The sequence below is a fragment of the Bradyrhizobium sp. UBA2491 genome (assembly GCF_002341725.1).
Taxonomy (GTDB): domain Bacteria; phylum Pseudomonadota; class Alphaproteobacteria; order Rhizobiales; family Xanthobacteraceae; genus Bradyrhizobium.
This window is the reverse complement of the sequence record NZ_DDOP01000056.1, coordinates 52648-108972: the sequence shown is the minus strand read 5'-3', so window position 1 is coordinate 108972 and position 56325 is coordinate 52648. Positions and strand designations below refer to the sequence as shown.

Annotated in this window: 54 protein-coding genes and 1 tRNA gene (1 of these 55 only partly in view); 23 read left to right on the top strand and 32 right to left on the bottom strand. The window is 64.8% G+C overall.

Annotated elements, in window-relative coordinates:
- From mnmE to B2W55_RS18515, 5 genes are all read left to right on the top strand, one after another.
- Positions 1–1096 carry the 3' portion of a tRNA uridine-5-carboxymethylaminomethyl(34) synthesis GTPase MnmE gene (mnmE, locus tag B2W55_RS18535; RefSeq protein ID WP_024583076.1) on the top strand. It extends 230 nt beyond the left edge of the window, so the window shows 1096 of its 1326 coding nt (coding positions 231–1326); the start codon falls outside the window, past its left edge; it ends in the stop codon at positions 1094–1096.
- Between the two features lie 235 nt (positions 1097–1331).
- The gene (gene mnmG / locus B2W55_RS18530; RefSeq protein ID WP_024583077.1) at positions 1332–3215 is read left to right on the top strand and encodes a tRNA uridine-5-carboxymethylaminomethyl(34) synthesis enzyme MnmG; all 1884 of its coding nucleotides are present in this window, start codon (positions 1332–1334) and stop codon (positions 3213–3215) included.
- Positions 3216–3350: 135 nt separating this feature from the next.
- Positions 3351–4034 (top strand): 16S rRNA (guanine(527)-N(7))-methyltransferase RsmG, encoded by a 684-nt coding sequence (rsmG, locus tag B2W55_RS18525; RefSeq protein WP_024583078.1) that lies wholly within the window; start codon positions 3351–3353, stop codon positions 4032–4034.
- A 13-nt stretch (positions 4035–4047) separates the two neighbouring features.
- A complete protein-coding gene (locus tag B2W55_RS18520) occupies positions 4048–4899 on the top strand; it encodes a ParA family protein (protein WP_024583079.1) in 852 nt (283 codons plus the stop codon).
- A 151-nt stretch (positions 4900–5050) separates the two neighbouring features.
- On the top strand, positions 5051–5944 hold the full coding sequence (locus B2W55_RS18515) for a ParB/RepB/Spo0J family partition protein (protein WP_024583080.1): 894 nt from the start codon (positions 5051–5053) through the stop codon (positions 5942–5944).
- Positions 5945–6066: 122 nt separating this feature from the next.
- Here B2W55_RS18515 and holA read toward each other — a convergent pair whose 3' ends face one another.
- The 5 genes from holA to B2W55_RS18490 form a co-directional block, all read right to left on the bottom strand.
- The gene (gene holA, locus B2W55_RS18510) at positions 6067–7098 is read right to left on the bottom strand and encodes a DNA polymerase III subunit delta (RefSeq protein ID WP_024583081.1); all 1032 of its coding nucleotides are present in this window, start codon (positions 7096–7098) and stop codon (positions 6067–6069) included.
- Positions 7099–7107: 9 nt separating this feature from the next.
- Positions 7108–7662: an LPS assembly lipoprotein LptE gene (gene lptE, locus B2W55_RS18505; protein ID WP_024583082.1), complete on the bottom strand. Its 555-nt coding sequence runs from the start codon at positions 7660–7662 to the stop codon at positions 7108–7110.
- A complete protein-coding gene (gene leuS / locus B2W55_RS18500) occupies positions 7649–10273 on the bottom strand; it encodes a leucine--tRNA ligase (RefSeq protein ID WP_024583083.1) in 2625 nt (874 codons plus the stop codon). Before leuS ends, lptE begins: the two co-directional genes overlap by 14 nt.
- Positions 10274–10576: 303 nt before the next feature.
- On the bottom strand, positions 10577–13609 hold the full coding sequence (locus tag B2W55_RS18495; protein ID WP_024583084.1) for a DUF4062 domain-containing protein: 3033 nt from the start codon (positions 13607–13609) through the stop codon (positions 10577–10579).
- A 263-nt stretch (positions 13610–13872) separates the two neighbouring features.
- Entirely contained in the window at positions 13873–15564 is a 1692-nt protein-coding gene (locus tag B2W55_RS18490; RefSeq protein ID WP_024583085.1) for a sensor domain-containing diguanylate cyclase, read from the bottom strand.
- A gap of 108 nt (positions 15565–15672) precedes the next feature.
- Here B2W55_RS18490 and B2W55_RS18485 point away from each other — a divergent pair, with 108 nt between their 5' ends.
- The gene (locus B2W55_RS18485) at positions 15673–16392 is read left to right on the top strand and encodes a YggS family pyridoxal phosphate-dependent enzyme (protein WP_024583086.1); all 720 of its coding nucleotides are present in this window, start codon (positions 15673–15675) and stop codon (positions 16390–16392) included.
- A gap of 168 nt (positions 16393–16560) precedes the next feature.
- Here B2W55_RS18485 and B2W55_RS18480 read toward each other — a convergent pair whose 3' ends face one another.
- Positions 16561–17346: a 2-keto-4-pentenoate hydratase gene (locus B2W55_RS18480; protein ID WP_024583087.1), complete on the bottom strand. Its 786-nt coding sequence runs from the start codon at positions 17344–17346 to the stop codon at positions 16561–16563.
- A 93-nt stretch (positions 17347–17439) separates the two neighbouring features.
- Entirely contained in the window at positions 17440–17988 is a 549-nt protein-coding gene (locus B2W55_RS18475) for a L,D-transpeptidase family protein (RefSeq protein WP_029879649.1), read from the bottom strand.
- 233 nt (positions 17989–18221) lie between these two features.
- On the opposite strand from B2W55_RS18475, the gene B2W55_RS18470 reads away from it, so the two are divergent.
- Positions 18222–18908: a response regulator transcription factor gene (locus tag B2W55_RS18470; protein ID WP_016841446.1), complete on the top strand. Its 687-nt coding sequence runs from the start codon at positions 18222–18224 to the stop codon at positions 18906–18908.
- A 57-nt stretch (positions 18909–18965) separates the two neighbouring features.
- Positions 18966–19406 (top strand): cyclic nucleotide-binding domain-containing protein, encoded by a 441-nt coding sequence (locus B2W55_RS18465; RefSeq protein WP_024583088.1) that lies wholly within the window; start codon positions 18966–18968, stop codon positions 19404–19406.
- Between the two features lie 166 nt (positions 19407–19572).
- On the opposite strand, the gene B2W55_RS18460 is transcribed toward B2W55_RS18465, so the two are convergent.
- The 4 genes from B2W55_RS18460 to B2W55_RS18445 all read right to left on the bottom strand — a co-directional run bounded on the left by B2W55_RS18460 (position 19573) and on the right by B2W55_RS18445 (position 25100).
- The gene (locus tag B2W55_RS18460) at positions 19573–20388 is read right to left on the bottom strand and encodes an exodeoxyribonuclease III (RefSeq protein WP_024583089.1); all 816 of its coding nucleotides are present in this window, start codon (positions 20386–20388) and stop codon (positions 19573–19575) included.
- 69 nt (positions 20389–20457) lie between these two features.
- A complete protein-coding gene (locus tag B2W55_RS18455) occupies positions 20458–21276 on the bottom strand; it encodes an outer membrane lipoprotein carrier protein LolA (protein ID WP_029879651.1) in 819 nt (272 codons plus the stop codon).
- Between the two features lie 100 nt (positions 21277–21376).
- A complete protein-coding gene (locus B2W55_RS18450) occupies positions 21377–23857 on the bottom strand; it encodes a DNA translocase FtsK (protein ID WP_024583091.1) in 2481 nt (826 codons plus the stop codon).
- 16 nt (positions 23858–23873) lie between these two features.
- A complete protein-coding gene (locus B2W55_RS18445) occupies positions 23874–25100 on the bottom strand; it encodes an aminotransferase class I/II-fold pyridoxal phosphate-dependent enzyme (RefSeq protein ID WP_024583092.1) in 1227 nt (408 codons plus the stop codon).
- A gap of 183 nt (positions 25101–25283) precedes the next feature.
- Here B2W55_RS18445 and B2W55_RS18440 point away from each other — a divergent pair, with 183 nt between their 5' ends.
- A complete protein-coding gene (locus tag B2W55_RS18440; protein ID WP_244442280.1) occupies positions 25284–25763 on the top strand; it encodes an NUDIX hydrolase in 480 nt (159 codons plus the stop codon).
- Between the two features lie 146 nt (positions 25764–25909).
- The gene (locus tag B2W55_RS18435; RefSeq protein WP_024583094.1) at positions 25910–26683 is read left to right on the top strand and encodes a GGDEF domain-containing protein; all 774 of its coding nucleotides are present in this window, start codon (positions 25910–25912) and stop codon (positions 26681–26683) included.
- A gap of 67 nt (positions 26684–26750) precedes the next feature.
- On the opposite strand, the gene B2W55_RS18430 is transcribed toward B2W55_RS18435, so the two are convergent.
- From B2W55_RS18430 to B2W55_RS18395, 8 genes are all read right to left on the bottom strand, one after another.
- A complete protein-coding gene (locus B2W55_RS18430; protein WP_024583095.1) occupies positions 26751–27155 on the bottom strand; it encodes a GFA family protein in 405 nt (134 codons plus the stop codon).
- A 212-nt stretch (positions 27156–27367) separates the two neighbouring features.
- On the bottom strand, positions 27368–28816 hold the full coding sequence (locus tag B2W55_RS18425) for an ammonium transporter (protein WP_024583096.1): 1449 nt from the start codon (positions 28814–28816) through the stop codon (positions 27368–27370).
- 39 nt (positions 28817–28855) lie between these two features.
- Complete coding sequence (locus tag B2W55_RS18420; RefSeq protein ID WP_024583097.1) at positions 28856–29194, bottom strand: P-II family nitrogen regulator; 339 nt, start codon at positions 29192–29194, stop codon at positions 28856–28858.
- A 316-nt stretch (positions 29195–29510) separates the two neighbouring features.
- Complete coding sequence (locus B2W55_RS18415; RefSeq protein WP_024583098.1) at positions 29511–30113, bottom strand: ATP-dependent Clp protease proteolytic subunit; 603 nt, start codon at positions 30111–30113, stop codon at positions 29511–29513.
- A 49-nt stretch (positions 30114–30162) separates the two neighbouring features.
- Positions 30163–30516: an SRPBCC family protein gene (locus B2W55_RS18410; protein ID WP_024583099.1), complete on the bottom strand. Its 354-nt coding sequence runs from the start codon at positions 30514–30516 to the stop codon at positions 30163–30165.
- Positions 30513–30827, bottom strand: coding sequence for an ArsR/SmtB family transcription factor (locus B2W55_RS18405; protein WP_024583100.1), 315 nt, complete (start codon positions 30825–30827; stop codon positions 30513–30515). Before B2W55_RS18405 ends, B2W55_RS18410 begins: the two co-directional genes overlap by 4 nt.
- A gap of 112 nt (positions 30828–30939) precedes the next feature.
- A complete protein-coding gene (locus tag B2W55_RS18400; RefSeq protein WP_244442281.1) occupies positions 30940–32217 on the bottom strand; it encodes an ammonium transporter in 1278 nt (425 codons plus the stop codon).
- 137 nt (positions 32218–32354) lie between these two features.
- The gene (locus B2W55_RS18395; protein WP_024583102.1) at positions 32355–32693 is read right to left on the bottom strand and encodes a P-II family nitrogen regulator; all 339 of its coding nucleotides are present in this window, start codon (positions 32691–32693) and stop codon (positions 32355–32357) included.
- Between the two features lie 307 nt (positions 32694–33000).
- On the opposite strand from B2W55_RS18395, the gene B2W55_RS18390 reads away from it, so the two are divergent.
- The gene (locus B2W55_RS18390) at positions 33001–33891 is read left to right on the top strand and encodes a DUF4339 domain-containing protein (protein WP_024583103.1); all 891 of its coding nucleotides are present in this window, start codon (positions 33001–33003) and stop codon (positions 33889–33891) included.
- Here B2W55_RS18390 and tesB read toward each other — a convergent pair.
- Complete coding sequence (tesB, locus tag B2W55_RS18385) at positions 33888–34754, bottom strand: acyl-CoA thioesterase II (RefSeq protein ID WP_024583104.1); 867 nt, start codon at positions 34752–34754, stop codon at positions 33888–33890. The genes B2W55_RS18390 and tesB overlap by 4 nt on opposite strands.
- Positions 34755–34968: 214 nt before the next feature.
- Here tesB and B2W55_RS18380 point away from each other — a divergent pair, with 214 nt between their 5' ends.
- Positions 34969–36189: a ubiquinone biosynthesis hydroxylase gene (locus B2W55_RS18380; protein ID WP_024583105.1), complete on the top strand. Its 1221-nt coding sequence runs from the start codon at positions 34969–34971 to the stop codon at positions 36187–36189.
- A gap of 18 nt (positions 36190–36207) precedes the next feature.
- On the opposite strand, the gene B2W55_RS18375 is transcribed toward B2W55_RS18380, so the two are convergent.
- From B2W55_RS18375 to B2W55_RS18365, 3 genes are all read right to left on the bottom strand, one after another.
- Entirely contained in the window at positions 36208–37128 is a 921-nt protein-coding gene (locus B2W55_RS18375; RefSeq protein WP_024583106.1) for an alpha/beta hydrolase family protein, read from the bottom strand.
- Between the two features lie 80 nt (positions 37129–37208).
- The gene (locus B2W55_RS18370) at positions 37209–37406 is read right to left on the bottom strand and encodes a Trm112 family protein (protein ID WP_018269337.1); all 198 of its coding nucleotides are present in this window, start codon (positions 37404–37406) and stop codon (positions 37209–37211) included.
- 46 nt (positions 37407–37452) lie between these two features.
- Positions 37453–37989, bottom strand: a complete 537-nt coding sequence (locus tag B2W55_RS18365; RefSeq protein ID WP_024583107.1) for a TetR/AcrR family transcriptional regulator — start codon at positions 37987–37989, stop codon at positions 37453–37455.
- A 104-nt stretch (positions 37990–38093) separates the two neighbouring features.
- Here B2W55_RS18365 and B2W55_RS18360 point away from each other — a divergent pair, with 104 nt between their 5' ends.
- The 5 genes from B2W55_RS18360 to B2W55_RS18340 all read left to right on the top strand — a co-directional run bounded on the left by B2W55_RS18360 (position 38094) and on the right by B2W55_RS18340 (position 42682).
- A complete protein-coding gene (locus B2W55_RS18360) occupies positions 38094–38444 on the top strand; it encodes a hypothetical protein (RefSeq protein WP_024583108.1) in 351 nt (116 codons plus the stop codon).
- Between the two features lie 12 nt (positions 38445–38456).
- Positions 38457–38906 (top strand): PaaI family thioesterase, encoded by a 450-nt coding sequence (locus tag B2W55_RS18355; protein ID WP_043855216.1) that lies wholly within the window; start codon positions 38457–38459, stop codon positions 38904–38906.
- 161 nt (positions 38907–39067) lie between these two features.
- Positions 39068–41605 carry a bifunctional diguanylate cyclase/phosphodiesterase gene (locus tag B2W55_RS18350; protein WP_024583109.1) on the top strand — a complete coding sequence of 846 codons (2538 nt, stop codon included), beginning with the start codon at positions 39068–39070 and terminating at the stop codon, positions 41603–41605.
- Positions 41606–41808: 203 nt separating this feature from the next.
- Positions 41809–42093 carry a PepSY domain-containing protein gene (locus B2W55_RS18345; protein ID WP_371412430.1) on the top strand — a complete coding sequence of 95 codons (285 nt, stop codon included), beginning with the start codon at positions 41809–41811 and terminating at the stop codon, positions 42091–42093.
- A gap of 34 nt (positions 42094–42127) precedes the next feature.
- Positions 42128–42682, top strand: a complete 555-nt coding sequence (locus B2W55_RS18340; RefSeq protein WP_024583111.1) for a cytochrome b/b6 domain-containing protein — start codon at positions 42128–42130, stop codon at positions 42680–42682.
- A 15-nt stretch (positions 42683–42697) separates the two neighbouring features.
- Here B2W55_RS18340 and B2W55_RS18335 read toward each other — a convergent pair whose 3' ends face one another.
- Positions 42698–43372 (bottom strand): LON peptidase substrate-binding domain-containing protein, encoded by a 675-nt coding sequence (locus tag B2W55_RS18335; protein ID WP_024583112.1) that lies wholly within the window; start codon positions 43370–43372, stop codon positions 42698–42700.
- 30 nt (positions 43373–43402) lie between these two features.
- Entirely contained in the window at positions 43403–44323 is a 921-nt protein-coding gene (gene trxA / locus B2W55_RS18330) for a thioredoxin (RefSeq protein WP_024583113.1), read from the bottom strand.
- A 452-nt stretch (positions 44324–44775) separates the two neighbouring features.
- On the opposite strand from trxA, the gene B2W55_RS18325 reads away from it, so the two are divergent.
- The 4 genes from B2W55_RS18325 (at position 44776) to B2W55_RS18310 (ending at position 48130) form a co-directional block, all read left to right on the top strand.
- Positions 44776–44850: transfer RNA gene (locus tag B2W55_RS18325), tRNA-Gly, on the top strand.
- Positions 44851–45090: 240 nt separating this feature from the next.
- Positions 45091–45759 carry a DUF2865 domain-containing protein gene (locus B2W55_RS18320; protein ID WP_043855215.1) on the top strand — a complete coding sequence of 223 codons (669 nt, stop codon included), beginning with the start codon at positions 45091–45093 and terminating at the stop codon, positions 45757–45759.
- A gap of 271 nt (positions 45760–46030) precedes the next feature.
- Positions 46031–47308, top strand: coding sequence for a PQQ-dependent sugar dehydrogenase (locus tag B2W55_RS18315; protein ID WP_024583115.1), 1278 nt, complete (start codon positions 46031–46033; stop codon positions 47306–47308).
- A gap of 246 nt (positions 47309–47554) precedes the next feature.
- On the top strand, positions 47555–48130 hold the full coding sequence (locus B2W55_RS18310) for a c-type cytochrome (protein ID WP_024583116.1): 576 nt from the start codon (positions 47555–47557) through the stop codon (positions 48128–48130).
- A gap of 145 nt (positions 48131–48275) precedes the next feature.
- On the opposite strand, the gene panE is transcribed toward B2W55_RS18310, so the two are convergent.
- The 4 genes from panE to B2W55_RS18290 form a co-directional block, all read right to left on the bottom strand.
- The gene (gene panE / locus B2W55_RS18305; protein ID WP_024583117.1) at positions 48276–49196 is read right to left on the bottom strand and encodes a 2-dehydropantoate 2-reductase; all 921 of its coding nucleotides are present in this window, start codon (positions 49194–49196) and stop codon (positions 48276–48278) included.
- Between the two features lie 112 nt (positions 49197–49308).
- Positions 49309–49914: a 2-hydroxychromene-2-carboxylate isomerase gene (locus tag B2W55_RS18300; RefSeq protein WP_024583118.1), complete on the bottom strand. Its 606-nt coding sequence runs from the start codon at positions 49912–49914 to the stop codon at positions 49309–49311.
- A gap of 112 nt (positions 49915–50026) precedes the next feature.
- Positions 50027–51376 (bottom strand): MATE family efflux transporter, encoded by a 1350-nt coding sequence (locus B2W55_RS18295; protein ID WP_371412425.1) that lies wholly within the window; start codon positions 51374–51376, stop codon positions 50027–50029.
- A 132-nt stretch (positions 51377–51508) separates the two neighbouring features.
- The gene (locus B2W55_RS18290) at positions 51509–52096 is read right to left on the bottom strand and encodes a DUF2239 family protein (RefSeq protein ID WP_024583120.1); all 588 of its coding nucleotides are present in this window, start codon (positions 52094–52096) and stop codon (positions 51509–51511) included.
- 131 nt (positions 52097–52227) lie between these two features.
- On the opposite strand from B2W55_RS18290, the gene B2W55_RS18285 reads away from it, so the two are divergent.
- Entirely contained in the window at positions 52228–52893 is a 666-nt protein-coding gene (locus tag B2W55_RS18285) for a glutathione S-transferase family protein (RefSeq protein WP_024583121.1), read from the top strand.
- A gap of 5 nt (positions 52894–52898) precedes the next feature.
- Here B2W55_RS18285 and B2W55_RS18280 read toward each other — a convergent pair whose 3' ends face one another.
- Complete coding sequence (locus B2W55_RS18280) at positions 52899–53324, bottom strand: hypothetical protein (RefSeq protein ID WP_024583122.1); 426 nt, start codon at positions 53322–53324, stop codon at positions 52899–52901.
- Between the two features lie 103 nt (positions 53325–53427).
- On the opposite strand from B2W55_RS18280, the gene B2W55_RS18275 reads away from it, so the two are divergent.
- Positions 53428–53763, top strand: a complete 336-nt coding sequence (locus tag B2W55_RS18275; RefSeq protein WP_024583123.1) for a GIY-YIG nuclease family protein — start codon at positions 53428–53430, stop codon at positions 53761–53763.
- A gap of 1 nt (position 53764) precedes the next feature.
- Here the strand turns inward: B2W55_RS18275 and B2W55_RS18270 are convergent, their stop codons facing one another.
- Both B2W55_RS18270 and B2W55_RS18265 read right to left on the bottom strand, forming a co-directional pair.
- Positions 53765–54640, bottom strand: a complete 876-nt coding sequence (locus tag B2W55_RS18270; RefSeq protein WP_024583124.1) for an SDR family oxidoreductase — start codon at positions 54638–54640, stop codon at positions 53765–53767.
- Positions 54641–54844: 204 nt separating this feature from the next.
- A complete protein-coding gene (locus tag B2W55_RS18265) occupies positions 54845–56143 on the bottom strand; it encodes an MFS transporter (protein ID WP_024583125.1) in 1299 nt (432 codons plus the stop codon).
- Positions 56144–56325: the final 182 nt, after the last annotated feature.

Here is a 56325-nt window from a genome sequence, read left to right as displayed (position 1 = left end):
GGACGTCGCCGAATTGCACGTCCATGGCGGACGCGCGGTGCTGTCGGCGATATTCGAAGCCATCGCGGCATTCGACAATGTTCGCCCGGCTGAGCCCGGCGAATTCACCCGGCGGGCATTCGAGAACGGCAAGCTCGACCTGACGGAAGCCGAGGGCCTCGACGATCTGATCCACGCCGATACCGACCGCCAGCGGCGTCAGGCGCTGCGTCAACTGAAAGGATTGCTCGGCGATCGCGCGCGGAACTGGCGCGAGCGGATCATTGCGGCGTCAGCGTTGATCGAGGCCGGGATCGATTTCTCAGACGAAGGCGATGTGCCGACGGAGCTGATCGCGCCAGCGCTCGAGCGGATCCGGGCGTTGCATGATGAGATCAAGAATGTGCTTGTGGGGCAGGCGCAAAGCGAGCGGCTGCGCGACGGCCTGGTGGTTGCGATCGCGGGCCCGCCGAACGTCGGCAAGTCGACCCTGATCAATCAGCTCGCCAGGCGCGAAGTCGCGATCGTCTCGCCGCATGCCGGCACGACCCGTGACGTGATCGAGGTACAGCTCGATCTGGATGGCTATCCCGTCACGGTGATCGACACTGCCGGGATTCGTGAGACCGATGACCCGGTCGAGCAGGAGGGTGTCCGCCGTGCTCGGGCGCGCGCCGCGGAAGCCGATCTCGTGCTGTGGCTGGCCGACACCGGTGGCGCGAAGGTCGGACACGGCGGCGGCACGCCAACCTGGCTGGTGCGCAACAAGATCGATCTGGTGAGAACGACGGCGGGTGAGGGCGGAGACTATCGCGAGTTCAGGATCTCGGCGGCACGCGGTGACGGTCTCTCGGAGCTGATCGCCGCCTTGGTCGGCTTCGCACACGACTATTTTGGAACCGGTGAGGCTGGCCTGATCAGCCGGACCCGGCAACGTGGATTGCTCAAGGAGACTGTTGTGTGCCTCCAGCGCAGCATCGATGTGGTCGGGCAGGGCGAGGAGCTTGCCGCAGAGGAACTGCGGAGGGCCGCGACCTCGCTTGGTCGCCTGCTTGGCCGGGTCGATGTCGAGGACATCCTCGACGTCATCTTCCGCGAGTTCTGCGTCGGCAAGTAGACGGAACCGGGCCTGTTTCACGTGAAACATGGTTTCCGATTAGTTAAGGACCCACTCCGTTTCACGTGAAACAATCGGCCACGCCAGACCTGGGCTGTTTCACGTGAAACGCGTCTCTGCACGTCATTGCGGGCCGGCCGAAGCGATCCATATTCGATCAGGCGATCGGGTCTCTGACCCCGCGATCCCAACTTCCTTCTTCCGGCTTTCATCACTCCACGATAGAAATCCCGCCATGACTTTCAGGGCAGATTCATTTGACGTCATCGTCATTGGCGGCGGCCATGCCGGCTGCGAGGCCGCGAGTGCCGCTGCCCGGATGGGCGCAAGGACGGCCCTTGTGACCCATCGCTTCGCGACCATCGGCGCGATGTCTTGCAATCCGGCGATCGGTGGACTTGGCAAGGGTCATCTGGTTCGAGAAGTCGATGCTCTGGACGGTCTGATGGGCCGGGTCGCGGATGCTGGTGGCATCCAGTTCCGGATGCTCAATCGCCGGAAGGGTCCCGCCGTCCGTGGTCCGCGCGCCCAGGCCGATCGCAAGCTCTATGCGGCTGCGATGCAGACGGCGATCGTCGAGACCGCGAATCTCTCTGTCATCGAAGGCGAGGCCGACGAGCTGACCGTCATCGACGGGCGCGTGACCGGCATTCGTCTGGGCGATGGTCGTCAGCTCTCCGCGGGTGCGATCGTCATCACCACAGGGACCTTTCTGCGCGGCCTGATCCATCTCGGCGAGAAGAACTGGCCGGCGGGAAGGGTCGGCGAGGCGCCGGCGATGGGCCTGTCCAACTCGTTCGAGCGGGCGGGTTTTGTGCTGGGTCGGCTCAAGACCGGAACTCCGCCGCGCCTCGACGGCACCACCATCGACTGGTCGGCGGTCGAAATGCAGCCCGGAGACGATCCGCCGGAACCGTTTTCGGTCTTGACCGACCGGATCACGACCCCGCAGATCCAGTGCGGTATCACCCGGACCACGCCCGCGACCCATGAGGTAATCCGGGCCAACGTGCATCGCTCGCCGATGTACTCCGGCCAGATCAAGAGCTCGGGACCGCGCTATTGTCCATCGATCGAGGACAAGATCGTCCGCTTTGGCGACCGCGATGGCCACCAGATCTTCCTGGAGCCCGAAGGGCTCGACGACAGCACGGTCTATCCGAACGGCATCTCGACGTCGTTGCCCGAGGAGGTTCAGCTCGCGATCCTCGCCAGCATTCCTGGCCTCGAGCGGGTGAAGATGGTTCGGCCCGGCTATGCCATCGAATATGACCATGTCGATCCGCGGGAGCTCGATCCGACCCTGGAGACCAGGCGCCTGCGCGGACTTTTCCTGGCCGGCCAGATCAATGGCACCACGGGATACGAAGAAGCGGCGGGGCAGGGCATCGTTGCCGGCCTCAACGCGGCTTTGGCGGCCAGCGGCGCCGATCCCATCGTGTTCGACCGTGCTGACGGCTATCTCGGGGTGATGATCGACGACCTGGTGACCCGCGGGATCACCGAGCCCTATCGCATGTTCACCTCGCGCGCCGAATACCGACTGACATTGCGGGCCGATAATGCCGACCAGCGCCTGACCGACAAGGGTATCGCACTTGGATGCGTCGGAGCGGGCCGCGCGGAACGCCACCGGAGCAAGATGGCGGCGCTCGACGCGGCAAAGGGCTTGGCCAAGTCGCTGGCGATCACGCCGAATGAAGCCGCCAAGCACGGGCTCGCGCTCAACCGCGATGGCCATCGCCGATCGGCCTTCGAATTGCTGGCCTATCCGGAGATCGAGTGGCCGGCGGTCCAGGCGATCTGGCCGGAGCTGTCGGCCATTGACCCGGCGATCGCGGTCCACCTCGAGATCGATGCCAAATACGATGTCTATCTGAAGCGTCAGACCGCCGACGTCGACGCCTTCCGGCGCGACGAAGGTTTGGTTCTGACCGATATCGACTATGCCGATGTGACTGGTCTCTCCAATGAAGCGCGCGCCAAGTTGCAGAAGGCGCAGCCGCGGACGGTCGGGCAGGCGGGCCGGATCGACGGCATGACGCCGGCGGCGCTGGGTATCCTGGCGGCCTATCTGCGACGCGAGGCACGACGGAAATCGGCGAAGGCGACGGCCTGACGTTTCACGTGAAACAGCAGGTGGGTCTTGTCAATGCGAGGAGCGGGAGCGACGAAGCAATCCATCGCTTCCGCGGATGGACAATGGATTGCTTCGCTTCGCTCGCAATGACGAGCTCGACCGGCATCCCAGAGAATGGCTCCAGCTCCACAACCCGCCGCGTTCAACGTCTCCGCCAAGGACAAAGCCGCGGCGCTCGCGCTGACGCCTGTTTCACGTGAAACGGAAGCGCGGCTCGACAGCTACGTCACCCTCCTCCTGGCGTGGCAGGCCAAGACCAATCTCGTCGCGCCCTCTACGCTGCCGCATCTCTGGACCCGTCACGTCTCGGATTCGCTACAGCTGCTGAGCCTCGCACCATCGGCAAAGTCCTGGATCGATCTCGGCAGCGGCGGCGGCTTTCCGGGTGTCGTGCTCGCCTGCGCCTTGGCCAAAACGCCTGGCGCATCGATCCATCTGGTCGAGCGAATCGCCAAGAAGGCCGCGTTCCTGCGTGAGGCGATTCGCGTGACGGCGTCACCGGGGACGGTGCATCTGGCTGATATCGGGGATACTGTGGATAGAATCGCCGGCCCGATCGATTGCGTCACCGCGCGGGCGCTGGCTCCGTTACATCAACTGATCGGCTTTGCCGAGCCGTGGGTCAAAAAGGGCGCGAAAGCGCTGTTTTTGAAGGGTCAAGATGTAGAGGCCGAATTGACCGAGGCCACTAAATATTGGAATATTGCGCCTAAACTACATGCCAGCCGCACCGGCGGACAGGGCTGGATCGTCGAACTCGGGTCAATCGAGCGGCGTGAGGGGACTCCGCGAGAGTGAATGGTATTTTGGTATGACTGTGATGGACGAGGTTTATCAAGAGAATAGGGCGGCGCAGCCGCCCGGCCATCCGCGCATCCTGTCGCTCGCCAACCAGAAGGGCGGCGTCGGCAAGACAACCACAGCGATCAATCTTGGTACTGCACTCGCTGCGATCGGCGAGCGCGTCCTGATCGTCGATCTCGATCCGCAGGGCAACGCCTCGACCGGGCTCGGGATCGATCGCCGCAACCGCAGTTGCTCGACCTACGACGTCCTGATCGGCGAGGCGCCGCTGCGCGATGCCGTGGTCGCGACCGCGGTGCCGCGGCTGCACATCGCAGCCTCCACCATGGATCTCTCCGGCCTCGAGCTCGAGCTCGGCACCACGCCGGGCCGCGCCTTCCGGCTGCGCGATGCGATCGCGGGACTGAACAACAACGTCTCGCCGGAAGCTGACTACACCTACGTGCTGATCGACTGCCCGCCCTCGCTCAACCTGCTCACCGTGAATGCGATGGCGGCGTCGGACGCGATCCTGGTGCCGCTGCAATGCGAGTTCTTCGCGCTCGAAGGTCTGTCGCAATTGCTGCAAACGGTCGAGCAGGTGCGCTCGACGCTGAACCCGACGCTGTCGATCCACGGCATCGTGCTGACCATGTTCGACTCGCGCAACAACCTCTCCAACCAGGTGGTCGCCGACGTGCGCCAGTTCATGGGCAACAAGGTCTACGACACCATGATCCCGCGCAACGTGCGCATCTCGGAAGCGCCGTCCTACGGCAAGCCGGTGCTGGTCTACGACCTCAAATGCGCCGGCAGCGATGCCTATCTCAAGCTCGCCACCGAAGTGATCCAGCGCGAGCGCGAGCTTCGCACGCACTAGCGACGTTGCGTCGTGCGTAGGATGGGTGGAGCGAAGCGATGCCCATCGCGGCACTCGAAAAGAATGATGGGTTTCGCTGCGCTCTACCCATCCTACGATCTTGAAATTCAAGTCTGGAGTATTGCGTGTGAATCCAAGGGAGCTCGCAACAATGGCCGATGAAGCGCGTTCGCGACTGGGGCGCGGGCTGGCAAGCCTGATCGGAGATGTCGGCGGCGAAGCGGCTGCACATGCCGAGCGGCCGCGCACGCAGCGCAAGGTGCCGATCGAGTTCCTCAAGCCCAACCCGCGCAACCCGCGGCGCAGCTTCGCCGATGCCGAGCTCGGCGAGCTCGCCGATTCGATCAAGGCGCGCGGCGTGATCCAGCCGATCGTGGTGCGCGCGATCAAGGGCGCGCAGGACCGTTTCGAGATCATCGCCGGCGAACGGCGCTGGCGCGCCTCGCAGCTCGCCGGTCTGCATGAAGTGCCGATCGTGCCGGTCGAGGTTTCTGATTCCGACGCGCTCGAGATCATGATCATCGAGAACGTGCAGCGCGAAGACCTCAACGCGATGGAAGAGGCGCTGGGCTATCATTCGCTTGCCGACGAGTTCAAACGCAGCCAGGAAGAGATCGCCAAGATCGTCGGCAAGAGCCGCAGCCATGTCGCCAACATGATGCGGCTGACCAAACTGCCGAACGAGGTGCAGGCGCTGATCTCCAAGGGCGACCTCTCCGCCGGTCACGCCCGCGCGCTGATCGGCGTGCCCGATCCGCTCACGGCCGCCAAGCGCATCGTCGCCGAAGGCCTCAACGTCCGCCAGGCCGAGGCGCTGGCGCATGAGGAGGGCGTGCCGGAGCGCAAGCCGCAGAAGGCGCGTTCTGGCAGCGCGGCGGCCAAGGTCGACAAGGACGCCGACACGCTGGCGCTGGAGAAGCGCGTCAGCGATGCGCTCGGCCTCGCCGTCACCGTCAGCCACCGCGATCCCGGCGGCACGGTGCAGATCAGCTACCGCAACCTCGAGCAGCTCGACGAGGTGGTGCGGCGGCTGGAGGGCAGCTAGTTTTCCGACATTTCTCCTCGTCATTGCGAGGAGCAATCGCGACGAAGCAATCCATCTTTCCGCGTACGCGGAGCGATGGATTGCTTCGCGTTGCTCGCAATGACGGCTGCTAGGTTCTTACCCTATCCCCGCCGCTTCGCGTTCGCCGCGATCGAGAGCAGTGCTCGTTGCCCGATCACGGCGGCGAGCGAGGCCTGCTTGCGCATGTCGAGCGCCGCGGTGGCGAGCTGGTCGATGATGGTCACCAGCCGCTGCGGCGTGAAATTGCGCAGCGCGATCTCGACCATCGGCTTGCGCGAAAAATGCAGCCGCGGGAATCCGCCTTCGAGCACCGCGGATGCCGGCGTGCCGTCGGCGATCGCCAGCGCCGATTTGTGCAGCCACGCCGCCTGGCGCTGCGCGGCCGAGATGATCACGCCGGGATAGGTGCCGGCGACCATCGCTTTCGTGAACTCGCTCTCGACCAGCGCGGCGTTGCCGGCGAAGGCGCCGTCGACGATCGGATCGAGCTTCAGCTCGGAGGCGTCGGACACCACGGTCATCACGTCGTCGAGGGTGATCTCGCCCTTGCCATGCGCGAACAGCGCGAGCTTGCGCAGCTCGTTGCGCGAGGCCATGCGGTCGCCGCCGAGCAGCGACATCAGCACCGCGCGCGCGTCGCCCGCCAGCCGCAGGTTGGAGATCCGCAGCTCGTCCTCGATCAGCTTGGTCAGATCGCGTTCGGTGTCGGGATAGCAGCCGATCGCCACCGCGTTCTTGGCGCGCTCGCAGATCTTGCGCAGCGGCGATTCCGGGCGGAGCTCGCCGGCCTCGATCACGATGCGGCAATCTTTCAGCGCCGGCGTCTCGGTCAGCGTCTCGACGCCGCTCGAGAAATTGCGCGAGCCGGCGCGGACGCGGATGGCGCGGCGGCCGCCGAACAGCGGCACCGTCATGGCTTCGTCGACCAGCCGCGACGGTTCGGCGGCGAGCTCGTCGCCATCGAGCCGCACCAGCGAGAATGGATCATTGGGATCGTCGACGGCCGAGGCCATCAGCGCGTCGGCGCGCTCGCGCACCAGGCCGAGGTCCGGACCGTAAAGCAGGATGATCGGGCGTCCGGCGTCCGGGCGGGCGAGGAAGCTGTCGATCTCTTTTCCGCGTAGCGCGACCAAATGCGGTGATCAGGTTCCGGAGGAGAAGAACGAGGCGAGCCGGGTCTGGATATTGTCGGCGATCTCCTGCGCGGCGCGGTCCTCGGCATCGCGGAAGGCGCGGGCGCGGGCGTAGCGCTGGTAGGACCCCGGCATGTCATAGGACACGCGCGAGAAGGTGGTGCCGGTCATGACCGACTTGTTCGACGCGATCTCGATCAGGTTGAAGCTGGCGTCGATGCCGTAATTCTCGCTGGTCGGCAGCGCGGTGGTCGGGTCGATCATCAGCGAAGAGCGGCTGGTGGTGAAACGCAGCACCAGCCGGTGCGTCGGCGGCATGCCGGTGGCGGTGCCGTAGAGCTTGAAGGCGAGAGCGTTGCGGACCTCGACGCCGACCCGGGCCTCGCGCGAGGCGTTCGGCTTGTCGACCGGCGGAACCTCGACGCCCATCAGCTTTTCGCGCAGGCCGGGCGAACCGTCGAGATTGCGCTCGGCATACATCGGCTGGAAGCATCCAGCCGTCAGCGCGGCCAAGGCGGCCACGGCGATGAGCCGGGCGGCGATCCTGATCCTAGCCGACAACATTGACGATCCTCATGGGCACCACGATCACCTTGCGGACGGGTTTGCCGTCCAAGGCGGCTTTTACCGCATCGAGCGCCAAAACGGCAGTCTCTATCTCCGCATTTTGGGCGGTGCGTGGCACGGTAACATCACCTCGTTTTTTACCGTTGACCTGGACCACCAGGGTCACGCTGTCCTCAACCAGCAAATCGCGCTCGATTTGCGGCCAATCGGCCTCGGAAACCAGCCCGGTCTGGCCCAGAACCACCCAGCACTCCTCGGCCAGATGCGGCATCATCGGCGAGAACAGCTGGACCAGGATGGTCGCGGCTTCCTTGATCGACCAGGCGAGGTCCGGCGCCGGCTTGTCGCCCTTGGCCAGCACGTCGGCCAGCGCATTGGCGAACTCGCGGATATGGGCGAGGCAGACGTTGAAATGCAGCCGCTCGATCCCGGACGACACCTTGTCGAGCGCGCCATGGGCCGCCTTGCGCAGCGCCTGCGCCTCCGGTCCGAACGTTGCCGGCCGGGCCGCCGGCGCCGCCTTGGCGATCTCCTCGGATTCGTTCACCAGCCGCCACAATCGCTGCACGAAGCGTGAGGCGCCCTGCACCCGTTCGTCGCTCCAGATCACGTCGCGGTCCGGCGGCGAATCCGACAGCATGAACCAGCGCGCCACATCGGCGCCGTAGCTCGCGATGATGTCGTCGGGGTCGACGGTGTTCTTCTTCGACTTCGACATCTTCTCGATCGGGCCGATCGCGATGTCCTCGCCGGTCGCCAGCAGCACCGCGCGGCGGCCATTGCCGCCGACCTCGATCTTCACCTCGGCCGGGGTCACCCAGCTGCCGTCGGCCTTCTGGTAGGTCTCGTGCACCACCATGCCCTGGGTGAACATGCCGGCGAACGGCTCCGTCATGTCGATGTGGCCGGTGGCCTTCATCGCGCGGGTGAAGAAGCGGCTGTAGAGCAGATGCAGGATCGCGTGCTCGACGCCGCCGATATACTGGTCCACCGGCATCATCCGGTTGGCGATCGCCGGGGTGGTCGGCGCCGTCTCATTCCACGGATCGGTGAAGCGCGCGAAGTACCACGACGAGTCCACGAAGGTGTCCATCGTGTCGGTCTCGCGCACCGCCTTGCCGCCGCACTTCGGACAGCTGACGTGCTTCCAGGTCGGATGATGGTCGAGCGCGTTGCCCGGCTTGTCGAACGAGACATCCTCCGGCAGCGTCACCGGCAATTGGTCGTCGGGCACCGGCACCACGTCGCACTTCGGACAATGGATCACCGGGATCGGGCAGCCCCAATAGCGCTGCCGCGAGATGCCCCAGTCGCGCAGCCGGAAATTCACTTGCCGTTCGCCGACCGGTGCATTGCCCCGCAGCTCGGATTCCAGCCGTTTCGCGACCGCTTCCTTGGCAGCTTCGATCGTCATGCCGTCGAGGAAGCGCGAATTGATCATGCGGCCATCGCCGTCATAGGCGACATCGGTGATGACGAACGTGTTCGGGTCCTGGCCCTCGGGGCAGACCACCGGCACGTTGCCGAGATTGTACTTGTTGACGAAGTCGAGGTCGCGCTGGTCGTGCGCCGGACAGCCGAAGATCGCGCCGGTGCCGTATTCCATCAGCACGAAGTTCGCGACATAGACCGGCAACTTCCAGCTCGGGTCGAACGGATGCACCGCCTTGATGCCGGTGTCGAAGCCCTGCTTCTCGGCGGTGTCGATGATCGACTGCGCGGTGCCGATCTTCTTGATGTCGGCGATGAATGCGGCGAGCTCAGGGTTCTTCGCGGCCGCCGCCTGCGCCAGCGGATGATCGGCCGAGATCGCCATGAACTTGGCGCCGAACAGCGTGTCCGGTCGCGTGGTGAAGATCTTCAGCTCGGTCTCGCCGGCCGGCGTGGTTGCCGCGTCCAGCGCGAAGCGGATCAACAGGCCCTCGGAGCGGCCGATCCAGTTGCGCTGCATCAGCCGCACCTTGTCGGGCCAGCGGTCCAGACCGTCCAGCGCCTCCAGCAGCTCCTGCGAGTATTTCGTGATCTTGAAGACCCACTGGCTCATCTCGCGCTGCTCGACGACGGCGCCCGAGCGCCAGCCGCGGCCGTCGATCACCTGCTCGTTGGCGAGCACGGTCATGTCGACCGGGTCCCAGTTCAGCTTGCGCTTCTCGCGCTCGGCGAGCCCGGCGGCGAGCATGTCCAGGAACATCTTCTGCTGATGCTTGTAATAGCTGGGGTCGCAGGTCGCGAATTCGCGGCTCCAGTCCAGCGACAGCCCGATCGACCGCAACTGCTTCTTCATCGCGGCGATGTTGTCGTAGGTCCAGGCCTTCGGCGCCACCTTGCGCTCGATCGCGGCGTTCTCCGCCGGCAGGCCGAACGCGTCCCAGCCCATCGGGTGCAGCACGTTGAAACCCTTGGCGCGCATGAAGCGGGCCAGCACGTCGCCGAGCGTGTAATTGCGGACATGCCCGATATGGATGCGCCCGGACGGGTACGGGAACATCTCGAGCACGTAGTATTTCGGCCGTTGATCGTCGTTCTTGGAGGCGAAGATCGCCTTTTCGTCCCAGATGGCTTGCCAGCGGGGTTCGGATTCACGGGCGTTGTAGCGTTCGGCGGTCATGTAATCGCAGGGTTTTCGGTGATTTTCGGGTCCCATCCGGGGACGGCGGACTAGGCCACAAAAACGCCCATGGGGTCAACGGCTTGGGGACCACCGAATGGTCATACCGCCGAATGGTCATTGTGACGGCCCGCGCGCAGTTCCCGTCGTCCCGGCGAAAGCCGGCACGGATGGCGGCCGCGAGGCAACCGGTCCGGAATCCGATCGGGATTGGTACCCGGCTTGACCGCCCGTACGCCGCGGCCTATCGGCCCGATACCGGCCATCTCCGGAATACTGCATCGCCGGTCGGGCCGGCGATGGCTAATGGAGGATACATTTCCGGAACGTCGCAAGATCGAACGGCCGCTGGCCGTGGCTAAACGGGTCCTTGCCCTGCTCGAACTGCGAGATCCAGTCCAGTGGCTTGGACAATTCAATATCGTGATCGCCGCCGGCGTCGTACTCGCGGAGAATGCGACGGGCGAAATTCAGCTCCTTGGTGCCGTCGAACGAGAGATATGGCGGCGAGTATAGCTTGACGATCTGCTTGCAGAGCGCGACGACTTTTATGATCTCGCCCTGCGCCTCCAGAATCTTGGCCCGCTCCCAAATCGCGGCGATCCGGTAGCTGTGAGCTTGCATCTCGGTGAAACGATCATCGAGGACACCCAGCAGGTTCAATGCCTCGGCCGGGCTTTCGAGCTTCGCGAGAATTCTCGCCTGCCGCAGACGGCAACCGACCGCAGATAGCGTATTCCCGGTGTCGAGATACTCGCGTGATATATCTCCAATTTCGCCAAACGCTTCGGAAAGCAAACCCAATCCCACCTTGGCATCGCAGGCATGCTCGCGCCAGGACAGGGCCTCTCCCGAATTGCCGGCCCTTGAGAAATAATCGGTCATCTCCTGACTGAACGAGAGAGCTTCTTCATGGCGGCGACCTCTCTTGAGGGGGCCAAGTGCCAGCTCCGCGATGAAGCCACCGGTGTTGTCGGTCACATCAATATCCAGGCCGGAGCCGATGATGAAGCAGGCCCTCCGAGTGATGTAATCGCAGAGCCGATCGTCCTCCCGATCATCCGCGCAGTCGTATAGTTTCGAAAGAAACTTGAGCTCGGTTGCGGCATATTCGGCTCGCCAGTAATCGGATTTGTCCTCAAGGTCGATCCAGTACTCCGCCTTCAGACTGTCCAATACGGATTTCACGAGCTCCTCAACCTTCACGTTGTAACCCGAGATCGAGTAGATGTTGGTTTGATGGAGCAGGCAGATCGGCTCCCTGCATAGCGAATTGTGATACTCGAACAGCCGCAACGCCTTTTCGAACTGGCAGTCTCTTGCCACGGCATAGGCGTAACACAGCGAGCCCATACGTTGATGGTCCGGCGACAACAACTTTGATGACACGCCCGATCCGTGTCGCGTGACCTTGAACAGCGGCGCGAGGCATTCCTGGGCAAGCGTGGACATGCCGTTTGAGTGGAGGAAGTCGGCAAGATTGCTCTCGTAGAAGTCGAACGCGTCGTCGAACTGTTCGGTCTTGAGATATGCGTTCATGATCTCGAGCTTGCTCTCGAGGCGTCGTCCTTCGTCGCCGGCAACGTCGTCTCCGAGCGCACCCTCGGTGTTGTCGAGATTGTCTTCAAAGACCTCTCGGATCATTTCATAATTGCTCGTCAAGGCGTCGTGATCGATCGAGCGCAGGCCAATGTTGCGGATGACCGGATGCATATCGAAGCGGTTCGACAAGGGGCTTCGACCAATGAGGCCGCGATCAGCCAGGTCGGCCAGCGCGGCTATGAGATCGTCCTCGGTCTTGACCGGTCCGTTGCCCAATCGAAGCATGTGGTCAAGAACCGCATAAGTCGGCGGCTTCCTGAACAGCGCGACGACCTGGAAGACCTGTCGCGACAACTCGCTGAGGCCGAGCACCGCATGAGACAGGATATGCGAGTGCCTTTGCAGCAGCGGGAGATCGGCCGAGGGGTTAAAGTCGGGGCGCCTCAGGATGTATTGGTCGTAGTCCCGGTTGGCGGGAGGATAATCCGCCAGTGCGGCGGCTGCGGCCTGGATGACGAGCGGGTGACCGTCGATGCTCTGGAACAGCCCGCGCAGGCTCTGCGGTGAACCCCGCATCCCGTAGCTTTCCCACAGCAGGAACGCATCCCCGTCCTCCAATCCGCACAGGTTCAGCGTCTTCACACCGGGCCGGGGGCGGCCGTCACGGGTCTCGAGGTCGGCGAGGTGAAGCCGCGTCGATATCAGAATGCGGCTGCTTGATTTCATCGCGGCGAGCTTCTGGAGAAACTCTGCCGCTCGCGAGTCGTTCAGCGATCGCTTTTTCCGTGTGTTTTGTGCCGCATCGTCCTGTAGCAGCCCCTTTCGCCGGCTTTCCCTGACGCGAGGTTTGCTGTCGCCTTCGAGCTCGTTCTGGCGGTTGGGCTCTTCCACATACTGGTTGAGCTCGCGTTCGAACCCGTCGAGCACGACCAGGAACCTATTGGCAGCGAGCGACTGCAAGAGCGGCTCTTCGAGATCGGACCAGCTCTTCTTTCGCGCGTCTTCCAGCGAACATTGGAAGCAGTAGCAATAAAGATGCGCCAGGAAGTTGCTGAAATAGGCGGAATGCTCATAGAAGCTCCACCACATCGCTCCATCGAAGCCGTGGCGGGTGCCATCCTTGATCTGGGAATTGAAGAAGGACCAGGTGAGAGCGCTCTTGCCCATTCCGCCCATGGCCTGGACCGCGAGAATTGGGGTTTCCGCATCCTTTGCCCAGCCGGACAGCACCTCGAGCTCCTGCCTGCGGCCAATCAAAGTCGACGATTCAAGCAGGCTGTATGGATGGGCAATGTAGGGCTTTGGCGCAACCGGAATGCCCGTGAATTGGACCGGCTGCTTTGGCCGAACGTCGATGTGATCGCGAAAAGCCTTTTCGACCTGGAGCTGGAGGTGCGTCACGTTACTGAAATAGGACGGCACGCGATCTTGCCGCGCCTTGGTGGTGAAGCGCTCAAGCAGCTCCGGGGAATTTGCCTTTCCGAGGGCTGATCTTGTCAGCGGGTATTCCTCCGACATGAGGAACAGCAGACGGTTCTTTCCGAGCGTGACCGCGTGATCATACTCAATCTCGGTGATCGACCGGGGATCGCCTGGCAAACTGGATCCGTACCGGTAACCGATCACGAGGATGTACCAGTCCGCCTCCTCGACCATGGCCAATGATTTCTCGACAACGTCGCTGTTTGCGGCGGCCTCGTGCTCCATCGCTATCGGTTGAAACTCAAATCGATTGCAGGAGTCGATGATCGCTTTCCGCGCGTCCTCAAGGTCGAGCAGGCTGCTGCTGATCATTACCTTCGTCATCGCAATACACTCGCTCTAGGAAGCGGCGATCAAAATTCAACGCCAGACCACGCGGTCCGGCGACGTCGACGAGAAACATCGGCACATCTTCAATGACGCAAGGGTACATCAGCTATACTTTTGATAGCAATACGTCCGGCGCGGCGGCTGGGTGATATTGATCAATTTCGGGCAAGGGCGCTGATCATGGGTAGCGCCAAACCGTGCGGCCGGCGGCCTCGGGGGGCGGCCGCGCGGTGTAGCAGTCAACCTCAGCTCGCCAGCGCCATCCCCGCTTCGTCCAGCGTCTGCAGGAAGCCGTGCTCGATCACGGCATTCCTGCCGCGGCGCTTGGCGGCGTAGAGGGCGGCGTCGGCGGCTTCGATCAGGTCGCCGGGGCGCTGGGTGTCGTTCGGTTTCGTCGTCGCGACGCCGACGCTGACGGTGACGACGCCATGGCTCGAGGGCGCGTGCGGCACGGCGAGGCCGAGCACCGCCGTGCGCACGGTCTCGCCGATCGCGAGCGCATGCGCGGCGTCGGTGTTCGGCAGCAGCAGGCAGAACTCCTCGCCGCCATAGCGGCCGGCGAAGCCCATGGTGTCGGCGGCGATCCCCGCCAGCGTCGCGCCGATCCGCGTCAGGCAGGCGTCGCCCTCGGGATGACCGTAGGTGTCGTTGTAGAGCTTGAAGTGATCGACATCGATCATCATCAGCGACAGCCCGCACTCATACTGCTGCGCCCGCAGCCACTCGAAGTCGAGCCGGCTCTGGAAGCCGCGCCGGTTGGCGAGGCCGGACAGCGCGTCGATCGAGGCCATCACGGTGAGGCGGTCATTGGACTCGACCAGCTCGCGCTCGCGCTGGCTGAGCTGCGCCGCCATCGCGTTGAAGGCGCGTGCCAGCGGCACGAATTCCGCCGGCAGCTTGTGCTTGGCGACGCGGGCCGACCAGTCGCCCTCGCCGAACCGCCGCGCCATGCCGGTCATCAGCTCGATCGGATGGATGACGAGCCGCTCCGCGCCAACCAGGGCACCGAGCAGAACGAACAGGCAGACGAAGCCGAGTTGCAGATAGGCGGTGCGGATCTCGCGGTTGATTGCCGCCGTCACCTTGGCCTCGTCCATGCTGACGATCAGGCGGGACTGGGTGCCGGCGATGCGCGCGAAGCTCAGCGTGCGCTGTCCGCCGTCGACGCCGGTGAACGACACCGAGCCGGACGGTTCGTCGTAGCTCAGGGCCTTCTCGGCAATCGCCGCCATCAGCGGGATGGTGTCGAGCGAACGGCCGATCAGGCTCGCCTGATCGGTCGGGGCGGCGATCACGACGCCGGTGCTGTCGACGAGAACGGCTGCCATGCCGGGCTGGCCGCCGAGATTGGCCATGATCTGCGACAGCCAGTCGATGTTGATGCCGGCGACCACGACCGAATCCAGCTCCGGATTGATCGCTGCCACCGGATAGGCGGCCATCATCATCGGGCGGCCATTGGTCTTGCCGCGCAGATAGTCGCTGAACACGAAGCCGCGATTGTCCTGCGCCTTCTTGAAATATTCGCGGTCGCCGAGATCCATCCCGACCTGCATGTTGAGCGTGGAGCACTGCACCAGCCCGTCCCTGGAGACGAACATGATGCTGCGGATCCAGGGCAGCACGGTCGGCAGGCTGGCGCGCAACACCTCGCAGCTCTGCGCTATGCCGCCGGAGGCGCGGATATAGGCGGCCGATTTCAGCATGGTCTCGACCGAGGAGACCACTTCGCGCTGGGTCTCGGCGGCGTGCGCGGTCAAATTGGCATAGCCTGCCGCGGCCTGCGCGATCTGCGAGGTGCGGAAATTCTCCAGCGTGCGCACGCGATCGAGCATCAAGGGTGCGACCAGTATGACCGCAAGCAAGGCCAGCCGGGCACGGATGCCCAGAACCTTCTTGAGTCTGACGCGATTGCGGTTGAAAGTGACGCCCGACATTCTGATCCCTTGCCCGTGTGCAGGGTAGGATGAAGGGCTTCAAAAAGCCTTTCCCGAATTTGGTAAAATTCGAGCCAACCCCCGCATCTGTCTGAGAACGGCACAAGCATGACCCAAAGCCCGAGCACGCCGTTACCGGCTGATTCACCACACGCCCCCGCAACGGCCGGCCTCGCCGCCGTGGAGAATGAGATCGCGCAGGCCTGCAAGGAAGCCCGGCGCGAGCGCGCTTCGGTGACGCTGATCGCGGTGTCCAAGACCTTCGCAGCCGACGCGATTTCGCCTGTTATCGCCGCCGGACAGCGCGTATTCGGCGAGAATCGCGTGCAGGAAGCCAAGGGCAAGTGGCCGGCGCTGGTTCAAGCGAGCCCCGATGTGAAGCTGCATCTGATCGGGCCGTTGCAGTCGAACAAGGCCAAGGAAGCCGTCGCGCTGTTCGACGCGATCCATTCGGTCGACCGCGCCAGCATTTGCGAAGCGTTAGCCAAGGAAATCAAATCCCAGCAGCGGCTGCCGGACCTGTTCGTCCAGATCAATACCGGCGAGGAGCCGCAGAAGGCCGGCGTCGCGCCGCAGGACGCCGACGCCTTCATCGCGGCGTGCCGCGATACCTATGGCCTCGCGATCTCCGGGCTGATGTGCATCCCGCCGGTCGACCAGGCGCCGGCGCCGCATTTCGCGCTCTGCGCCAAGATCGCCGCGCGCAACGGGCTGAAGCATCTCTCGATGGGCATGAGCGCCGATTTCGCCGTGGCGATCGCGATGGGCGCGACCCATGTGCGGGTCGGCTCGGCGATTTTCGGGACGCGGACGGTGCCCCACAACTAACGCGAAGCGTGCCGCATAGCCAATTGTCGTCCCGGCGCAGGCAGGGACCCATACGCCGCGGCCATCGCAAAGGGCACGCGGCTAGCCGATGCGCGACAACCGAGTTCAGTGGTAATGGGTCCCGGCCTGCGCCGGGACGACATTGGTTTGTGCCGCGAGAGCTGCGCTTTAAGCGAACTTCACCGACACCTTTCCGATCGCGCCGAAATCCGCTGCGAACACGTCGCCGGCCTGGATCGGCAGCGGCGGATGGCAGGTGCCGGTGGTGACGACTTCGCCTGCGTGCAGGGTGATGCCGAGCGCGCGCAGCTCGTTGGCGCACCAGGCCAGCGCCACGCGTGGATCGCCGAGCACGTTCTTGCCGTGGCCGGCGTAGCGCTCGCCGCGCAGCGTGATGGCCGGACGCTCCTCGACCAGATCGATCGCGCGCCAGTCCGTTGCTGTCGCGGGTCCAAGCACGAACAGATGCGCGCAGGCATTGTCGGCGATCAGCTGGGCCTCGCCGGCGGACACGAAATCGGCGAACCGCGAATCCGGAATCTCGATCGCCGGATGCAGCGTGGCGACCGCCTCCAGCACCTCCTGCACGCTGTAGGGCGTGGTGCGCGGCACCAGATCGCGCGCCATGCGGAAGGCATATTCCGGCTCGCCGACCCGCATCTCATTGCCCGTCATCGACGCGGTGCCGCCATCGGCGATGACCGTTTCGGCGAGGATCCGTCCGGCCAGCGGCCCCGCGACATTGATGTGCTTCTGGCCGGCGGCGCTGGTCGCCGCGATCTTCCAGCCGAACAGTTTTTCACGCGACGTTTTCCCGAGCGCGGCCTGCACCGCGTAACCCTCGGCGCGGTCGCGCGGCCGCATCGCGCCATCGAGCGCGTCGAGTTTCGTTCCGGCGTGCCAGTGGTCGGTCAGGACTTTTGCGGCGGCGGTGATCTGGTTGGTGTCGAGCATGCTGGTTTGCTCCGCGGGAATTATTCTTGGTTGGGTGCGATCTCAGCACAAACGCGCCGCGCCTGTCGCGTAGCAAAACCGATGCCCTGCCATCTACTCGATGATGATCCTTGTCTTCGGCGACATCCGCCGCAACAGCCGCAGCATCGACGCCTTGGTCATCGAGACGCAGCCCGCGGTCGGGCCGAAATTGGGCCGCGTCAGATGCAGGAACACGGCGCTGCCGCGGCCGGCGATGCGCGGGGCGGCGTTGTGGTCGATCTCGACGATGAAGTCGTAGAGATGGTCTTCGCGGGTCAGGCGGTCGCCGGCCTGCTCGCGGTCCAGCCGGATCGGCTGGTTGTAATGCCGGTCGGCCGGATCCTCGCACCAGGCGTCCTCGCGGCGGATCGGTCGGGTCGGCAGCAAGGTGGTGGGCCGCCGGTGCCGGTCGGCGCGCCACCAGAGTTGCCGCGGATGGAAGATGCCGCGCGGGGTGCCGCCGTCGCCTTCGCGCTTGTTGGCGAGGATTCCGCCGCGACCGAGCGCCACGGGGACGGTCCAGCCGTCGGCCGTCAGCCAGCCCCGGCGCGGATCACCGGCGGCGCTGCGGACCTCGATGGCGGAGAGCGGGCGATCACGTTTGGCTGTCGTATAAGTGATTGAAATAGCTTATCTTCCTTTAAGAATCGTTCCAGACTGAACTTGCCTTGGATGCCCCAAACATTCTATCCCCCGGCATTACAGGACATTCACGTCCTGCCCTGCTCGATTTGAGGTAGACTGGCCCGCCTTGTGAATCGGTAACAATCGCCTAACTGAGCACATATCTAGCCGATGTTACGGCCGTAAGCGCCCTCCGCTTCCGACCGCCCTGCCCCCGAAGGATTGTACCTATGGCCAATGCCCGCAAGATCTTGATCGTGGATGACGATACCGATCTGCGCGATACGCTGGTCGAGCAGTTGTCCCTGCACGAGGAATTCGAGGCCTCCGCAGTCGACACCGGCGCCAAGGGCGCCACTGCCGCCAAAGCCAATTCCCCCGATCTGGTCCTGATGGATGTCGGCCTGCCCGACACCGACGGCCGCGAAGTGGTCCGCTCGCTTCGCAAGGGCGGCTTCAAGGCGCCGATCATCATGCTGACCGGCCACGACACCGATTCCGATACCATCCTGGGGCTGGAAAGCGGCGCCAACGACTATGTCGCCAAGCCCTTCCGCTTCGCGGTGCTGCTGGCCCGGATCCGCGCTCAGCTCCGCCAGCACGAAGCCAGCGAGGACGCGGTGTTCTCGGTCGGTCCCTACTCGTTCCGGCCCGGCTCCAAGATGCTGACCGGCGCCAATGCCAGGAAGGTGCGGCTGACCGAAAAGGAAACTGCGATCCTGCGCTTCCTCTACCGCGCCGGCCAGATGCCGGTGTCGCGCGAGACCCTGCTCCAGGAAGTCTGGGGCTACAATTCCGGCGTCACCACCCACACGCTGGAAACCCACATCTACCGCCTGCGCCAGAAGATCGAGAAGGACGCCGCCAACCCGGAAATCCTGGTCACGGAAGCCGGTGGCTACAAGCTGGTGCCGTGATACGCTTCGCGCTCAACGATTCGTGAAATCGAGGCGCACCGCGGTTACCGGCCCTGAATGTCGATCGATGATGACGTAGCCCTGCTCGAGCGGGTCCCGACGATGCGTCTGTTGGGCGACAGCTCGCTGCGCATGCTGGCGATCGGCTCCGAGCAGCGCGATTTCAACGCCGGCGACGTGCTGTTCAAGGCCGGCGACGCCGCGGACGCCGGCTATGTCGTGCAGCGCGGCACCTTCCGTGTCGAGGAAGGCGGCGCCGAGATCATCGCCGGTCCGGGCGCACTGATCGGCGAGCTTGCATTGATCGTCGCGATGAAGCGGCCGTCGACCGCGACCGCGCTGGAGCGCGGCAGCGTGATCCGCGTCGCGCGCAGCCTGTTTCAGCGCGTGCTGGAAAGCGACCCCCCCGCCGCGCGCCGGCTGCGCGACGAACTCGCGCTGCGCACCAGCCAGCTCGCGAGCGACATTCTGATGGCGGGCGGGAAGCTGAGTACGTAACTGCCGTCCTCGTTGACCGACAGTTCTCTGATCCGTCACCCTGAGGAGCGCGCTCCCGCGCGCGTCTCGAAGGGTCGACGGCCACCAGCCGGGCCGGGCATCCTTCGAGACGCGCTACGCGCTCCTCAGGATGACGGATAACAACCCCAGGGGTCGCAGCCGCGCGTTACACTTCCATCACCGCCGTCACCGGCACGTGATCCGACGGGCGCTCCCAACTGCGGGCGTCGCGGGTGATTTTGAAATCGCTGACGTGATCCTTCAGCGCGCGCGAGACCCAGATGTGATCGAGCCGGCGGCCGCGATCGCCGACGGTCCAGTCCGCGGCGCGATAGCTCCACCAGGTATAGACCTTCTCCGACATCGGGATCCGCTCGCGCGCGACGTCGAACCATTCGCCATGCGCCTGCGCCGCGAGCAGCTTCTCGGTCTCGATCGGCGTGTGCGAGACCACCTTCAACAGCTGCTTGTGCGACCACACGTCGTGCTCATGCGGCGCGACGTTGAGGTCGCCGACCAGGATGTGGCGGTCATCGCCGCGCGGATGCAGCGGCTCGCAGCTTTTCATCTCGTCGAGGAATTGCAGCTTGTGCTCGAACTTCGGGTTGAGCGCGGGATCGGGAATGTCGCCGCCTGCCGGCACGTAGAAATTATGCAGCACCAGCGGCTTTGAAAGCTGCGCCTTCTCGCCGAAGGAGACCGAGATGTGCCGCGAGTCGATCTTGTCGCAGAACGTCCTGATGTCGGTGGACTCGAACGGCAGGCGCGAGACGATGGCGACGCCGTGATAGCCCTTCTGCCCGTTCAGCGCGACGTGCTCGTAGCCAAGCCGCTTGAAGCGCTTCAGCGGAAACGCATCGTCGATGCATTTGGTCTCCTGCAGGCACAGCACGTCCGGCCGCGCGCTCTTCAGGAATTTGGCGACGATGTCGATGCGCAGACGCACCGAGTTGATATTCCAGGTGGTGATGGAGAACCGCATGAGAGCTGCGTCTTACACGGTTCTCAGTGCGGATTTCAATTGTCCACAGCCGGGGAATCGCTGGTCCCGCTATCCCGGCGAGGTGCCCGGATAGGTCGTGAAGTCGATCTTGAACAGCGACGGATCGGGCTTCTGGGTGGCGTCGAGATTGTACACCGCGACCGTGGTGTCGTAGCCCTGCGGATCGGTGACGGTCCACTGCTTGAGCTTGCCGTCCTTGGCGCCGATCATCAAAAGGAAGCGGCTGGTGCCGACCAGCGCCTGCTTCTCCTCGATCGTGATGCTGACGAACACGTCGTCGGCGGTGACGCTGATGACGTTGGTGTCCTTCATCAGGTCGATGCGGTCCGACAGCAGATAGCGCAGCGGGGTCTGCGACAGCGGGTAGACGTCCTGGGTGGCGAGCCTGCGGTCGCGCACCGCGACCGAGGAGCCGTCGGCGATCACCTCGATGGTGCTCGGGTCGTCATATTCGAAGCGCAGCTTGCCGGGCTTCTGGATGTAGAAATCGCCCTTGGTCTTGGTGCCGTCGGGGCCGACCTGAACGAAATTCCCGACCAGCGTTTGCAGCGACGACAGATAGGCCGAGACCTTGGCGGCCTGCGCCTTCTGGTTGGCGTCGAAGGTCTGGAAGATGTTGGCGGGCACGTTGCGGCGCGGATCGGGGATCACTGGATTCGGCGGTGCCTGGGTGGCGCCGGTGGTCGTCGGGCCCTTGTCCGCGTTGCTCTGCGCGCCGGCGTCCTTGGCCTTCGGCGCAGTCTTCGCGGCACCGTTGGGCGCGGATTTCGGCGGCGTGTTCTGCGCCGTCGCGGCGCCGGCGATCGCGGCGGTGACGAGGAAAGCCAGCGCGATGCGCGTGCCGCGGTCAATGAGTTGATTTGCCATCAGATATGTCAGGTCTCTGTTCGACGCTCGTCCCGCTTGGCCGGATTCTATCCCGCCTCTTCCGAGGGAGATATGGTTTTTCCGTGATGATCGCTCCCGATCAGAACTGGCCCTCTTCCTCCGCGACCAGGATTTCGCGCTTTCCGGCGTGATTCGCAGGTCCCACGATGCCTTCGAGTTCCATCCGTTCCATCAGCGAAGCGGCGCGGTTGTAGCCGATCTGGAGCCGGCGCTGGATGTAGGAGGTCGACGCCTTGCGGTCGCGCTTGACGATGGCAACCGCCTGCGAGAACAGATCGCCGCCGCCGTCGCCACCCATGCCGGTGGCATCGAACACCGCGCCGTCCTCGTCGGTCGGCTCTTCCGCGGTGACGGCTTCGAGATATTCCGGCTGTCCCTGCGTCTTGAGGTGACGCACCACCTTCTCGACTTCCTCGTCGGAAGCAAACGGGCCGTGCACGCGGCTGATGCGGCCGCCGCCCGCCATGTAGAGCATGTCGCCCTGGCCGAGCAACTGCTCGGCGCCCATCTCGCCCAGGATGGTGCGGCTGTCGATCTTCGACGTCACCTGGAAGGCGATGCGGGTCGGGAAGTTCGCCTTGATGGTGCCGGTGATGACGTCGACCGACGGACGTTGCGTCGCGAGGATCACATGCAGGCCGGCGGCGCGCGCCATCTGCGCCAGGCGCTGCACCGCGCCTTCGATGTCCTTGCCGGCGACCATCATCAGGTCGGCCATCTCGTCGACGATGATCACGATGTAGGGCAGCGGCTCGAGATCGAGCTTCTCTTCCTCGTAGATCGCCTTGCCGGTCTCCTTGTCGAAGCCGGTATGCACCGTGCGCGTCAGTTCCTCGCCCTTGCCCTTGGCTTCGACGAGACGCTGGTTGTAGCCGTCGATGTTGCGGACGCCGAGCTTGGCCATCCGCTTGTAGCGCTCTTCCATCTCGCGCACGGCCCATTTCAGCGCGACCACCGCCTTCTTCGGGTCGGTGACGACAGGCGTCAAAAGATGCGGGATGCCGTCATAGACCGACAGTTCGAGCATCTTCGGATCGACCATGATCAGCCGGCACTGGTCCGGCCGCAGCCGGTACACCAGGCTCAGGATCATGGTGTTGATCGCGACCGATTTGCCGGAGCCGGTGGTGCCGGCGATCAGCATATGCGGCGTGCGCGCAAGATCGATGATGACGGGATCGCCGCCGATCGTCTTGCCGAGGCAGAGCGGCAGCTTGGCAACGGAATCGACGCTCTCCTTGGCGACCAGCAGCTCGCGCAGATAGACCTTCTCGCGATGCGCGTTCGGCAGCTCGATGCCGATCGCGTTGCGGCCGGCGACCACGGCGACACGGGCCGACAGCGCGCTCATCGAGCGTGCGATGTCGTCGGACAGTCCGATCACGCGCGACGATTTGATGCCGGGCGCGGGCTCCAGCTCGTACAGCGTGACCACCGGGCCCGGATTGGCCTTGACGATCTCGCCGCGCACGCCGAAATCCTGCAACACGCCTTCGAGCGAGCGCGAATTGGTTTCGAGCTCGGCCTTGCTCAGCGGCTGGCGATCGCTGGCCTTCGGCGCGCTGAGCACCGACACCGACGGCAGCTCGAACTTGTCGGAATTCTTCTTCTTCGGCTTCGGCTCGGCCTTCTTGCGCGGCGCGCGGGCGACGGGAGCTTGCTCCTCCTCGTCCTCTTCTTCTTCCTCGTCGCCGGGCTCTTCGGCGTCATCCTCGTCGTCGTGATCGTCATGCGCGGGCGCGATCGAGGGCGCCGCGCGGCCGCCGCCGATATTCGGTTCCTGGCGCTCGAACGCGGCAGCGCGGCCCTGCGATCCGCTCGAGACCAGCGACTTGTAGGCTGATGTGAACAACCAGCCGAGCCGCGCCTTCGCGCTCATCAGGGCGTGGAACAGCCAGCCCAGCGAGACCGAGCTGCGATCCTCGTCTTCCTCGACGAACGGCTCGTCGTCATCGGCGATCGGCGTCAGCTCCGGATCGCGCTCCTTGGCGCCCCAGCCGCAGGCGAACAGAAAGGTCACGGCCATCGCCGCGAACAGGATCAGCCCCAGCACCACCCGATAGATGAAGCCGGGCGGCCCGAACACCACGGCCGGCGTACGCAGCAGCGCGTCGCCGACCACGCCGCCGAGCCCGGTCGGCAGTGGCCATGCGATGTTGTGTGGCCAGCAACTGGCAAAGCCCGCCGCGATCACCGTGCACAGGATCCAGCAGCCGAGCCGCAGCGCTTCGCGGTCGAACGGACGGTGCGTCAGCATCCGCCAGCCCCACACCGCGACCGGCAGCAGCAACATGATCGAGCCGAGACCGAGGATCTGCATCAACAGGTCGGCGCCGATCGCGCCGGGGTAGCCGAGCACGTTGCGGATCGCGCGCGAGGTGGCGTGGCTCAGCGACGGATCCTGCACCGACCAGGTCATCAGCGCGGCAGTGATGGCGCCCGACAGCGCGATCAGGCCGAGCCCGGTCAGTTCGCGCAGCCGTCGCGCCAGCGCCTCGCGCAACGAGAGCGGCAAATGGCCGACCAGGGGGATGACACGTTCGATCGCTGGCATACTCAATCTTCGCGCTTCGCGATTAACCCAGGGTTTCGACCAGGCGATGCATCGCCTCGGCCGTCGATTCACTGTCGGAGACCAGCGCAAGCCGGATATAGCCCGCGCCCGGATTGGAACCGTCGTTCTGCTCGCGCGCCAGATAGCTGCCGGGAATCACGCGAACGCCGGCGTCGCGATACAGCCTCACCGTCGTCGCCTCGTCGCCGCCGCGATCGGAGACGTCGAGCCAGACGCAGAACCCGCCGGCCGGCCGCTTGTAGCCGTAGCGGCTGCCGAGGATCTGATCGGCGAGATCGAACTTGATGCGATAGAGCCTGCGGTTCTCCTCGACATGCGCCTCGTCGCCATAGGCGGCGACCGCCACATGTTGCAAGGGCACCGGCACCTGAGGTGCCGCGACATTGCGCAGCTCGAGGAACGCGGCCATGAACTTCCGGTCGCCAGCGGCGAAGCCGACCCGCATGCCCGGCAGGTTGGAGCGCTTCGACAGCGATTGGAACGCGACCACGTTGGTGAAGTCAGGGCCGGCACATTCCAGCATGCTGCCCGGCGCTTCGCGGGTGTAGATCTCCGAATAGCACTCGTCGCTCAGGATCATGAAGCCATGGCGATCGGCGAGCTGCTTCAGCCGCGTGAAATAGGCGCGCGAGGCGACCGAGCCCTGCGGATTGGCGGGCGAAGCCAGGAAGAACGCCACGGTGCGCGCCAGCGTCGCCTCGTCGATCGAATCGAGATCGGGCAGGAAGCCGTTGCTGGGCGTGGTCGGCAGATAGATCTGCTCGCAGCCGGCGGCGCGGGCGCCGGCGCCATAGGCCGGATAGAACGGATTCGGCATCAGCACCGCCGGCCGGCCCTTGCGCGGCGCGACGTAGCGGGCCGCGGCGATCGCGGCGAAGAACAGCCCCTCGCGGCTGCCGTTCAGCACCATCACCTCGCTCTCCGGATCGAGCGGACGCGGCAATTGGAACCGGCTCGACAGCCAGGTCGCGGCCGCGCGGCGGAACGGCTCGATGCCCTTGGCCATCGGATAGCGGCCGAAATCGGCGGTGAATTTCGACAGCACCGGCCCGACGAAGTCAGGCACCGGGTGCTGCGGCTCGCCGACCGATAGCGTAATCAATGGCTTAGCCGGCTGGTACGGCGCCAGCAGCTCGGTGGTCCGCACGAATGGGGAACGCTCGGCCTGGCCGGCGGATGCGACATCGCCGGCGCCCTGCGCCAAGCCGGATGAGGCGGTCATTGCCATGGTTGAAATGCCAGCACTTTCACTGCGGTCGGGGTTGAGGGGCGCCGACCGTAAACCGATCAAGTCACCATAGATAGGGCGAGGTTAAGACGCGATTAACCATCGGCGACGGGCACGATCGGCCGGCGCGTGATATCAGCGTTGGCCGAGCAAAACCGCATCGAAATTGCACCGAGATTGCGCTTGGACCTGATCCACCGCCGCGCCGTCAGGGCGCTCATCATCACCGGCGAACGCGAAGTGCTGTTGTTGCGGATTCGTCCGCCACATGGCGGCGCCACCTTCTGGGTTGCTCCGGGCGGTGGCATCGAGGGTGACGAGACGCCTGAAGCGACGCTGCGGCGGGAATTGGCCGAGGAAGTCGGGCTGACCGCGTTCGCGCACGGTCCTGTCGTCTGGCGGCGCCATCACACCTTCAATTGGGGCGGCCGGCGGTTCTCCCAGAAGGAAGAGTACCGGATCGTTCACGCTGACCGATTCGAGCCTGTGATGGCCGACCAGGCCGAGGCGAAGGTGCTCGACTGCTTCCGCTGGTGGCCGATCGCCGAGCTGTCCGGCGCGGAGGAGCGGCTGACGCCGCTGTCGCTCGCCGGGATTCTCGAGCGCTATTTGCGCGACGGCGCGCCGGCCGAAATTCCGGACGAGGAAGTCCTGATCGACTGACCGCGATCGCCGCGCGCCGTCGCGCATTTGAGCGATCGGCTTTACCGGCCATTAACGCCAGCACGCGCTGCCTCGGTTCCTTCAGCAATTGGCAACACCGCCCGGATCAAGGATTCCAGGGATCACCGGGGCGTGCGCAGACTGAGATGACCATCAAGATCGAGACCCGCGCCGATGTCCTGCGCCGTACCGGCAAGGTGATGGCGATCGCCGCGCTCTCGACCGCGGTGATGTCGTTCACGATGGGCATGCTGGTGTTCGGCCGCAGTCTCGCGGCGCCGATCACGGTCGGCCAGATGCAGCTGTTCGGGCTCACCGCCGGGGTCTTCATCTCGATCGCGCTCAGCGGTGCGATGTCCTGGCGCGCCGGCCTGTTGATGCTGGAGCTCGCGCAGACCCGGCGCGAGCTCGCCTTGATGTCGCAGACCGACCAACTGACCGGCCTGTTGAACCGGCGCGGCTTCGATGCCGAGGCGGCCGCCGCTCTCGACCAGGCGCAGACAGACGGTGCGTCGGCGGCGGTGCTGATGTGCGACATCGATCATTTCAAGTCGATCAACGACCGCTACGGACACGAGATCGGCGACAAGGTGCTGGTCGAGATCGCCGACGTGCTGCGCCAGTTCGCGGTCCGGCACGGCGCGCTGGTCGCCCGCTACGGCGGTGAGGAATTCGCGGCGGTGCTGACCGGCCTGAGCCACGAGCAGGCCGCGCATGGCGCCGAACAAATCCGCCGCGATTGCGCCGAAAGAACCATCCTCGACGGCGTCACCCAATTGCCGGTGACGATCAGCATCGGCTTCACCGTCAGGCAAAGCGGTTTCGATCTCGGCGGCCTGATGCGCACCGCCGACCAGGCGCTCTACATGGCCAAGCGCCACGGCCGCGACCGCGTCGAACACGCGCGGGATGCGGCGTGATTCCCAAAGACCGGTAGCCCGGATTGCGCTGCACTCCGTCCGGACTACCCAATCAATGCGCGGCGCCTTACCGCGCCGGCAGCTTGTCGAATGACGGCTTGCCTTCGGGCACGTGGTGGAAGAGCTGCTTGTCGCAGGTGTAGATCGTCATCTGCGGGGTGAACACGCTGGGGTCGTCGAAGGTGCCGACCTTCAGGATCGTGGCGGGCAGGCCGGGCACCTTGGTCACCAGATGGGTGCCGCATTCCGGGCAGAATTCGCGGGTCACGGCGCGCTCGAGATCCTTGCGCGTGAATTGCTTGGGCGCGCTCGCGGTATATTTGAAGCCGGTGGTCGGCATCGCCATGAACATGTTCGGTCCGCCGCCGGTGATGTACTGGCATTCGCGGCACAGGCATTGCGCCGCCATCATCGGTTCGCCCTCGGCCTCATAGCGCACGTTGCCGCAATAGCACTTGCCTTGCACCTTCATGACGTCCTCCCGTTTTTGTTGTCGGTTTCGTTGTTTGTCGCCCGCCATTCCACAATGGCAGGCAATTCCGACATTATTTTCTCAAGCCGCAAAAAAAGAAAGGGGCTCCAACTTGCGCTGGAGCCCCTCAACGGCCCGGACATTGCCGGGTATGTGCCCGGACCGTAGTTCTGGGAACGACCGCTTGGGGAGGTCGCGCCCCGGGAGAACCCTTACATGTTGTAGGCGCGCTCGGTGTGCTCGGTGATGTCGAGGCCTTCACGCTCGGTCTCGACATTGGCGCGCAGGCCGACGATCACGTCGACGACCTTGTAGAGGATCGCCGAGCCGATGCCGGACCACACCAGCGTGGTGCCGACGCCCCAGCACTGCGAGATCATCTGCGCAGCGAAGTCGTAATCGGCGACCTTCGGCGGGATCGCGGTGTAGTCGATGATACCAGCACCACCGAGCGCCGGGTTGACCAGGATGCCGGTGCCGAGCGCGCCGACGATGCCGCCGACGCAGTGGACGCCGAACACGTCGAGCGAGTCGTCATAGCCGAGCGCGTTCTTCACCACGGTGCAGAAGAACAGGCAGACCACGCCGACCACGAGGCCGAGCACGATGGCGCCCATCGGACCGGCGAAGCCGGCCGCCGGCGTCACCGCGACGAGGCCCGCGACCGCGCCCGAGAGCGCGCCGAGCAGCGAGGGATGGCCCTTGATGATCCACTCCGCGAACATCCACGACAGCGCCGCCGCGGCGGTTGCCACGAAGGAGTTGGTCATGGCGAGCGCAGCGCCGCCATTGGCTTCGAGGTTGGACCCGGCGTTGAAGCCGAACCAGCCGACCCAGAGCAGCGAGGCGCCGATCATGGTCATGGTCAGCGAGTGCGGAGCCATCAGCTCCTTGCCGTAGCCGGTGCGCTTGCCGATCAAGAGCGCGCCGACCAGGCCGGCGATGCCGGCGTTGATGTGCACGACGGTGCCGCCGGCGAAGTCGATGGCGCCCTTCTTGAAGATCCAGCCCGCGTCGGCGTTGATCTCGTCGAGCTTGGCCTGCGCCGCGGTCTTGGCCGCGCCGTCAGCCGCGGCGGCGAGCGCCTTGGCGGCATCCTGGATCGCGTCCGGGCCCGGCCAGTACCAGACCATGTGTGCGATCGGGAAGTAGATCAGCGTCACCCAGAGCGGGATGAACAGCGCGATCGCCGCGAACTTCATCCGCTCGGCGAAGGCGCCGACGATGAGGGCCGGCGTGATCGCCGCGAAGGTCATCTGGAAGCACATATAGATGAGCTCCGAGATGTTGGCGTCGACCGAGAAGGTCGCCGCCTTCGAGTCCGGGGTGACGCCCATCAGGAAGGCCTTGGAGAAGCCGCCGATGAAGTCGGAGCCGCCGGTGAAGGCGAGGCTGTAGCCGTAGAGTGCCCAGAGAACGGTGACGAGGCAGACCGTGTAGAACACCTGCGCCAGCACCGAGAGCATGTTCTTGGAACGGACCAGGCCGCCATAGAACAGCGCGAGGCCGGGGATGGTCATCAACAGCACCAGCACCGTCGAGGTCAGCATCCAGGCGTTGTCGCCCTTGTTGACGGTTGGCTCGGCGTAGGCGGCGGTCGCGGCGAACAGGCCGACTGCAAGGGCCGCCAGTCCCGCGCCATAGGGACGCTTGAACGTCATGTTATTTCACTCCTGAGGTCTTAAGGTTTGAGCGCGAAATCAGAGGGCCGCAGCGTCGGCTTCGCCGGTGCGGATGCGCACGGCGTGCTCGAGGCTGATGACGAAGATCTTGCCGTCGCCGATCTGTCCGGTCTTGGCGGCGGAGGTGATGGCGTCGATGGTCTTGTCGACCTGATCGGAGTTGACTGCGACTTCGATCTTGATCTTGGGCAGGAAGCTCACCGCATATTCGGCGCCGCGATAGATTTCCGTGTGGCCCTTCTGACGGCCGTATCCCTTGACTTCCGTCACCGTGAGACCGTGAACGCCAATGGCGGTCAGGGCGTCACGGACCTCTTCCAGCTTGAATGGCTTAATGATCGCCATAACAATTTTCATGAGTCCTATCCCCGCTTGGGCCCGGCGCGAACGAACGCCGGGAGTTTCGACTGAGGTTCACCACGCGGAGGACTTCCACTACGCGGGCACAGCCGGGACCCTTAGAATCAAATGCCGTGCCAACCGGCCGGAGTTCGCTAATGGATTATGAATCCGAATATTTTCCCGCATTGCGGGAGGCGGGCAGCCCTGCGCTATTCCGCCGCGCCTAAAATCTAATCAGACTGGCTCAATTCGTGAGCAAGCCAGGGTCCGGACACAATTCTGCTCAGCAGGGGAGCAGTGTTAGGTATTTAGATGGGGTGATGCTGGGCCATTAGGCGGCGTCGCGTGCCGCAAACACCTTGTCGATCAGCCCCCATTCCAGCGCCTGCTGGGCGGACATGAAGTGATCGCGGTCCAGCGTCCGCTCGACGTCGGCTTCGGAACGCCCGCAGTGCTGGGCATAGAGCCGGATGATGCGCCGCTTGGTCTCCTGGATCTCGGTGGCGTGGATCAGGATGTCGGTGGCCTGGCCCTGAAAGCCGCCGAGCGGCTGGTGGACGTGGAGGCTGGCATTGGGAAGCGCGGCGCGGTGCCCGGGCTCGCCGGCCATCAGCAGGAACGAGCCCATGGACCGCGCGGTGCCCATGCACAGCGTGTGAACCGGCGCCTTGATGAACTGCATGGTGTCGTACATCGCAAGTCCGCTGGTGATCACGCCGCCATAGGAGTTGATGTAGAGGTTGATCGGCTTGTTCGGGTTGTCCGCCTCCAGGAACAGCAATTGCGCGCAGACCAGTCCGGACATCGCGTCATTGACCTCGCCGTTCAGGAAGATGATCCGCTCGCGCAACAGCCTCGAATAGATGTCGAACGAGCGTTCGCCGCGGGTGGATTGTTCGACGACCATGGGGACGAGCTGCATCATGTCGCGCATCGGCGACCTCCATTCTGGCAGGTGATGACGTCTCGGATAAAGTTCGCGATCAGGCCGCGCGCATCACGGTGCGGTGGTTGCCGTTGGCCGGCTGCGGCTGTTTTTCCCTGATGTCGCAGGCTTGCTGGATGATGCGAAACCTGGTGCCGCCGGCCTCGTTCGGCTCGATCCGGAAGGTGACATGGCTTTCGCGAAATGGCGGTTCGGGCTCGCGGAGCCGGTAACGCACCTCTTCGCCTGTGATCGTTGCTTCCGGCTCGGCGCCGGCGAGATCGGCATCCGGCAGCCAGCGTTCGCGCAGCGCCGGAATGGTGACCGCGCGCCATACTTTTTCAGGCGGCGCGTCGAGCTCGTATTCGATCACCAGGGTTGTGTCCGCATCAGGCTCGACCGTGTCGCTCATTGATCCATGTCCTTCAGCAGGTCGGAGAGCGCTTCGATGCGCTTCGGCCAATAGGCGCGGTAGCGGGCGAGCCAGGTCCCGATGCTGGCGATGCCGTCCGGGTCGACCTCGTAATTGACGAAGCGGCCTTGCCGCTGCTCGCGCACCAGGCCGGCCGCGCGCAGCACCGCGAGATGCTGCGACATTGCCGGCTGGCTGATCTCAAGGCCATCGCGCAGCGCGCTGGCGTTGAGGCTGCCGCCCGCGAGCTTTTCGAACACCTTGCGGCGCGTTGGGTCGGCCAGTGCCTTGAAGATGTCGGCTTCGATCATGCCAACACATAAGCATACACTTATGTGTTGCGCAAGCCCGAACTGTTTCCACGCCGCGCCGCTTGGGTGCTTTGCATGGGGTTGTTTTGCGGATTCGCCGTCGCGGCGATCGCTACTGCAACGCCTCGCCGTGCTGCGAGATGTCGAGACCCTCGAGCTCCTGCTGGGTCGAGACCCGCAGCGGCACGAAGGCCGAGACCAGCTTGAGCAGCACGAAGGTGACGACGCCGCACCAGAGCGCCGTAACGATGACGCCGTAGAGCTGGATCAGCAGTTGCTTCGGATTGCCTTCGAGCAGGCCGGAGGTGCCGCCGATCGCCGAGACTGCGAACATGCCCGCGAGCAGGGTGCCGGTCAGGCCGCCGATGCCGTGCACGCCGAACACGTCGAGCGAGTCGTCATAGCGGAAGCGATGCTTGAGCCAGGTACAGGCCCAGTAGCAGATCAGGCCGGCGAGGATGCCGATGATGACGCCGTGCCACGGCGCGACGAAGCCGGAGGCCGGGGTGATGGTGCCGAGCCCTGCGACCGCGCCCGAGATCATGCCGAGCACCGACGGCTTGCGGCGGGTTGCCCATTCGATCGCGCCCCAGGTCAGCGCGCCGGCGCAGGCTGCAAGATGCGTGGCGGTGATGGCAAACACGGCGCGCGAATTGGCCGCGAGCGCCGAGCCGCCGTTGAAGCCGAACCAGCCGACCCACAGCAGCCCGGTGCCGACCACCGCGAGCGACAGATCGAACGGCGACAGATTGTCATGGCCATAGCCGTGCCGGTTGCCCATCACCTTGGCCGCGACCAGCCCGCTGATGCCGGCGGACAGATGCACGACGAGGCCGCCGGCGAAATCCAGCACGCCCGCCGAGGCGAGGAAGCCGCCGCCCCACACCCAATGCGCCAGCGGCACATAGGCGAAGATGAACCAGCCGATCGAGAACAGCACATAGGCCGAGAACCGCATGCGGTCGGCGACCGAGCCTGCGACCAGCGCCACCGTGATGATCGCGAACGTCATCTGGTACAGCATGAACAGCGCTTCCGGGATGGTCTTGGCCGCCGGATTGACGCTGTCCATGGTGATGCCGGCCAGGAACCAGCTGTCGAGCGAGCCGAGCCAGGGACCGTTGCCGACGAAGGTCAGCGAATAGCCGAAGGTGACCCAGAGGATCGAGATCAGCGCAACCGCGGTGAGGCTCTGCGCCATCGTCGCCAGCACGTTCTTCTTGCGCACCATGCCGGAGTAGAACAGCGCGAGCCCCGGGATCGTCATCATCAGCACCAGCGCGGTGGCGACGATCATCCAGGCGGTGTCGGCGGCGTTGATGCCGGGATTGGCAGCCGAATTGGCTGCGGCGTCTTGCGCGAAGGCCGGCGCAGCCTGCGCGAACAACATTGCAGCAGTGATCGGCGCAGCTGAACTCGCTGCACGAAGAGCCCGTGCCCCCATCATCATTCCCCGGCGTGTCGCAGTTTTTGGTGCGGATTTTTTGCCGCGCACCGGCGTCGTTGCCGGCGGCGTTTTGATCAAGTTCAGAGCGCGTCGTTATCGGTCTCGCCGGTGCGGATGCGCAGGGCGTGGTCGATCGGCGTCACGAAGATCTTGCCGTCGCCGATCTGGCCGGTGCGGGCATGCTGGGTGATGACGCTGACCGCCTGCTCGGCGAGGTTGGAATCGACCGCGATCTCGATCCTGAGCTTGGGCAGGAAGTTCACGACATATTCGGCGCCGCGATAGATCTCGGTGTGGCCCTTCTGGCGGCCATAGCCCTTCACCTCGGTCACCGTCATGCCATGGACGCCGATCGCGGTCAGCGCCTGGCGTACCTCATCGAGCTTGAACGGTTTGATGATCGCGACGACGAGTTTCATGGTTCAGGCCTTCATTCCCTTGAGGTTTTCCGGGTGCGCCCGTCCCCGGAACGGCACCCACCGCCTCCAGAAGCGGCAATTTGCGATCTGGAGCCAGCGTTTTCGGGTCCGCCAAATCTGGCAGCTTTCTGGGCAAATGGCATAAAAAAGTTGCAGGTTGAAGGGGAAAACGTGCGCAGCGCATGAACTCCGTCACTGTACGGGACGACAACCGTCGGCCAGAATATGGCTTTCCCGCCCCGGCCAGCGGTCCTGCTGGCTCATTCTCGTCACAGCGCGGGCACCCGCGCCCCGAGGAAACAAGAAAATGTCGAACCGAAACTGGTTTTATGCATCCGACGGCCAGCAGAAGGGCCCCTTGCCGGAGGCTCAGCTCCGCGACCTGATCACCCGTGGCATGGTGCGGGCGGACACCCTGGTGTGGACCGAGGGCATGGCCGGCTGGCAGAAGGCCGGGGAGATTCCAGGCCTGGTTCCGAGCGCGGGCGCGCCGCCGGCGTTCCCGCAGGCCGGCGGACCGCCGCCGGTGGTGGCCTCCGGAAGCTATAGCGGAGGCGCGCTGTCGGCCGATTTCCCGATCTGGGGCCTGTTCGGACGCAGCCTTTTGATGTTCATCGGCCAGATCCTCGTGATCCCGGCGCCGTGGACCGCGACCGGCCTGTATCGTTGGGCCATCCCGTACATCCGCGTGCCGGGCCGCCCGAACCTCGGCTTCACCGGCCAGCCGCTCGACATCTGGTACGCCTTCATCGTGCTCGGTCTTCTGACCTATGCCGGAGTTGCCGACAGCAACATCGTCACGCTGCTCTCGCTGCTGTTGCAGGGCTTCCTGAGCTGGATGATCGTGCGCTGGATCATCGGCCGCCTCAGCTCCAACGGCGAGCAGCTGCCGATCTCGTTCAAGGGCAGCCCGCTGGTCTATGTCGGCTGGTACGTCCTGATGGTGATCGCGACCATCACCATCGTCGGCTGGGCCTGGGTGCTGACCGCCTGGATGCGCTGGATTTGCAGCAACATCGAAGGCACCCGCCGCGAGGTCTCCTTCAATGCATCCGGACTCGAGGTGCTGTGGCGGACCATCGTGACCTCGATCGCCTGCGCCTTCCTGATCCCGATCCCGTGGATGCTGCGCTGGTACGCCAACTGGTTCATCTCGCAGTTCGCGCTGACCGAGCGCGGCGCCTACGCAGGTAGCTAAGAGCTATTGCGTTCGCGCACCGAACCTTCTTGCGCGACGGACGCCACCAGCGTGCCGTCGGGCTTGAAGATCAGGCCGCGGGTCAGGCCGCGGCCCGACTGCGCGCTCGGCGAATCCTGCGAATAAAGCAGCCATTCGTCGGCGCGGAACGGGCGGTGAAACCACATCGCGTGATCGAGGCTCGCCGGCATCATGCGGCGATCGAACAGCGTGCGGCCGTAGCGCGCCATCACGGCATCGAGCAGCGAGAAGTCCGACGCATAGGCCAGCGCGCACAGATGCAGCGCCGGATCGTCGGGCAGCTTCGCCGCGGTGCGGATCCAGACATGGATGCGGCCGTCGTCGATCTTCTGGCCGAAATAGCGGCCGAGCTCGACCGGGCGCAGCTCGATCGGCCGGTCGCTCTCGTAATAGCGGCGGATGAACTCCGGCATCTCCTTGAACATCGGCTGCTTCGAGACTTCCTCCGCGGTCAGCTTCTCCGGCGGCGGCACGTCGGGCATCTTCTCCTGGTGATTGAAGTTGCTCTCTTCGTCGGAATGGAACGAGACCATGATGGAGAAGATCGCGTTGCCGTGCTGGATCGCGGTGACGCGGCGGGTGGTGTAGCTCTTGCCGTCGCGCAGCCGCTCGACCTGGTAGATGATCGGGATCTGCGGGTCGCCGGGCAGGATGAAATAGCAATGGATCGAGTGCGGCAGCCGGCCCTCGACGGTGCGGCAGGCCGCGACCATGGCCTGGCCGATCACCTGGCCGCCGAACACGCGCTGCCAGCTCGTCTTCGGGCTGTTGCCGCGGAACAAATTCACCTCGAGCTGCTCGAGATCGAGGATGGACAGCAGGTCGATCAGGCTCTTGGACATGGGGTGCTCTCTTTCGTCATTCCGGCGCTCGCGAAGCGAGAGCCCGGAATCCATTCATCCACGCAACATGCGGCTTGATGGATTCCAGGCTCACGCTGCGCGTGCCCCGGAATGACGACCGTTGAATTATGGCCTTGTTTCTGCCCCCTGTTTCGCCCAGCTAATATCAGGTAGCAAGCACAGTCTGATGGCGTGAGGCGCGTAGGGAAAAGGCATGCCGGCACAGCGAAGTATTGTCATCTGCGGGGGTGCATTCGCCGGTCTGGCGCTGGCCGTGGCGTTGCGCCAGGGGCTGGGGCCGGACGTTCCGGTGATCGTGGCCGATCCGGCACTGAGCCAGCGCCCGAGCCGCGATCCCCGGGCGACCGCGATCGTGGCGGCCTGCCGGCGGCTGTTCGAGACCCTCGGCGTGTGGGGCCAGGTGGCGCCGACCGCGCAGCCGATCACCGACATGGTGGTGACCGACTCCAAGCTGGAGGACGCGACCCGCCCGGTGTTTCTGACCTTCGCCGGCAATGTCGAGCCCGGCGAGCCTTTCGCCCATATGGTCGAGAACCGCTATTTGATCGATGCGCTGGCGGCGCGGGCCGAAGCCGAAGGCGTCGAGCTGCGCGCGACCGCGGTGTCGAGCTTCGCCTCGCGGCCCGACGGCGTCAGCGTCACCTTGGCCGACGACGCCGAGATCGATGCGAGCCTGCTGGTCGCCGCCGACGGCGCGCGCTCGAAGCTGCGCGAACGGGCCGGGATCGCGACCCATGGCTGGGACTATGATCAATCCGGCATCGTGGTCACGGTCGGGCATGAGCGCGAGCATCATGGCCGCGCCGAGGAGCATTTCCTGCCCGCGGGCCCGTTCGCGATCCTGCCGCTGACCGGCAACCGTTCGTCGCTGGTGTGGACCGAGACGCGCAAGGACGCCGCGCGCATCACGGCTTTGAGCGCCGAGGAATTCCACGCCGAGCTCGAGCAACGCTTCGGCCTGCATCTCGGCGAGATCAAGCCGCTCGACAAGCCGCGCGCGTTTCCGCTCGGCTATTTCGTCGCGCGCTCCTTCATCGCCGAACGGCTGGCATTGATCGGCGATGCCGCCCACGTGATCCATCCGATCGCGGGGCAGGGACTCAATATGGGCCTGAAGGATGTCGCAGCATTGGCAGAGGTCGTGGTCGACGCGGCGCGGCTCGGCATGGATCTCGGACAGGCCGACGTACTCGAGCGCTACCAGCGCTGGCGCCGCTTCGACACGATGGCGATGGGCGTTGCCACCAACGCGCTGAACTTTCTGTTCTCCAACGAATCGACATTGCTGCGCACCGTGCGCGACATCGGTCTCGGCCTGGTCGATCGCGCGCCGCCGCTGAAGGGCATGTTCATCCGCCAGGCGGCGGGACTGTCGGGCGAAGTGCCGCGTCTGTTGAAGGGCGAGGCGCTGTAGTCCTCGCTGCGCGACGCATCAGGGGCGCTGCGCGGTGACGAACTCTGCCACTGCGTCGATCATATCGGGGTCGAGCGGCCGCTCTGGCTGATTGTAGCTCGCCATGTCCTCGGCCTGGTCGGTGACGTCGACCAGCAAATGATTCATGTTCGGCAGCCACAGCGATTTGGCTGCGACGTCGGCGGTGGTGAGCGCGAGGAAATCGAGCCGCGGCAGCTGGTGGTCGCGGCCGCCGGCGATGATCAGCGTCGGCCCGGTGATCTTCCGCATCGGATCGACCGGATCCTCGTTGAAGCCGGACGCCATTGCGGGCTGCATCGCCGGCGCGATCGCAAGCCCTGCCGGCGGCGGGTCGACGATCTGCCCGGCCATGATGTCATCGATGGCCTTGCCGATCGGCGCGAACTTGTCCGCCGGCATCTGCTTCTCGAGCTGCGCCTTCAGCACGTCGCCCTGCTTGCGCGCCGCGGTCGCCAGCAGCACCAGCCGGTCGACCGGCACGCGCTGCGCCGCGAGGATCGCGACCAGACCGCCCTCGCTGTGTCCGACCACTGCGACACGCGAGAACCTGCCGCTGCCGCGCAAATAGTCGATCAACGATGCCGCGTCGCCGACGAAGTCCTTGAAGCGGAAGTCCTCTGGACGGCCGAACTCCTTCTTCCATTCGCCGGCGCCGCGCTTGTCGTAGCGCAGCGTCGCGATGCCGCGCGCAACCAGTTGTTCGGAGAGTTTCTTCAGCGTCGCCGGCTTGAGCTGCGGTCCGTTGCCGTCATGGTCGGTCGAGCCGGAGCCGGCGATCAGCAGCGCCACCGGCGGCTTGGCGACGTCGGGTGGGACCGCCAGCACCGCGTCGATCGGGCCGATGCGCAACTTGCTCTCGTCGGCCGACGCGCTCGTCAGCGAAACGAGCAGCAGCAGCCATGTGACGACGGCGCGCATGTGATCCCTTTACCGAAGCATGGTCGAACGTTTCGCGTTTGTCGTGGGGAAAACTGTTTCGCAGTTTTTCAGAACACGCCCTAGTCGATCTTGCGCGCCTCTTCCGGCAGCATGATCGGGATGCCGTCGCGGATCGGATAGGCGAGCTTCGCGGACCGCGAGATCAGCTCCTGCCGCGCGGCGTCGAATTCGAGCGGCCCCTTGGTGATTGGGCACACCAGGATTTCGAGCAGTTTTGGGTCGGCGGTGCTTTCGAGATGGTCGGTCGTGGAATTCATTGCGGTCTCCGGCTTCCCACCGTGTAGCATAGTCAAATGCAGGCTGTCAGCGCTTGGTCATGCGAAGCAGCTCGTCGATCGCCGCCTGTTGCTGCGCCTTCGGCAAGGTCTGCTCGGACAGCGCGTAGCCGATGAACGCCCAATAGAAGATCTGGGCGCGGCCGCGCGCCACGTCGTCGGGGAATCCGGTTTGCAGCAGCAGGGTCTCGATGTAGCCGATCCGGCGCCGGTCGACCTCGAGCACGGCGGCCCGCGTCGTCGCATCGACGGTCGCCCAGCTGCGCACTGCGCGTTCCAGCGCGAGCCGCGCCGAGAAGGTCCGGCGCAGCAACAGCGCCAGCGCGTCGGCGCCCTTCGGAACCGTCTCGAGCTCGGCGATCACCTGCTCGGCCGCGACCTCGCGCCAATGGCTGAGAATCGCGCTGCGGTAGGCGGCGATGTCGGCGAAATGCCAATAGAAGCTGCCGCGCGAGACGCCCATCGCCTTGGCCAGCGGCTCGGCCTTGAGCGCCGTGAAGCCGCGCTTCGCCAGCGTCTTCAGGCCCTGGTCGAGCCAGTCCTTGGCTGAGAGCTGTTCCGTCATGGTTTTCCGTTCGCGCCCGTCGACCATACACAAGTGTATTGACAGGCGCCAGCGACGGATGTTCTATCTGCACTGTCCATACAGTACTGTACGGAGGTGTTGCGATGCGTGATCTGTTGCTGCAAGGCGCCGGAGTGATCGCCATCCTGGTCAGCCTGATCCATGGCGTGCTCGGCGAGACCAAAATATTCGCGCGCGCCACGATCGAGCCGCCGCGACTGCGTTTCCTGCTCCATCTGGTCTATCAGGCGGGTACGGTGGCCTGGATCGGCGGCGGTGTGCTGCTGGTCGCTGCGCCCGCAATGGCGTCCGACGCCGCGCGGCACTGGATCGTGGTGACGCTCGGCATCGTGTTCGGCTTCGCCGCGCTGGCTAATGCAGTCGCGACCCGCTTCCGGCACTTCGGCTGGATGGCGATGAGCGCCGTCGTGGCGCTCGCGGTCGCCGGCTATTAGCGGAGGGCAACCATGACGAATGATCGTGTCGGCCAGGGCGTCTCCAACGGAGCGGGATTCGATCTGGAGCGTTTGATTGCGACCAATGCGTCGGCGGCGTTCAATCGGCTTGTCGGCCTCGAAGTCGTCTGCGCCGGTGCCGGTGAAGTCGAGCTGCGCATGCCGTGGCGCGACGATCTCACCCAGTATGCGGGGCACCTGCATGCCGGCATGATCGCGGCTCTGCTCGATACCGCATGCGGCTTCGCCGCGGCGTCGATCGTAGGCTCGGTCACCGCATCGCATTTCTCGATGAACTGTCTGAGGCCGGCCGTGGGCCGCTGCTTCGTTGCCAAAGGCACCACGTTGCGTGCCGGGCGCCGGCAGATTTTTGCGCGCGCCGAATTGTTTGTGGAGAACGAGCAGGGCGAGCTATCGCTGGTCGCAACCGGAGAGACCGTGCTCGTACCGCTCGAGGCTTGAAGCAACGCGAAGTGATGCGGCTACAGAATTTATGGAGCCATCAATTTCCGTGTGGAATCGGCTTACGCGCGGATAACCATGCGACCAAAAGTTGCAGAAAATTATCGAGACGACAATTCAATCGGCCTAGCTTGTCGGCACGGACAACCATGGACCGATGCATGTTTCGCGTTCTTACGTGTCTTTCAGGTGAGCATGACTGGCGGCTCGTTTTGCTCGCCGGACTGGTCTGCTTCGTCGCCAGCATTGTCGCCGTCAACATCTTCCATCGCGCGATCGCATCGCAGGCGCGGACGCGGCTGATCTGGATCGCGATCGCGGGGGCTGCGATCGGCTACGGCATCTGGGCCACGCATTTCATTGCCATGCTCGCCTACGAGCCCGGCGTCCCGACCGGCTACGGCATCTCGCTGACCGCGCTGTCGCTCGCCGTGGCGATGATGCTGACCTCATGCGGCCTCGGCCTCGCCGCCAGCGATTCGAGCGGCGGCTGGCGTGCACCGGTCGGCGGCGCCGTGATCGGCGTCGGCATCGCCAGCATGCACTATCTCGGAATGTGGGCACTCGAAGTGCCGGGCCGCGTGGTCTGGTCGACCGATCTCGTGGTGGCCTCCATCGCGTTCGGCATGCTGTTCGGCTACGCTGCGCTGTCGGTCGCGGTCCGACACCAGGATCGCTGGATGTCGCTCGTCGCGGCGGTGCTGCTGACGCTTGCGATCGTGTCGCATCATTTCACCGCGATGGGCGCGGTCGAGATCGTCCCGGATCCGTCGTTGAGTCCGGAAGCGATGTCGCTCTCGCCGGCGTTCCTTGCCATCGTGATCGCGGGCGTCGCGCTCTCGGTGCTCGGGATGAGCCTGGTCGGCGTGCTCGCGGACCGCCGGCTGGCGCTGCGCACCCACCGCTTCGAGGAGATCATCAGCCAGCTGTCGCTGGCGCGACAACAGGTCGAGGCGTCGCAGAAGGAGCTGGAGGAGCAGAGGCTCCGGCTCGACACTGCGATCAACCACATGGGGGAGGGGCTCTGCATGTTCGACGCGGAGAAGCGCCTCGTCGTGTGCAACGAACGCTACGCCAAGATGTACCGGCTGCCGCCCGAATTGCTGCTGCCCGGCACTGCGCATCGCGAGATCATCACGCATCGGATCGCCAACGGCGTCCTCAAGGGCGAGACCAGCGACAGTGCCGCGACCCAGGTGCTGGCGACATTGAATGCGTTGCCGGCCGACCAGATCAGCAGCCGGGTCGACGAGCTTGCCGACGGCCGCCTGATCTGCGTGACGCGGCAGCCGATGCCCGGCGGCGGCTGGGTGGCGACGCACCGCGACGTCACCGAGCAGCGGCGCTCCGAGGCCAAGATCACCTACATGGCGCAACACGACGCGCTGACCGACCTGCCGAACCGCGTGCTGCTCAAGGAGTGGATGGAGCAGGCGCTCTCCGGCGCGAGATGCGGCGGACCAAGCCTTGCAGTGCTGATGCTCGATCTCGATCGCTTCAAGGAGGTCAACGACACGCTCGGGCATCCGGCGGGCGATGCGCTGCTCAAGTCGGTGGCCGCACGGTTGCGCAGATGCGTCGGCGACACCACGCTGGTCGCGCGGCTCGGCGGCGACGAGTTCGCCGTCATCGACTACGTCACCGATCCGGTTGCGGAAGCCGGCGTGCTTGCCGAGAAGATCAGAAAGGCGCTCAGCGAGCCGATCGATCTCGGCCACCACCGGGTGAGCACCAGCACCAGCATCGGCATCGCGATCGCGCCGCGCGACGGCACCGATTCGGACGAGATCCTGCGCAGCGCCGACCTTGCGCTCTACTCGGCCAAGAGCGGCGGGCGCGGCTCGTTCCGTTTCTTCGAGCCGGAGCTCGACCGGTTGCTGCAATCCCGCCGCGGCCTCGAGCGCGACATGCGCAGCGCGCTCGCCAACGGCGAGTTCGAGTTGCACTATCAGCCGTTCATCCATGTCGCGAGCGGCGAGACCTGCGGCTTCGAGGCGCTGTTGCGGTGGCATCACCCGCAACGCGGCATGGTGTCGCCGGCGCAGTTCATCCCGCTGGCGGAAGAGACCGGCCTGATCGTGCCGCTCGGGGAATGGGTGATGCGTACCGCCTGCGCCGAAGCCGCCAAATGGCCCGACGATCTCAAGATCGCGATCAACCTGTCACCGGTGCAGTTCAGGAGCCCGGAGCTGGTGCCGGTGATCGTGCAGGCGTTGGCAAACGCCGGAGTTTCGCCTGACAGGCTCGAGCTCGAGGTCACCGAGACGGCGATCATCCAGGACAGCGAAGCGGTGTTTGCAGCGCTCAGCCAATTGCACGATCTCGGGGTACGGATCGCGCTCGACGATTTCGGCACCGGCTACTCGTCGCTGAGCTTCCTTCAGAAGTTTCCGTTCGACAAGGTCAAGATCGACCGCAGCTTCGTCTCCGAACTCGCGGGGGCAACCGACGAGTCGCGCAGGATCGCGCGTGCGATCGTTCGGTTCGCGGTCAGCCTCGGCAAGACGACGACGGCCGAAGGCGTCGAAACCAGGGAGCAGCTCGACATTCTCCGCGCGGATTCCTGCGTCGAAGTGCAGGGCTTCCACTTCAGCCCGCCGGTCCAGAGCGAGAAAGTCGCGCAAATGATCGGTGGACGGGCCGTGGCGGCCGCCGAACGTCCGGTGGTTCGCCTCGCAATGGCGGGTGCCGCGTCCTGATCGGGTGCGGATGAGGCGTAAGGCCGCAGCCGAGCGGCAAAACCGGATTGCGCGTGGAGATCAAAGCGGTTTTCGCGACCGCTAGAATGGCTCTAAAGCGCCGTGCAAACCGCGCTTGCTTGACTTGGCGATCACCGCAGTTTTGCTCACGCATGTGTCCGGGCGCGATGGCGCCATCGGGCATCATCGTCAATGGAGGGGAGATCCGCGTGAGAATTATCTTGAGCGCTGCGCTTGCAGCCTGTGTGCTCGGACTGGCGGGGTCGGCGGCGCTGGCCGACGGCTACAAGGATTGCACCAAGCTCGACAAGGCGTCGTGGAAGCCGGCGAGCGATGCCGAAGCCAAGGCCAAGGCCGCCGGCTACGAGGTGCGCCGCTCGAAGATCGAGGGCTCCTGCTACGAGGTGTATGGCGTCAAGGAAGGCAAGCTCTACGAGCTGTTCTACAGCCCGGAGGATCTCAGCCTGAAGCACACGATCGCCAAGTGAACGGCCAAGTGAGCCACCGAGTGAAGCAGGCGCGATGACGAAGGCGGCGCCGGGTGCCCGCGGCGCGGCCAGCGTGCAGGTCTGGGACCTGCCGCTGCGGCTCTGGCACTGGGCGCTCGCCATCCTTGTCCTGATCGCATGGCTGACGCCCAATGCCTATGACCGGCTGCACCGGATCGCGGGTTATGCGGTGATCGGGCTCTTGGCGTTCCGGTTGATCTGGGGCTTTGCCGGCACGCGCTATGCGCGTTTCGGCAGGCTCGGTGTCCGGCTGCGCGCCGCACCGCGTTACATCTGGAATCTGCGCCGCGGCATCACCGGCCGCTATATCGGGCTCAACCCCGCGGGCACCGCGATGCTGGTGACGCTGCTGCTGTTGCTTGCGGTCTCGGCGATCACGGGGGCGATGGCGGTCACCGTGACCTTCTTCGGCGTGTGGTGGGTCGAGGATACCCATGCCTACGCCTCGGATGCGGTCATCATCCTGGTGGGGCTGCACGTGCTCGGCGTCATCGTGGTCGGCTTGCTACAGCGTCAGAACCTGGTGCGCGCGATGTTCACGGGACGCAAGCGGCTGCGCAATCGCTGATCGCGAAACCGGTGGCTACTGCACCGGCGGGTCGCCCGACGTGCGCTTCTTGGCGAGGTCCATTTCGGTGACCGCGATCAGGATCTCGGCCCGGGTCTTCAGGTCGGGCGCCTCGAGCATCGCCTGCTTCTCGGCCGGACCATAGGGCGACATCATCGCCAGCGCATTGACCAGCGCCTCGTTGGGCGCGGATTCGATGCCGTCCCAGTCGACCTTCAGATTGTTGGCTTCGAGGAAATCGGCGAGCACCTCGAGCAGCGCCTTGCGGTCGACGGCGTCTTCGCCCTTGCGCGCGGTGAAGTCGCCGATGAATGAGAAGAAATCGACCTTGCACTGCCGGTACGGGGTCTGCACGGTCAGCTCCTCGACCACCTTGAAGCGCGCGACGCCGGTCAGTTCGAGGATGTAGCGGCCGTCGCCGGATTCGGCGAGCTGGGTGATGCGGCCGACGCAGCCGATGCGGAACAGCGCCGGCCTCGCCTCCTTGTGCGAATGCGCCACGTCGGGCTGGATCATCCCGATCAGGCGATGACCGTCGCGCAGCGCGTCGTCGATCATCGCGAGATAGCGCGGCTCGAAGATGTTCAGCGGCATCTGGCCGCGCGGCAACAGCAGCGCGCCGGGCAGCGGGAACACCGGGATCACCTCCGGCAGCTCGCCGGGCCCGCGATATTCGGCATTGATCGGCATTTGCGGTCCCGCTGCTGTGACGGGCGAATCTTACGAGAACAGGATGGTCGACAACCGCCTGCGCCCCTCGACGGTTGCTTCATCGGTGCCGCCCCACGCCTCGAAGAACTGCACCAGCTGCTTGCGCGCGCCGTCGTCGTTCCACTTGCGGTCGCGCTTGACGATGGCGAGCAGCTGCTCGGTCGCTTCAGTGCGCTTGCCCATCGCATTGAGCGCGGTTGCGAGATCGAACCTGGCCTGATGATCGAGCGGGTTTGCGGCGACTTTCTGTTCCAGCTCCGCGATCGGACCGACCGACTGCGCCTGCTCGGCGAGCTCGATCGCCGTCTGCACCGCCTTCACCGCGGCGTCGTTGCGCTTGGATTCCGGGACCATCGCGAGCGTCTGCTTGGCCTGCTCCACCGCACCCGACGTCATGTAGCATTTGGCGAGGCCGGCAAGGGCTGCGATGTTGGTGGCGTCGTGCGCCAGCACCTCGGCATAGATCTGCGCGGCCGCCTCGGCGTCGCCCTCGGCGAGCACGGCATCGGCCTCGGCCAGGATCTCGGTCAGATTGGGCTCGCCGGCGGCCGGGACGCCCTTGGTGATCTTGTCGATGAAGGCGTTGAGCTGGCTCTCCGGCACCGCGCCCATGAAGCCATCGGCGGGCTGGCCGTTGACGAAGGCGATCACGGCCGGGATCGACTGGATGCCCATCTGGCCCGGGATCTGCGGGTGGTCGTCGATGTTCATCTTGACCAGCTTGACCCGGCCCTTGGCGTTGCGGACCGCCTTTTCAAGCATCGGCGTGAGCTGACGGCACGGACCGCACCAGGGCGCCCAGAAGTCGATCAGCACCGGCTGACGGCGCGATTCCTCGATGACGTCCTTGACGAAGGTCTGGGTCGTCGTCTCCTTGATCAGATCGGGCGCTGCCTGGGGCGTGGGGCCGCCCTGCTCCATTATCGTCACGTTGTCCTCGCCTGGTCGTCTGAGGTCAAAAATTATGGGGGCGTTCTAGCACGCTCCGCACGGCCGGTTCAGCCGTTCTGTCAGGCTAGAGCATGATCCCGGAAAAGTGGGAACCGGTTTTCCGCAAGATCACGCCCAGTAAATGGCGGTCAGTCGGCAAATTTCAATCGCCGGCCGCCCGGCCGGGTTCGATCGGGGACTCCGGATTTCAACGCCATCCCACCGGGTGGACCTCGACTCGAATCGCCCCGGAACGCGATCGCCTTGCGGCCCGTTCCGGCAGAAGCGCAAAAAGAAATCCAGCAGGATCGTCAAATTCGGTCGATTCGGGGTCAATTTTTAAGGAAACCACCCGATTTCGTGAGTCCCGGACCGCGCTCTTGTGTTGCATTCGCGAGCGGCTTTTGGCATAGGTCTGCCGTTGCCGGCGAGCGATCGCCGCCATTTCGGACGCGGGTGTAGCTCAGTGGTAGAGCACGACCTTGCCAAGGTCGGGGTCGAGGGTTCGAGCCCCTTCGCCCGCTCCAAACATCTCGCTGACCGAATATCTCGCTGACACAGCTGACAATCTGATGAAGGCCCGCCCGTCGAAGCGGGCTTTTTTGTTGTCCGGGCGCGGGTCGCGAACCCGGAGGCAAGATGCCGCGGGCCGCACGAGGGCCGCTTCCGGCCTTGAGCGTCAGATGGTGCATTCTCAAAACTGATAGGAATCTGTGGTTGTGTCGGCCGATCCACTCCCGGCCCGGCAAGCAACTGCAAGAAATTGAATGATCGGTTGGACCCCAGCTTCCGGATTGAACCGCCGTCTGGCTCGCGCGGGCGTTGCTGTGCTGGTCGTGATCGTTGGCGGCTGGGCATGTCCGCCGGCTTCAGCGCAGCAATTGCCGAGCGACTCGGCCTACACCCCGGCGCCCAATTTCTTTGCCATGCCCGGCTTTGCGCCGGCGCCTGAGTTTGAGCCCGCCGAGCAACCGCGGCGGCGGGTCTACATCACGACGCGATCGGGCGGCGGCTGGCGCAACTTCTGCGTCAGGACCTGCGATGGCCGCTTCTTCCCGCTGCCGCAGGTGAGCGAGGCGGTGGATGTCAGGGCGTGCGAGGCCGCCTGCCCCGCCGCCGAGGTGAAGCTGTATTCCGGCTCCGACATCGACAGCGCCCGAACCGAAGCGGGCGAGACCTACAAGGCGCTGGCGAATGCCTTCCGCTTCCAGCGCGAGATCGTGCCGCAATGCACGTGCAACGCCAGTGCGTCGACCGGCCTGTCGCCGATCGCGATCGAGGACGACATGACGTTGCGGACCGGCGACATCGTCGCCGCCGATGACGGCTTCAAGATCGCGGCGATCTCCGGCGGGCAGCGCCGCAGCGTTTTATTCAGGCCGCTGTCGAAGGCCAAGGCGCAAGCGCTCGGTCTCGCGCGCCTCTCGGCGCGTTAGCGGCGATTCCGAGCGTTAGCTTCATTCGAATATTACGCCGCAGTGCAGAATGCCTTGTTATCAGGCAGCGTGTGCGGGAAAATTTCGTTTCAAATTTCGTCTCAACTTGTTTTGACGCAGCGCACACTGCTGCATGCGCTTTTCAGCGTCGATGGATGTGCTACCATTTTGCCGTCTGACCTACCTCACAGACCGCGCCAACCACCATCTCTCAGGGCGTTCAAAATCAATAACAGGCAAGCTGCAACGGCTTGCATAGGGGAGTGACTCGATGAAATCAGCTTTCAATCGATCAATACTTGCGTTCGCGGCGATCGCGCTGCTGGCGGGGAGCACCTTCGCCAATGCGCAGCAACAGACCGACAAGAGCCGCGCGCTGAAGAAATACGAATCCGGCAACAAGGAATTCTGGACCCATCCGCCGGATGACTGGTTCCTCGGCGACGAGACCGAAGCGCAGAAGGGCCTTGCCCCGCCGTCCGGTCCGCCGACCGGCGCCTCCGACGCCGAACTCGCCACCATGATGAAGAAGATCAAGCTGCCGCCGGGCTTCAAGATCGAGGTCTATGCCTCGAACGTGCTCGCGGCGCGGCAGATGGCCTGGGGCGACAAGGGCACGCTGTTCGTCGGCTCGTTCGGCCTCGGCAACGTCTACGCGATCAAGGACAACAACGGCAAGAAAGAGGTCAAGACCATCCTCAAGGGCCTCAACATGCCGACCGGCCTCGCCTTCCGCGACGGCGCGCTCTACGTCATCGCGGTCGACAAGCTGATCAAGTACGACAACGCCGAGGCCAATCTCGACAATCTCGGCCAGGGCAAGGTGGTGTATGACGACATGCCGTCCTATGCGGCGCATGGCTGGAAGTACATCGCCGTCGACAAGGACGGCTGGTTCTACATTCCGTTCGGACCGCCCTTCAACATCGGCATCCCGCCGACCTCGGTGTCGCAGATCCGCCGCGTCGATCCCAAGACCGGCAACGCAGAGATCTGGGCGCTCGGCGTGCGCAACTCGGTCGGCGGCGACGTCGATCCGCGCACCGGCAAGTACTGGTTCACCGAAAACGCCCGTGACTGGATCAGCGACGATCTGCCGAGCGACAAGCTCAACATGATCTCGAAGATCGGCGAGCATTTCGGCTATCCCTATTGCCACCAGGGCAATTTGCCGGACACCAAGTTCGCGATGGGTCACAAGTGCTCGGAGTTCACCCCGCCAGTCTACAATCTCGGCGCGCACGTGGCTCCGCTCGGCATGAAGTTCTATACCGGCAGCCAATTCCCGGCCGATTACAAGAACGCGATCCTGATCGCCGAGCATGGCTCCTGGAACCGGCACAAGTACCAGGGCGGCCGCATCGTGAAGATCACCGCGAGCCCGGACGGCAAGAATGCCAAGCAGGAAATCTTCGCATCCGGCTGGATCGAGGGTGACCAGGGTTATCTCGGCCGTCCCGCCGATATCCTGCTCGACAAGGATGGCTCCATCCTCGTCGCCGACGACTGGGCCGGTGCGATCTATCGCATCAGCTACAGCAAGAAGTAACGGCTGAACGCATTGAGGGGCTGCGGTGGCCGTGAGGCATCCGCAGCCTCTGTTGCGATCAACCGCGGAACCACCTCCTCATGCCCGGACTTGCCGCCTTCGCCGAGGCTACGGCGTGCCTCAGACCGAGGCCTCGTCGAAGCCTTGGCGAAGACGGGATCCGGGCATCCATCCCAACAAGAACCCTTTAGCAAGCACGATGGGTTGCCGGGCTGAGCCAGGCAATGACAGCCGGAGAAACTGACAATGCGTCATGCGTCGCTCGGAATTCTGTCAGCGGCCATCCTGCTGGCATCGTCGGCCCAGGCGGCCGACGTCGCCGCCGGCAAGGAGAAGGCCGAAATCTGCGCCGGCTGTCATGGCGACAACGGCATCTCGCAGACCGAGAACATTCCCTCGCTGGCGGGCCAGCTCGATCAGTTCATTCAATGGCAATTGGTGTTCTTTCGCGCCGGCGCGCGCAAGAACGAGCAGATGCAGCCGATCGTCGAGCAGCTCAACAACGAGGATATCCGCAATCTCGGCGCCTATTTCGCGTCGCTGCCGCCGTTCAAGGGCGGCAAGGACGACAATCCTGACTTGTCCGAAAAGGGCAAGCAGGCCGCCGCCGGCCGCCGCTGCGCGTCATGCCATGGCGACACCTTCGCCGGCACCAAAGTGGCCCGCATCGCCGGCCAGCGCGAGGAATATCTCGTCAAGGCGCTGCACGACTACAAGTCGGGCGTCCGCTCCGGCGGCGCGCAGGCCGCGATGGCCGATGTGGCCTATCCGCTGAGCGACGAGGAGATCACCGCGCTGGCGCATTACCTGGCGCATTTGTAGCGGCAAAAATGGTGTCGTCCCTGCGAAAGCAGGGACCCATAACCACGGGCTTCGATTGTCTTGAACGGATATCAATCCGCTCCGCCTCAAATCGGGAGGCCACGGCGTATGGGTCCCGGCCTTCGCCGGGACGACACTGGTGATATTACGCCTGCCGCTGCTTCTCATACGCCTTGAGATGCGTGTAGGCGGTGCGCAGCTTGGGCACCGGGATCTTGGCCGCATCCGCGCGCACGATCAGGTCGCCGATCACGTGGTCGGCTTCGACCGGCAGCCCGGCCTTGATGTCGCGGAACATCGATGCGGTCATCGGCGAGCCCTCGGTGGTCAGCAGCCCGCGGGTGCGCTGGAAGAACGGGCCGCCGGGTTGATGACCGGCAGCGGCGGCGATCGCGCTGCATTCGTCGAGGATGCCGAGCAGGAAGTCCTTGCCGCCGGGCGCGGCCAGGATGTTGCCGACCGAGGTCCGCATCAGACTGGTGGAGGCGGCGAGCGATGCCAGGAACACCCACTTCTCCCACATGTCCTGCATGATGTGCTCGCTGGCGGCCGCGCCATTGATTGCGGAGAAGGTCTCCGCGATCGCGCGCACCCGGTCCGACGTCCCGCCGGCACGTTCGCCGAAATTCAGCCCCTGCATCGGTTGCAGCTGCACCACCTCGCGCTTCTCGTTCAAGGTCGCCGCGATCGCGCAGAGCCCGCCGAGCACGTGCTGGGCGCCGAATGTCTTGTCGAGCGCATCGAGATGCAGCATGCCGTTGAGCAACGGGATGATCGCGGTCTGGTCGCCGACCGCTGGCGCAAACGACTTGATCGCGTCCTCGAGATCGAACGCCTTGCAGCTCAGCAGCACGACGTCGAACTTGTCCGAAAGCCGGTCGGCCTGCACGGTCGGCGGATTGCTCAGCGTGACATCGCCGTTCGGGCTCTTGATCACGAGCCCGGCGGAGGCGAGCTCGGCGGCGCGGCGGGGGCGTACCAGGAAAGTGACGTCGCGGCCGGCCTGAAGCATCCGGCCGCCGAAGTAACCGCCGATCGCACCGGCGCCGACCACGAGAACGCGCATGGGAATTTGTCCTTCTTTGTTGTTGCCCGGAAGCCAGGGGCGAATGGGGAATGGCGGATAAATAGGGATCTGAACCGGCTATTCGCTACTCGCTATTCGCCGTCAGCTCATCTCACTTTCCCGACACCAATTCCTCGACTTCGCGCAGCTGCTCCTTGCCGAAGAAGATCTCCTTGCCGACGAAGAAGGTCGGTGAGCCGAATGCGCCACGCTCCACGGCGTGCTGGGTGTTTTCGATCAGCTTCGCCTTGACGTCGGCATCCTGCGCACGCGCGAACAGCTTGGCCGCATCGAGCCCGGAGGAGGCGATGGCTTTGCCGGCGATTTCGGGATCGTCCATCTTCTTCGGTTCGACCCACATGTGATGGAAAGCGGCCTCGATATATCTCTCGTACACGCCCTCGAGCTGGGCGGCGACCGCCGCGCGCATCAGGTTCAGCGTATTGACCGGGAAGAACGGGTTCCAGGTGTAGGGCTTGACGCGGAAGCGCTTGAGGAAGCGCTCGGTCTCGATCTTCATGAAATCGGGCTTGTTCTTGACGCCGGCCAGCGTCTCGGCCGGCGACTTGTTGTTGGTGGCCTTGAAGATGCCGCCGAGCAGGATCGGGACATACTCGAACTTGACGCCGGTGCGCTGTTCGATCGCCGGGATCGCCTCATGGCTGAGGAACGCGTTGGGGCTGCCGAAATCGAACAGGAATTGTGGATTTTGGCTCACGGCGGTCTCTCCCTCGGTCTTGTCTGGTATGGGCCTGGTGTAGCATGGACCTGCTGCGGCAGGTGCCATCCGTAGAATATGATAATCATCATGTGAGCCGCCGCGCGCGATGTCAAATCAGCCGCGTGACGGTCTGCTTGCGCCATACCAGCGTGTAATAGGCCATCTGCAACAGGAACATGGTTGCAAAGGTCACCGGATAGGCGATCCAGATGCCGCTGATCCCGATGGCGCGGCTGAGCAGGATCGCGACCGGCACCTCGACCACCGCGATCACCAGGGTCGAGATCAACAGCGGCATCCACACCGTGCCGCCGGCGCGCATCGCGCCGGAAAATACCGTCGCCATGCCGAACAGCACCATGCTCCACAGCACGATGTACAGCAGCTGCTGTGCCAGCGCGAGCACGGCGGGATCGACGATGAAGAAGCCCATCAAGGGTCGCGCGAACAGATAGCCGAGCACCACCAGTCCGCCGGTGAGCCACAGGTTCATCTCGAGCCCGGTCCTGACGATGGCACCGACCTGGCCCGGCTCGCCGCGGCCGATCGCCTGCGCGCCGAAGATCGAGGTCGTGATCGCGATCGAGATCGCCGGGAACTGGACATAGCCGATCACCTGGTTGACCGCGCCATAGGCGGCGGTGGCATCCGAGCCGAAGCCGTTGACGAGGCCGAGCAGCACCAGCTCGGCGAGCGAGACCACCACCATGCCGATCGCGGTCGGAATGCCGAGCCGCAGCACGATGCGGAGCAGGGCGCCGTTCGGCCGCATTGCGCGCAGGAAGGCGGCGTCGAAGGCGAGTGCATGCTTGTGCCGCAGCATGTGGACATGCAGCCACAGCAGCGTCACGACGCCCGAGACGGTGGAGGCGACGGCCGCGCTGGCGACGCCCAGCATCGGCAGGCCGAGCCAGCCACGGATAAGCGCCGGCGTCACCACGAGGCCGGTGATGGTCGAGACCGTCAGCGCAACCAGCGGCGTCACGGTGTCGCCGACGCCGCGCATCATCGCCGTCAGCAGCAGGAACGCGAAGGTGATGGGCATGCTGATCATCATGATCCGTGCATAGGACACCGCCGCGTCGAGCACGTCAGGCGGCGTCGCAAGCGCGACCAGGAGCGGCCGCGTGAACAGGCCGCCTGATATCGCGATCGCAACGGCCAGCAGCAGCGTGACGGTCATGGTGGTGCCGGCGACCGCCTTGACCCGATCGGGTTCGTTGGCGCCCCAGGCCTGGCCGATCATGACGGATGCGCCGGCACTGAGACCGATCACGAATGCGATGAAGAAGAACATCACCGGAAAGAACACCGAGACGGCCGCCAGCGCGTCGACGCCGATCATCTGGCCGAGATAGACGCCGTTGACGGTGCCGAACAACGACTGGAGCACGTTGCTCAGCAGCATCGGCGCCAGGAAGGACAGGAAGGCTTTGCGCAGGGAGGAAGGTGTGGACACGTTCAATTTCCAAAAACTGGACCGCTCAGACGGTCGTGCATCTCAGGCCAGGCGGCACACACCGCCGTCGTCGCTGCCTTCGCAGGGACGACATCTCGTTCGAGGTTACTCGTCCAGTCTGTTCAAAACGCGCTAGTCCGCTTGATCGCTATGGGCGAGCGCGATCACGTGGTCACGGATATCGGCTGGCCAGTCCGCGATCAGGGTCGCGAAGTGGCGCCGGTCGTGTGCGAACAGCGCGCGGATCGCGTCCTCGTAATGCGGCCGGTTGCCGCCCATTGTCGTCATGAAGCGATAGGCCGCTTCCTGCGCGCTGCGCGTGCGATCCTTGTCGCCGCTGGCGCGCCGCGCCTCGTCGACCAGTTTGCGGATCGCAACCGACGCGCCGCCCCTCTGTTGCGCGAGCCAGTCCCAGTGCCGCGGCAACAGCGTGATCTCGCGCGCCACGACGCCGAGCTTCGGACGGCCGGGCCCGCGCGGCGCAACGGACGCGGCGGGTTCCTCGTCACTGCGCGGCGCGAGCTTCGGCAGACGGGCCAGCACGTCGTCGACCGAGCCGCGGAAGTCGATATCGACCAGCGCCGAGGTGCGGCCGTTGAACACCAGGATCGCGGCGTCCTTGCGCTGGTCGAGCAATTGCTTGACGGCGCGGGCAACGTCGCTGAGCTCGCCGGCCGCGATGCGGCGCTCCTTTTCGAAGGCGATATAGGCTGGGGTCATTGCGGGCCTCCCTGGCTGCGCGACATATTGCCCGGGTAATTTCCAATGATCCAGGCGCGTGCATCTCGACTTTCCTGCGTCGGGCTGGCACCAAACGCCGCTCGACCGCGCTGACATTGCAGAGGACGCCCATGCTGACGGTTCACCATCTCAACAATTCCCGCTCGCAGCGCGTGCTGTGGCTGCTCGAGGAATTGGGCGTGCCCTATGAGATCGTGCGCTATCAGCGGCAGCCCGACATGCGGGCGCCGAAGGAGCTGCGCGCGATCCATCCGCTCGGCAAGTCGCCGGTCGTCACCGACAATGGCAACACCATCGCGGAATCCGGCGCGATCCTCGAATACGTCATCGCGACCTACGGCAATGGCCGCCTGATTCCGCAAGCCGATACGCCGGAGCGGCTGCGCTACACCTATTGGCTGCACTATGCCGAGGGCTCGGCGATGACGCCGCTGCTGCTCAAGCTCTTGTTCACGTTGATGCCGAAGCGGGCGCCGGCGCTGTTGCGGCCGCTGGTGCGCAAGGTCTCGAACCAGGCGCTGTCCACGCTGGTCAATCCGCAGCTCAAGCAGCATATGGCCTATTGGGAAAGCGAACTCGGCAAGAGCGAGTGGTTCGCAGGCGGCGAATTCTCCGGCGCCGACATCCAGATGAGCTTCCCGCTCGAGGCTGCCGCTGCGCGCGGTGGGCTCGAGGCGGGCCATCCGCGCTGCGTCGCGTTCCTCGAGCGCATCCACGCGCGCCCGGCCTATGCGCGGGCGCTGGAGAAGGGCGGACCGTACGAGGTCGGTCGATAACGCGGTCATCGCGGCAGCTCGACCAGCGGCAGCAGCCGCGAATCCGCCAGCGCCGCGGTGCGATGTCCGATCCCGGCGAGGTAGGCCTCCGCCACCGCGAAGGCGAGGAACGCGCCGCGGCTCTTTTGCCGGATCAGCATCGCGCGATCCCAGCGCTCGCCTTCGGGCCCGATCAAGAGCGGGCCGCCATTCCCCATGAACAGGATGTCGCCGCCGCTCTTCCGCAAGTGCGGGAGGGTGTGCGCGACATAGCGGTCGTATGCCTCCGCGCCTGATATCGGCTGCGGCGGGGCCAGCTCGGGGCTTTGCGAATAATCGGCGATCTCGCGGAAGCGCAACAGATTGAGCATCACCAATTCGCCTGCGATCTCGCGCTGGGCGAAGTCGCGTCCGGCATTCCAGGTCGGCTCGAGATAGCAGGCGGTGTCCATGGCGGTCGTCTCACGAGGTACGGATGGTCTTTTTTACCCGGGCATAATTGCATTGTCAATAATACCCGGATATAATTAGTTCAGTGAGTCGACAGGAGCCGCGATGAAGACCGAGGACCGCAAGCAAGCCATTGCCGACTACAAGAAGCGCGCGAGCGTTGCCGGCGTGTTCGCGATCCGCTGCCGCGCGACGGGGGAGGTCTGGGTCGGGCAGGCGCCCGATCTCGACAAGATCCAGAACCGGATCTGGTTCACGCTGCGGATGGGCAGCCACCGCAATGCCGGATTGCAGCGCGCCTGGACGGCGCATGGCGCGGAAAGCCTGTCGCTTGAAACGCTGGAGCGGATCGAGGACGAGGAGCTCGCCTACGTGCGCGACACGCTGCTCAAGGAGCGCGTGGCGCATTGGCGCGAGCAGCTGAAGGCGTCTGCGCTGTAGCCTAGCGCGCAGGCAGCGGCTGCACGGTGACGCCGGGCGGCGGCGCGTCGTCGTCCGGCACGAAGAAATCCGACATCAGCGGCACCGAGGGATCGACGCGGTAGTGCTCGAAATCGCGCACGCCATTGGCATAGAGCACCTTGTCGTCGATGCAGAAATGCCCGGTGAATTCGCGTGACGGCCGGGTGATGATCGCATGGGCCGCATCGCCCATGATCTCGGGCGTGCGGCTGGCGCGCATCATGGCGTCGCCGCCGAGCAGGTTGCCGACCGCGGCGGTCGCGATCGTGGTGCGCGGCCACAGCGCGTTGACGGCGACGCCGGCGGATTTCAGTTCGCCCGCGAGCCCCAGCACGCACATGCTCATGCCGAACTTCGCCATCGTGTAGGCGGTCGAATGCTCGAACCATTTCGTCTTCATGTCGAGCGGTGGCGACAGCATCAGGATATGCGGATTCTGCGCCTTCTTCAGATGCGGGATGCAGTATTTCGACACCATGAAGGTGCCGCGGGTGTTGATCCCCATCATCAGGTCGTAGCGCTTCATGTCGGTCGCCTGCGAATTGGTCAGGCTGATGGCGCTGGCATTGTTGACGCAGACGTCGATGCCGCCGAACTCGGCGACGGTCTGCTCGATCGCCGCCATCACCTGCGCCTCGTCCCTGATGTCGCAGATGACAGGCAGTGCCTTGCCGCCGGCGGCGCGGACCTCGTCGGCGGCGGTGTAGATCGTGCCCTTCAGCTTCGGATGCGGCTCGGCGGTCTTGGCCGCGATTGCGACATTGGCGCCGTCACGCGCGGCGCGCAGCGCGATCGCAAGCCCGATGCCGCGGCTCGCACCCGAGATGAACAGCGTCTTGTCTTTGAGCGATGTCATGAGAACCTCCGTGAGGGACGCACGAGACGATGGCCCCCTCTCCCCTTGTGGGAGAGGGTTGGGGGTGAGGGGTATTTCTCCACACGGTGCACCGCGCGGATAGCCCGCGACGCCTCACCCGGATTGCATCTGGTGATGCAATCCGGCCTCTCCCACAGGGGGAGAGGCGAAGCGAGCCGCGCGGCCGTCGCGCCGCTGACAACCCTACCCATCCGCATGCAGCACGCGGCCGCGGGTCTCCGGCAGCGCGTAGGCGGCGATGAAGAACACGCCATAGGCCGCGACGGCAAAGATCGCGATCGCGTTGGCCAGTGTGGTCGTGGTCGAGAGCGCGCCGACCAGGAACGGAAACAGCGCGCCGACGCCGCGGCCGAAATTGTAGCAGAAGCCCTGGCCTGAGCCGCGCAGCCGGGTCGGATACAGCTCGGTCAGGAATGCGCCCATGCCCGAGAAATAGCCCGAGGCAAAGAAGCCGAGCGGGAAGCCCAGCACCCACAGCACCTGGTTGGAGAGCGGCAGCTGGGTGTAGAGCAACACCACCGCGATGGCGCCGAGCGAGAAGATCAGGAACAGGTTGCGGCGGCCGATCCGGTCGGCGAGCCAGGCGCCGACCAGATAGCCGATGAAGGAGCCGACGATCAGCGTCGCGAGGTAGCCGGTCGAGCCGACCACCGACAGCTTGCGCTCGGTGGTGAGGAAGCGCGGCACCCAGAAGGTGATGGCGTAGTAGCCGCCCTGCATGCCGGTACCGACCAGCGAGGCGAGCAACGTGGTCTTCAGGATCGGGCCTTGAAAGATTTCCCACAGCGAGGCGGGTCCGCTGCCGGAGGCCTTCTGCTTCGCCATCGTGGCAGCGGAGATCTCGGGCTCGGTGACGTAGCGGCGCAGATAGAATACGAGCAAGGCCGGCAGCGCGCCGATCACGAACATCCAGCGCCAGGCGTTTTCCGGCGGGAGCACCGAGAACAGCACCGCCTGCGCCAGCACCGCAAAGCCCCAGCCGATCGCCCAGCCCGACTGCACCGAGCCGACCGCGCGGCCGCGATATTGCGGCCGGATCGCCTCGCCGATCAGCACTGCACCCGCGGCCCATTCGCCACCGAAGCCGAGGCCGAGCAGCGCGCGGGCGATCAGCAACTGGTCGAAATTTTGCACCACGGCGCAGACCAGCGAGAAGAACGAGAACCAGATGATGGTGAGCTGCAACGTCTTCACCCGCCCGATCCGGTCGGAGAGATAGCCGCCGAGCCAGCCGCCGACGGCGGAGGCCAGCAGCGTCACGGTTCCGGCGAGCCCGGCAGTGCCGGCGTCGACCTTCCACAGCGTGATGATGGTGCCAATGACCAGCGGATAGATCATGAAATCCATGCCGTCGAGCGTCCAGCCCGAGGCGCAGGCCCAGAACGTGCGCCGTTCCTGCAAATTCATGTCGCGGTAGAAGGCGAGGAGACTGGTGTCCTCGATTTCTGCGACTTCGATCGATTTGGATTCCGCCGTGCTCATCCGCGTTCCCCGGAGAAATTGTTCGCCGGCTGTTTGCGATCCGCGGCCGGAGTTGCGCGGACCGTCAATCTATCGCGATGTCGCAGGCAGGGCAAAGCAGCGTTTGCTCGGTCCTTAGAACGAGATGAAGCTGGATTGTATCGGTCGGCCACGAGCACGTTCACCTCTCCCCGACGGGGAGA

Excerpts from the sequence above, each read along its gene's own strand:
- B2W55_RS18390 (WP_024583103.1), top strand. The coding sequence starts at position 33,001 with ATGTCGAACCGAAACTGGTTTTATGCATCCGACGGCCAGCAGAAGGGC.
- B2W55_RS18275 (WP_024583123.1), top strand. The coding sequence starts at position 53,428 with ATGAAGACCGAGGACCGCAAGCAAGCCATTGCCGACTACAAGAAGCGC.
- B2W55_RS18280 (WP_024583122.1), bottom strand. The coding sequence starts at position 53,324 with ATGGACACCGCCTGCTATCTCGAGCCGACCTGGAATGCCGGACGCGAC.
- tesB (WP_024583104.1), bottom strand. The coding sequence starts at position 34,754 with ATGTCCAAGAGCCTGATCGACCTGCTGTCCATCCTCGATCTCGAGCAG.
- B2W55_RS18435 (WP_024583094.1), top strand. The coding sequence starts at position 25,910 with ATGACCATCAAGATCGAGACCCGCGCCGATGTCCTGCGCCGTACCGGC.
- B2W55_RS18410 (WP_024583099.1), bottom strand. The coding sequence starts at position 30,516 with ATGAGCGACACGGTCGAGCCTGATGCGGACACAACCCTGGTGATCGAA.
- B2W55_RS18370 (WP_018269337.1), bottom strand. The coding sequence starts at position 37,406 with ATGAATTCCACGACCGACCATCTCGAAAGCACCGCCGACCCAAAACTG.
- B2W55_RS18415 (WP_024583098.1), bottom strand. The coding sequence starts at position 30,113 with ATGCGCGACATGATGCAGCTCGTCCCCATGGTCGTCGAACAATCCACC.
- B2W55_RS18420 (WP_024583097.1), bottom strand. The coding sequence starts at position 29,194 with ATGAAAATTGTTATGGCGATCATTAAGCCATTCAAGCTGGAAGAGGTC.
- B2W55_RS18465 (WP_024583088.1), top strand. The coding sequence starts at position 18,966 with ATGTCGATCGATGATGACGTAGCCCTGCTCGAGCGGGTCCCGACGATG.
- B2W55_RS18335 (WP_024583112.1), bottom strand. The coding sequence starts at position 43,372 with ATGCCGATCAATGCCGAATATCGCGGGCCCGGCGAGCTGCCGGAGGTG.
- B2W55_RS18520 (WP_024583079.1), top strand. The coding sequence starts at position 4,048 with ATGACTGTGATGGACGAGGTTTATCAAGAGAATAGGGCGGCGCAGCCG.
- panE (WP_024583117.1), bottom strand. The coding sequence starts at position 49,196 with ATGCGCGTTCTCGTGGTCGGCGCCGGTGCGATCGGCGGTTACTTCGGC.
- B2W55_RS18515 (WP_024583080.1), top strand. The coding sequence starts at position 5,051 with ATGGCCGATGAAGCGCGTTCGCGACTGGGGCGCGGGCTGGCAAGCCTG.
- B2W55_RS18290 (WP_024583120.1), bottom strand. The coding sequence starts at position 52,096 with ATGACCCCAGCCTATATCGCCTTCGAAAAGGAGCGCCGCATCGCGGCC.
- B2W55_RS18455 (WP_029879651.1), bottom strand. The coding sequence starts at position 21,276 with ATGGCAAATCAACTCATTGACCGCGGCACGCGCATCGCGCTGGCTTTC.
- B2W55_RS18430 (WP_024583095.1), bottom strand. The coding sequence starts at position 27,155 with ATGAAGGTGCAAGGCAAGTGCTATTGCGGCAACGTGCGCTATGAGGCC.
- B2W55_RS18395 (WP_024583102.1), bottom strand. The coding sequence starts at position 32,693 with ATGAAACTCGTCGTCGCGATCATCAAACCGTTCAAGCTCGATGAGGTA.
- B2W55_RS18485 (WP_024583086.1), top strand. The coding sequence starts at position 15,673 with ATGACCCAAAGCCCGAGCACGCCGTTACCGGCTGATTCACCACACGCC.
- B2W55_RS18265 (WP_024583125.1), bottom strand. The coding sequence starts at position 56,143 with ATGAGCACGGCGGAATCCAAATCGATCGAAGTCGCAGAAATCGAGGAC.
- B2W55_RS18490 (WP_024583085.1), bottom strand. The coding sequence starts at position 15,564 with ATGTCGGGCGTCACTTTCAACCGCAATCGCGTCAGACTCAAGAAGGTT.
- B2W55_RS18355 (WP_043855216.1), top strand. The coding sequence starts at position 38,457 with ATGACGAATGATCGTGTCGGCCAGGGCGTCTCCAACGGAGCGGGATTC.
- B2W55_RS18445 (WP_024583092.1), bottom strand. The coding sequence starts at position 25,100 with ATGGCAATGACCGCCTCATCCGGCTTGGCGCAGGGCGCCGGCGATGTC.
- mnmG (WP_024583077.1), top strand. The coding sequence starts at position 1,332 with ATGACTTTCAGGGCAGATTCATTTGACGTCATCGTCATTGGCGGCGGC.
- B2W55_RS18400 (WP_244442281.1), bottom strand. The coding sequence starts at position 32,217 with ATGTTGTTCGCGCAGGCTGCGCCGGCCTTCGCGCAAGACGCCGCAGCC.
- B2W55_RS18460 (WP_024583089.1), bottom strand. The coding sequence starts at position 20,388 with ATGCGGTTCTCCATCACCACCTGGAATATCAACTCGGTGCGTCTGCGC.
- lptE (WP_024583082.1), bottom strand. The coding sequence starts at position 7,662 with ATGTTGTCGGCTAGGATCAGGATCGCCGCCCGGCTCATCGCCGTGGCC.
- B2W55_RS18480 (WP_024583087.1), bottom strand. The coding sequence starts at position 17,346 with ATGCTCGACACCAACCAGATCACCGCCGCCGCAAAAGTCCTGACCGAC.
- B2W55_RS18270 (WP_024583124.1), bottom strand. The coding sequence starts at position 54,640 with ATGACATCGCTCAAAGACAAGACGCTGTTCATCTCGGGTGCGAGCCGC.
- B2W55_RS18375 (WP_024583106.1), bottom strand. The coding sequence starts at position 37,128 with ATGCGCGCCGTCGTCACATGGCTGCTGCTGCTCGTTTCGCTGACGAGC.
- B2W55_RS18285 (WP_024583121.1), top strand. The coding sequence starts at position 52,228 with ATGCTGACGGTTCACCATCTCAACAATTCCCGCTCGCAGCGCGTGCTG.
- rsmG (WP_024583078.1), top strand. The coding sequence starts at position 3,351 with ATGGCTCCAGCTCCACAACCCGCCGCGTTCAACGTCTCCGCCAAGGAC.
- B2W55_RS18320 (WP_043855215.1), top strand. The coding sequence starts at position 45,091 with ATGATCGGTTGGACCCCAGCTTCCGGATTGAACCGCCGTCTGGCTCGC.
- B2W55_RS18365 (WP_024583107.1), bottom strand. The coding sequence starts at position 37,989 with ATGACGGAACAGCTCTCAGCCAAGGACTGGCTCGACCAGGGCCTGAAG.
- B2W55_RS18360 (WP_024583108.1), top strand. The coding sequence starts at position 38,094 with ATGCGTGATCTGTTGCTGCAAGGCGCCGGAGTGATCGCCATCCTGGTC.
- B2W55_RS18470 (WP_016841446.1), top strand. The coding sequence starts at position 18,222 with ATGGCCAATGCCCGCAAGATCTTGATCGTGGATGACGATACCGATCTG.
- B2W55_RS18495 (WP_024583084.1), bottom strand. The coding sequence starts at position 13,609 with ATGATCAGCAGCAGCCTGCTCGACCTTGAGGACGCGCGGAAAGCGATC.
- B2W55_RS18405 (WP_024583100.1), bottom strand. The coding sequence starts at position 30,827 with ATGATCGAAGCCGACATCTTCAAGGCACTGGCCGACCCAACGCGCCGC.
- leuS (WP_024583083.1), bottom strand. The coding sequence starts at position 10,273 with ATGACCGCCGAACGCTACAACGCCCGTGAATCCGAACCCCGCTGGCAA.
- B2W55_RS18425 (WP_024583096.1), bottom strand. The coding sequence starts at position 28,816 with ATGACGTTCAAGCGTCCCTATGGCGCGGGACTGGCGGCCCTTGCAGTC.
- B2W55_RS18315 (WP_024583115.1), top strand. The coding sequence starts at position 46,031 with ATGAAATCAGCTTTCAATCGATCAATACTTGCGTTCGCGGCGATCGCG.
- B2W55_RS18380 (WP_024583105.1), top strand. The coding sequence starts at position 34,969 with ATGCCGGCACAGCGAAGTATTGTCATCTGCGGGGGTGCATTCGCCGGT.
- B2W55_RS18350 (WP_024583109.1), top strand. The coding sequence starts at position 39,068 with ATGTTTCGCGTTCTTACGTGTCTTTCAGGTGAGCATGACTGGCGGCTC.
- B2W55_RS18310 (WP_024583116.1), top strand. The coding sequence starts at position 47,555 with ATGCGTCATGCGTCGCTCGGAATTCTGTCAGCGGCCATCCTGCTGGCA.
- B2W55_RS18340 (WP_024583111.1), top strand. The coding sequence starts at position 42,128 with ATGACGAAGGCGGCGCCGGGTGCCCGCGGCGCGGCCAGCGTGCAGGTC.